We start from the raw sequence: 54961 nt of genomic DNA, 5'->3' as shown, positions 1-54961 counted from the left end.
GCGATCTGCCGGATCAGCCGGGCCCGGCCTGTGGTGGTCTGTCGGTCCAGATCGACCTCTCCCCAAAGCGACAGGAACTGACGGGTCGCTTCCTCATCCATGCCGTCAAGGGACAGCCGACGGATGGTCTCCAACTCGGTCTCGGCGGTGGGGTCGGGGGCCGCGGCAAACAGCACCGGCTCGATCAGGGTCAGGCTGCGGACGGCCTCGGGGGCGGCAACGGCGATGCGCAGCGCGATGGTCGCGCCGATGCTGTGGCCGATCAGGTCCAGTGGCCGCGTGATCAGCGGCGCAATCTGGCGGGTGGCATGGGTGTGAAAATCAGGCTCGCCCGGCCAGTCCGGGCTTTGCCCGTGGCCCGGCAGGTCGGGCGCGGTGATCTGCACCAGATCGGCAAGACCTGCCGCGATGGGACCCCAGTAGCTGGCATTACCCATCATGCAATGCAGCGCCAGCGCCGGGCGCTCGGTTTGGCCCGGCCAGTTTCGAATATGCATGGGCGTCACAGGCTCGACAGGTGGCGGTCGAGGAAGTCCAGCCGGTCCTGACCCCAGAACCGCTCGCCGCTGTCGCGGACGATATAGAAGGGCGCGCCAAAGACTCCGGCCTCGACCGCTTCCTCCAGATTGCGCTCATAGGCCTGCGCGCCGACGAACAGCCCGCTATCGGCCAGACCGGGATCGAAGCCCGCTGCTGTCAATTTCGCGCGGATCACCTCGTCATCGGCGATGTTCAGTTCCTCGGCCCAGACGGCGCGGACAAAGCTGCGCACCAGCGCGGGCAGATCGCCACCACCGGCCTTTTGCGCGGCGATGATCGCATAGGATGACGGGGCAGGGTTCACCGGCCAGAAGGCGGGCTTCAGGTTCAGCGGCATGTCCAGATATTCGGACCAGCGGCGCAGTTCCTGCCCCCGGTATTCCATGCGCGACGCGTGGCGATTGGCCGGGCGGATGCCGCCGGTGCGGTCGAAAAGCTGCAGCAGGTCAAGCGGCTTGTAGGTGATCTGGGCACCATGCCGGGCGGCGATGTCTTCGAGCCGGCTGCCCGCAAGATAGGTCCACGGGCTTTGTGTCCCAAAGTAATAGTCGATATGCGCCATAAGCGGCCCTCCGGGGTTTGCGGGCAAGCTAACGCGGTGATAAGCGGGGCGCAATCTTACGAATCCAGCACCAATACGCCATATTCAGAATGACGGAGCAAGCCATGCCGGCCATGACCGAACCCAAGCTGATTGCGGGCAACGCGAACCGGCCTTTGGCCAATGCGATTGCCCGCCGCATGTCGATGCATCGCGGCATGAATGTCGCCCCGATCGAAGCCCGTGTCGAGCGCTTCAACGATCAGGAAATCTTCGTCGAGGTCTATGAGAACGTCCGCGGCGAGGACATGTTCATCATCCAGTCGACCTCGAACCCGGCGAACGACAACCTGATGGAACTGCTGATCATGACGGACGCGCTGAAGCGGTCGTCGGCACAGCGCATCACCGCCGTGATCCCCTATTTCGGCTATGCCCGTCAGGACCGTCGCTCGAAGGCGCGGACCCCGATCAGCGCCAAGCTGGTTGCGAACCTGCTGACCGAGGCCGGTGTCGACCGCGTCCTGACGCTGGACCTGCATGCGGCCCAGATCCAGGGCTTCTTCGATATCCCGGTGGACAACCTTTACGCGGCTCCGGTCTTTGCACTGGATATCCTGCACCACTTCAAGAACCGCCTGTCGGACGTCATGGTGATTTCGCCCGACGTCGGCGGCGTGGCCCGCGCCCGCGATCTGGCGCAGCGCATCGGCGCACCGCTGGCGATCGTGGACAAACGCCGCGAGAAACCCGGCGAGATCGCCGAGATGACCGTGATCGGTGACGTGACCGGCAAAACCTGCATCATCGTCGACGACATCTGCGACACCGCCGGCACGCTGTGCAAGGCCGCTCAGGTCCTGACCGAGCATGGTGCGACCGAAGTCCATGCCTATATCACCCATGGCGTCCTGTCCGGCCCGGCGGTCGAGCGCGTGCAGAACTCGGTCATGAAATCGCTGGTCATCACCGATTCCATCGAACCGACCGACCATGTCAAAAGCGCCAGCAACATCCGCATCGTCCCGACCGCGCCGATGTTTGCCCAAGCCATCCTGAACATCTGGAACGGCACCTCGGTCAGCTCGCTGTTCGAGGTCGATACGCTGGGCCCGATCTATGAGGGGCTTTACACCAACGTGTAATCCCAAGGCATGCGGCGTGGCCCATCCACGCCGTGCGGAACCCCGGATGCTGCCGCGTCCGGGGTTCTTTTCATTTACAGAAAGCGCGGGAACTCGATCTTGGGGCAGCGATCCTCGATCACCGTCAGCCCCTGACGCCGTGCCCATTCCGTGGATTGAGGATGGCGGATGCCAAGCTGCATCCAGATGGTGCGCAGCCGCGGCAGATAGGCGATCGCGTCATTGACGATTCGCGGAACCGCCTCGGCCCGGCGAAAGATATCGACCATGTCGACCGGGATATCGGTCGGGATGGCCGAAAGGTCGGGATAGACCTGCTCGTCAAGGATGTGGTTGCCCGCATGGCCCGGATTGACCGGAATGACCCGAATACCCTGAGACTTCAGGAAGCGCGCCACGCCCCAGGCCGGGCGGTGTTCATTCGGCGACAGGCCGACCATGGCGATGCAGCGGGTCTCGCGGGCGATTCGTGCAATATCGACGTCCATCGGCGAACTACCGACGTCGCGGAGTATGGCGAATTCCATGTGATCCTCCCCCAGATCTCAACCTAAAGTCGCACATAAAAAGCGCCCGGTCCAGAGTTGGCCGGGCGCAAGTCGCGGAACGAGGGACAGTGATCTGACATGAGCGTTCCGTGCTCATGTCATGAAATAAATGACAACTGTGGCCTGAAAGTTCCACTCCTCTCGCGGAAAAGTGAGAATCTAAGGATGAAGCCGTGCCCAGACCGCTTTGGCCTGCATCAGGATGTCCTGCGGGTCGGCCAGCAGGCGTTCGCGGGCGGCTTCCGAGCGCAGCAGATAGGTGCGCTGGCCGATCACCGCGAAATAGCGGGGGTTTCCCGGTTCCGAGCGGCCTTCGGACAGGGCCACGACGCAAAGCCCGCCCAGACCCGGCGCAAAGGCCTTGGGGTTCGCCTCGAACCGCTCGCGATTGCCCTCCGAGACGAAATGCCACGCCTGACCGCGCCACATGGTCACGATGTCGGGCCGGCCGGGCAGGGCCGCGCCCTCTTGCCGGTAGCCGACCGGATCGATTCCGTTCAACGCCCAATCCTGCGCCGACGCGAGTTGCGGCCCGGCGGCAAACGACAGGAGAAGGGCGGCATAACGAAGCATGGCGGCTGCTGGTTGTGGAAAGGCTGGTTTACCCTGCATTTGGCAAATCGGCCCGTGATTCTCAACCACTGCCCCAGCAGCCTATCCGCGATGTGAAGGCTGCGCTCAGTTCCGTGAGGCTGCGTAAAGCGCCACCGCCGCCGCATTCGACACGTTGAGCGAACCGAAATCCGCGGCAAAGGGAATGCGGACGATCTTGTCGCAGGTCTCACGGGTGCGTTCGCGCAGGCCCGGGCCCTCGGCCCCGAAGACAAGGCAGATCGCCCGGCCCGGCAGGGCCTCCAGTGCCTCGGGCAGGGTTTCCTCGCCGGTGCCATCAAGGGCAATGATCGTGTAGCCCATCTCTTTCAGCTCGATCAGCGCATCGGCCAGATTGCCCACGCGCAGATAGGGCTGGCGTTCCAGCGCACCCGAAGCGGTCTTGGCCAAGGCACCGGTCTCCGGGGCGCTGTGGCGCGACGGTGCGATGACCGCACGTGCGCCAAAGACCTCGGCCGAGCGCAGGATCGCGCCGACATTATGCGGGTCGGTGACGCGGTCCAGCGCGACCAGCAGCGGCTTGCCCGGCCCCGACAGTGCCAGATCGGCCAGTTTGCCCCATGTCAGCGCCTTGACCTCAAGCGCCGCGCCCTGATGGACGCTTTCGGGGGGCAGGGGCACGACGCGGTCGAAGGTGCGCGCGTCGGTGATTTCAGGCTCGATACCGTCGGGAATATCGCCCAGCCGGTCCAGCGCGTTCTGGGTGACGACCAGCCGCAGCTTTTGCCGTTCGGGGTTGGCCAGCGCGTCGCGCACCGCATGCAGGCCGAACAGCCACACGGTCTCGGCCGCAGCGGCGCGGCGTGCGCGCTCTTTATCGATGACCCAGGTGGGCTTCTTGGTTTTCTGCGGTTTCTCGGCCATGGCGTTTCCTCGATTTCGGTTCTGGTTGCGCAGAAAACACGGAAAAATGCAACCTTTCGCAGGGTCGCAGCAACTTCCTGTGGATGACGCGTTTTTTTGCGCTTCTGCGCTTGACGCCCCCGCTCGCTATGGGTAATCACCGCCCCACGCCGAAAGTGATCGGCGGGCGACGTGCTGCAAGGTGCGGCAGCGGACTGTAACTCCGCCGGGGAGACCCATGCCTGGTTCGATTCCAGGGTCGCCCACCACTTTCCCTTATTTTCGAATAAAGTCAAAGTGGTGGCGCTCTGCCCGAGGGCCGGAGCAATCCAGAAATCGAAGCTTGAGCACACTGCTGAATGGCGCATGTCATTGTTTTTCCCTGACTGGGAAAACGCAAGAATATCGAAATCGGCGCAGATGATGCGCCGTGCAGGCCTTGCCAATGCGGCCTGAGGGGACGGGCTAATAGCGACCCGTTCTTCCTGACAAAACGGAAACACCGCCCCGAGGGTGGGGCGGTGTCCCTGTTTCCCGTAATCGCGCGACCGGTTTAGCCGAATCCCGCAAAGGGACATCGGTCGCGCGGCTGCAGGATCACTCGGCGGCGAACTGGTTCATGGTGTTCGCATGGCCACCGGCCTTCAGCGCGCGCTCGCCGCCGACCATTTCCTTGAAGGTGTCGCCCAGATCGGAGCCCACCTCGTGCTGGTGCTTGACCGCCGAGACGCCGCGACGAATTTCCTCGCGCTGGACGGTTTTGACATAGGCCAGCATCTTCTGGTCGCCGAAGTAGCCGCGCGACAGTTCGTCCACCGATTTCGCGGTCAGGTGGAAGGTCGGCAGCGTGATCAGGTTGTGGAACACGCCAGCGCGGGCCGAGATATCGGTCTGGAAGCGCTGCAGACGGGCATCCGCCTCAAGGCCCAGTTCGGTCGCGTCGAAATCAGCCTTCATCAGCTCATTGCCATCCGGATAGTCAGCGGCGCTGATCTTGCCCTCGGCCAGCCATTGTTCGCGGACCTGTTTGCGCAGGTTCAGCGTCCAGTTGAAGCTGGGCGAGTTGTTATAGGTCAGCTTGGCATTCGGGACAGCCTTGCGGATCTCGTTCACCATGCCGGCGATCTCATCGACATTCGGGGTGTCGGTTTCGATCCACAGCATGTCCGCGCCGCCCTGGGTCAGGTTGACGATGCAATCCTCGATGACGCGGGCGCGGCCGGTGCCTTCCTTGAACGGGAACAACCCATTGGCCATGCGCGCGGGCTTCACGAACTGGCCGTTCTGGAAGATCGCAAGCTCACCTTCCTGCATCGGGTTCGCGTCGGTGATCGCCTCGGTCTTGAGCCATTTGATATATTCGGCGGCCAGATCGCCGGGGCGTTGGCTGACCGGAACCTTCTGGGTCAGGCCTGCGCCAAGGCTGTCGGTGCGGGCGACGATGACGCCCTCGTCCACGCCCATTTCCTCAAGCGCCAGACGGCAGGCGCGCAGCTTCTCGATGAAGTCTTCGCGCGGCACGGTGACCTTGCCGTCCTGATGGCCGCATTGCTTGGCGTCCGAGACCTGGTTTTCGATCTGCAGCGCGCAGGCACCGGCCTTGATCAGTTCCTTGGCCAGCAGGTAGGTGGCGTGTTCGTTGCCAAAGCCTGCGTCGATATCAGCGATGATCGGAACCACATGGGTCTCGAAGCTGTCGATGGCCTCGATCGCCTTCTTCTCGGCCAGCGCATCACCGGATTTGCGGGCGTCCTTCAGTGCCTTGAACAGGTCGTTGATCGCCACCTCATCGGCCTGACGCAGCGAGACGTAGATTTCGTTGATCAGGTCGGCAACGGCAGTCTTTTCATGCATCGACTGGTCGGGCAGGTGGCCGAAGCGGTTGCGCAGACCGGCGACCATCCAGCCGGACAGATAGACATAGGTGCCGCGCGCGGTGCCGCGCATGCGTTTCACCGCCTTGATCATCTGCTGGGCGTGGAAGCCCGACCAGCAGCCCAGCGATTGCGTGAACTTGCTGCTGTCGGCGTCATAGGCCGCCATGTCGGCGCGCATCACCTTGGCCATGTCGCGGGCGATGTCCAGATGGGTGTCATAGCTGTTCTGCATCCGCAGCTGGACGATATCGTCGACCGTGACGCCACCGGGGGTCTGGCCCGAGGGGTAACGCGCGGCAACTTCGGCGCGCAGTTCGGCATAGGTCTTGCGATTGGACATGAATTTCCTCCTCAGGAATTTTGGATAGGGGGCGGGCCGTGGCCCGCCGAAAAGGGTGCGCTCAGTCGAGGGCGTTCAGCACGTCATAGGCGGACGTGGTGATGAAATCGGGCAGGGTGGGCGCGGTCGCGGCCTCCAGCACGATCCGCGCCGCCGAGGGGTAGCGCCCGCGATGGAAGCGGTCCGGCCCAAGCCGTTCGAGGATCGAGACGATTTCGGCCTGGACCAACTCGCCCAGCCAGTCGGCGGTCAGGCGTCGCTCATCCCCGAATTCGGTCGCGACCAGCGCGCCGTGGCGGATCCATTGCCACAGCTGGGCACGGCTGATCTCGGCGGTGGCGGCGTCCTCCATCATGTTGTGGATCGGAACCGCGCCGCGGCCCTGCAGCCATTGCGCCAGATATTCGATGGCGACCGAGACATTCAGGCGGACGCCGGTTTCGGTGATCTTGCCCTGATGCGGCTTGAGCAGCATCGCGGGTTCGATCCGCCATTCCTGACGCGGACGTCTGATCTGGTTCGGGCCGGGCATGGCGTCGTCAAAGATCGCCTGCGCAACGGGGACCAGATCGGGATGGGCGACCCAGCAGCCATCGAAGCCCATGCCGACTTCCCGGCGCTTGTCGGCGCGGACCTTGTCGAAGGCGGCCTCATTGGCCTCGGGGTCGTTCTTGACTGGGATCGCGGCCGACATGCCGCCCATCGCATGGATGCCGCGACGGTGGCAGACCTTGACGACGCGCGCCGCATAGGTGGCCAGGAAGGCTTCGTCCATGACAAGGCTGGAGCGGTCGGGCAGGACATAGGCGGCATGATTGCGCAGATTCTTGATGTAGCTGAAGATGTAATCCCAGCGCCCGCAGTTCAGCCCGGCGATATGGTCGCGCAGTTCCCAGACGATCTCGTCCATTTCGAAGGCGGCAGGCAGGGTCTCGATCAGGACGGTGGCCTTGATCGTGCCTTGCGCAATGCCCATGCGTTCCTGGGCAAAGACGAAGACCTCGTTCCAGAACTTGGCCTCGCCGTGGCTTTCGAGCTTCGGCAGGTAATAGAATGGTCCGCGTCCGGTCGCAGCCAGCGCGCGGCCGCAATGGAACAGCGACAGGGCAAAGTCGAACAGCGCCGCGGAAACCGGCTGGCCGCCCATCAGGACATTGGCCTCGGATAGATGCAGGCCGCGGGGGCGGATGATCAGCAGGGCCGGGTTCGGCCCGACGCGGTAGGCTTTGCCCGTCGTCTCATCGGTGAAATCCAGCGTCCCGTCGCGATAGTCGATCAGGTTCGCAAGACCCGAGATGATGTTCTTGAAGCTGGGTGAGGTCGCGTCCTCGAAATCCGCCATATAAACCCGCGCGCCCGAGTTCAGCGCATTGATCATCATCTTGCGGTCGACGGGGCCTGTGATCTCGACCCGGCGATCCTCAAGGGCGGCGGGGACGGGGGCGGCCTGCCAGATGCCCTGACGGATCTCGCGGGTATGGGGCAGGTAATCGGGCAGCTCACCCCGGTCCAGCCGTTCCTGACGGCGGGCGCGGGCGACCATCAGCGCGTGCAGGCGCAGTCCGAAACGGGCCTGCAGCTCGGCCACGAAGGTCATCGCATCGGGGGTCAGCACATGTTCCGAGCCTGCAACGGCGCGCAGGACAACGGGGGGCAGCGGGGGTGCGTTGCGATCGAGCGGCATTTTCGGCTCCTGTTGATTGGCCTATGAATGTCACGTTAGTAATGTCAGAAATGTAATGCACTATTTGATTGGGGATCGCGGGTCCTTATCGGGTATGGTGGTAGGGTTTGTCACAGGCTTTGCGGCCGCTTTGTAAGGTTTGTCACATGACAAAACGCAACGAGAAACTGATCATCGGCCAGCGGTTGCGGATGCTGCGGCAATCGCTGGGGCTGACGCAGGCGCAGATGGCGACCGAGCTGGGGGTTTCCGCCAGCTACATCACCCTGATGGAGGCCGATCAGCGCCCCGCCTCGGCGCGCTTTCTGATGAAGCTGGCGCAGGTCTATGACCTGAACATCTCGGAACTGGCGCCCGCGACCGATGCACAATTGGCGGCGGATTTCTCGACCGCACTGAAGGACCCGGTTCTGGGGGTCGCGAACCTGCCGCGGGCGGAGCTTGAGGCGGTGCTGCAGGCCTCGCCCCGGATCGCGGCGGCCTTTGTGCGGCTGCATGACAGCCACCGTGAAGCGATCCTGCGCCCGATGGCCGATGACAACCCGATGACCGACCGCGACAAGGTCGAGGCGTTTGCCGAATCCTCGCGTCCCGTCGATGTGGTGCGGAACTGGTTCTATGCGCAAAAGAACTATGTCGATCCGGTCGACCGCGCCGCCGAAGCCTTGGCCGAGGAACTGGCGCTGCATCGCAATGAGCCGCATCTGGCACTGACCAACCGGCTGGCCGGACATGGCATCCATGTCCGCATCCTGCCCTCTCATGTCATGGGCGATCAGCTGCGGCGCTTCGATTTCCACCGCGGCGAGCTGATGATTTCCGAGTTGCTGGGCCAGTCCAGCCGCCGCTTCCAGATCGGTGTGCTGCTGGCGCGGCTGGAACAGGAGGAGTTGATCGCCGGGCTGGTGGCGCAAGCCGGGCTGTCCGATGCGGCTGCGGTGTCGCTGTTGCGGGTCAGTCTGGCGAATTACTTCTCGGCGGCGTTGATGATGCCTTACGGGCGTTTCCTCGCCGCCTGTGAATCGGCGCGCTACGATGTCGAATTGCTGAGCCACCGTTTCGGCTCCAGCTTCGAGCAGGCGGCGCATCGCATGACCACGTTGCAGCGCCCCGATGCACGTGGGATTCCGTTCTTCTTTGTGCGGGTCGATCAGGCGGGGAACATCTCGAAGCGGTTCAGTGCCGGGCGGTTCCCGTTCTCGCGCTTTGGCGGGACCTGTCCGCTATGGAACATCCATTCCGCCTTCGAGACGCCCGAGCGCGTCCAGACGCAGGTGATCCGCATGCCCGAGGGGGCCAGCTACTTTTCCATCGCGCGCACAGTGACGCGGGCGGGCGGGATGCATGGCGCGCCAGCGCAAAGGCTGGCGATCGGACTGGGCTGCGACGTGTCCTATGCGCCAAGGCTGGTCTATGCCGACGGGATCGACCTTGAACGGACGCGGCCGGTCGATATCGGGCTGAACTGCTATCTGTGCGAGCGGCCCGACTGCTCGGCCCGTGCCCATGCCCCGATCAACCGCCGCATGAAGGTCAATGAGCGCGAGCGTAGTCTGGCGATCTTCAGCTTCGAGGAAGAGGCCGGTTAGGCCGGGCTGTTCCCGGTCAGCTCGTCAATGACCTGCATCCACAGGCTGGCGGGCTGGGCGCCGCTGACCACATGGGTATCGGCCACGACAAAGGTCGGGACCGAGTTGATGCCGCGCTGGCGGGCGTGGATCTCACGCGAGGCGACCTCATCGCGGTCCTCGGTGGTGGCGAGCAGGCGGCGGACCATCTGTCCATCCATGCCCGCGCCCTCGGCGATGGCGACCAGCACGTCGGGATTCGAGATGTTCTTGCCCTCGCGCCAATGCGCGCGCATCAGGCCCGACATGACCGGGGTCTGCGCAGCCTCAAGGCCCGCCCAGTAAAGCAGGCGATGGGCGTTCAGCGTGTTCGGCACGCGCTCGATCAGCGAGGGGTTGATCCACAGCCCCAGCCGTTCGGACGCCTCCATCACCGGTTTCATCGCGGCGATGATGCCCTTTTCGTCGCCGAACTTCATCTTCATGTAGGCGACGTAATCCATCCCGGCCTGAGGCATCTGCGGGTCCAGCCGGAAGGGCTGCCAAGTGATGGCAAAGGGATGCTCGGGGCGGCTTTCCAGCGCCCGGTCCAGCTCGGCCTTGCCGATCAGGCACCAGGGACAGACGGGATCGGCAAAGATGTCGAGGCGAACCTGTTGGGTCATGTTCTGTCCTTGCGATGGAAAGGCTGTGGCAGGGCGAATGCGCCTATTCGCGCTTTTACCGGGGCGGCGCAAGTCCTTCGGTCTTGAGCAGGGGTAGGCCGGTGCGGTCCTGCCAGCGGGCCGCCAGATCGTCCGGCACTGCATCGGTCGCGACGGCTTGGCGCAGTGCGGGCCAGGGCTTCCAGTCCTGCGCCATCAGCTGATCCAGCTCCTGATGCCCCATGGCAAGAACCGTCGTGCCATGACGCGATGCCAGCAGCGGCCATTGCGCAGGTGTCATGGTAGGGCTGGGAACCAGTGCCGCTGCCCCCTGTGCCCATGTCGCGAAAAGCGTGGTCAGCAGGTCCATGCCGGTCCCGCCCGTGATCAGCATCCGGTCCTGCGCAGTCAGGTCGAAGGGGTTGCCGGTCGGGCTGGTGCCGGGATCGCAGTCGTCAAGCGGTTGACCTTGGGCGAGTTCACGCAGGTCAAGCCGTGGCCGGGTTGGGTCTGCGGTTTCCCCGGACAATAGCAGGGTTGCCGTGGGATGGTGGGTTGCCTTGGACGGATCGGTCACGGGCAGCAGTCCAGCTGCAGTGGCGGCAAGAAAGGCGATGGCGTGTTCGGGGCGGTCGCAAGCGGCAAAGACCAGAACGTCGCCCGGCGCAAGGCCGGATGCCCGCATCGCCCCGGCCATAGACAGGATCGTGTGATGCAACCGGGCATAGGACCAGCGGTCAGCACGGCTGAGACCGATCACCGACATGGCCAGACGGTCCGGCGTGACCAGTCCGGTCCGAATAAGCTGTAGTGCCGGTTGCGTCATCCTGTCCCCTTATGTCTGCGGCGTCGGGATAGGGGCAAGCGGCGCGCAAAGAAAGGGGGGCTTTGCGCCCCCGTCGCTGACGCGACTCCCCCGCAGGATATTTTTGCAAGAAAGATGCTAGGCAGAACGCAAAACGGCCCGCCAAGGCGGGCCGTTCGAAAATTCGGCGTGCGATCAGAGCAGCTTCAGATCCGAGGCCGAGCTGCGACCGTCACGACCCGATTGCAGTTCGTAGGCGATCTTCTGGTTGTCGTTCAGGCCGGTCAAACCAGCGCGCTCAACTGCCGAGATATGGACGAAAACGTCCTTGCCGCCATCATCGGGTGCGATGAAGCCATAGCCTTTCGTGGCGTTAAACCATTTTACGGTGCCGGTAGCCATAATACCGTCTCTCCTTCGAAAACTACCCGGTGCGAGATTGCCCCGGGCCGTGCAGCCCTTTCTCGTATATTCCGGCTGCCCGTAGAGGGAGGCGGTAGAAAGTCGTGCTCACGCGTCCGAGAGGATGAATGATTCGCTAAAAAAGGCAAGCGGTAATGCGCCGAGCGTCATGAAGACGCTCGACGTTTTCGGCAATATGTCGCTGATATTGCGGCAGCCTCAGCGCATGTCAGGCGGCGTTGCCTCGGAGCAAAGCATCTGAACCGCTTCGTCCAGTTTCAAGCTTTCGCTGCCCTGTTTGTCAAGGCGTCTGACAGAAACGCTGCGTTCCTCGACCTCTTTCATGCCGATCGCCATGATGGCCGGCACTTTGCCAACGGAATGCTCGCGGACCTTGTAGTTGATCTTTTCGTTGCGGGTATCTGCCTCGGCACGGATGCCGGCGGCGCGCAGCGTCTTGACCACTTCATGGACGTAATCATCCGCGCCCGAAACGATCGAGGCGACGACGACCTGACGCGGCGCCAGCCACAGCGGCATCTTGCCCGCGTAGTTTTCGATCAGGATGCCGATGAAACGCTCAAAGCTGCCCAGCACGGCGCGGTGCAGCATGACCGGCATGTGCTTGTGGCCGTCCTCGGCGACGAATTCCGCACCCAGACGGTCGGGCAGGTTGAAGTCGCATTGGAACGTGCCGCATTGCCATTCGCGGCCAATCGCGTCGGTCAGCTTGAAGTCCAGTTTCGGGCCATAGAAGGCACCGTCGCCGGGATTGACCTCATAGGGCAGGCCCAGATGCTCGATGGCACCGGCAAGCGCTGCCTCGGCCTTGTCCCAGATCTCATCCGAGCCCACGCGGACATCCGGGCGGGTCGACAGCTTGATGTCGAACTTCTCGAAGCCGAGGTCCTTATAGACCGAGGACAGCAGGCTGATGAAGCCCGCGCATTCCGCCTCGATCTGGTTTTCGGTGCAGAAGATATGCGCGTCGTCCTGCACGAAGCCGCGCACGCGCATCAGCCCGTGCATCGAGCCCGAGGATTCGTAGCGGTGGCACGAGCCGAACTCGGCCAGACGCAGCGGCAGGTCGCGATAGGATTTCAGGCCTTGGTTATAGACCTGAACGTGGCAGGGGCAGTTCATCGGTTTCAGCGCATTGATGCGTTTTTCCTTGGCGCCTTCCTCGTCCACCTCAACGATGAACATGTTCTCGCGGTAGGCTTCCCAATGGCCCGACTTCTCCCACAGGATGCGGTCGACGACCTGGGGCGTCTTGATTTCCTTGTAATCCGCGCGGATCAGGCGGCGGCGCATATAGGCTTCAAGCTCGCGATAGATGGTCCAGCCATTCGGGTGCCAGAAGACCATGCCCGGCGCTTCTTCCTGGAAGTGGAACAGTTCCATTTCCTTACCAAGCTTGCGGTGGTCGCGTTTCGCGGCCTCCTCCAGCATGGTCATATGCGCTTTCAGGTCGTCGCGATTGCGGAAGGCCACGCCATAAATGCGCTGTAGCATCGGGCGCGAGGCATCGCCCAGCCAATAGGCCCCAGCGACATGGGTCAGCTTGAAGGCATCGGCCGGGACCTGCCCGGTATTTTGCAGATGCGGGCCGCGGCAAAGGTCCTGCCAGTCGCCATGCCAATACATGCGCAGATCCTCGCCCTCGGGGATGCGGGCGATCAGCTCGACCTTGAAGGGCTCGTTACGCTCTTCGTAATAGGCGATGGCGCGGGCGCGGTCCCAGACCTCGGTGCGGACCGGGTCGCGGGCGGCGATGATCTGCTTCATCTTGGCTTCGATCTGGCCAAGGTCCTCGGGGGTGAAGGCTTCGGCGCGGTCGAAATCATAGAACCAGCCCTGATCGCGGACCGGGCCGATGGTGACTTTCACGTCGGGCCACAGCTCTTGCACGGCGCGGGCCATGATATGGGCGAGGTCGTGGCGGATGAGTTCCAGCGCAGGCTCGCTGTCCTTCATCGTGTTGATAGCGATCTTGCCGGATTGATGGATCGGCCATTGCAGGTCGATATACGCGCCATCAAGGCTGGCGGAAATCGCGTTCTTGGCAAGGCTGGGGGCGATGGAGGCTGCGACCTCGGCGGCGGAGATGCCGGCGGGATAGTCGCGCGAATTGCCATCGGGGAAAGTAAGCGAGATCTGGGACATGCAGTCCTCCTCGTCGGTTTGGCGCCCACGGAACGCCCGGTTGCGGGTTATGTCCGGCGGATTTGGACGGATTGAGACGGCTTGTCAATGCGGTTAGGCAAGGGTGTGATGCCGCGCCTTGTGCCCGTCGGCCAAAACACAGGAACGAATTCAATGACCGAGTTTCTTGAAACGCCGCAGGGTCGGCGCATCGCCTATAACCGCATTGCCGGGCAGGGGCCGGGCGTGGTCTTTCTGGGCGGCTTTCGGTCGGACATGCAGGGCACCAAGGCGGTCTGGCTGGAGGAATGGGCGCAGGCGCGGGGCCGTGCCTTTCTGCGCTTCGATTATTCGGGCCATGGGGAATCGGACGGGCGTTTCGAGGACGGCTGCATCGGCGACTGGCTGGAGGATGCCGTCGCCGCGATCTCGGCGCTGACGACGGGGCCGCAGGTGCTGGTGGGGTCGTCCATGGGAGGCTGGATCAGCCTGCTGGTCGCCCGCGCCATGCCGGAACGGCTGGCCGGTTTGGTGACGATTGCCGCTGCGCCGGATTTCACCGAACAGGGCTTCTGGGCCGCCTTCGGTCCGGCCGAGCGCGAGATGCTGCTGCGCGACGGGCAAGTCGCCATTCCCAGCGAATATGGCGCGCCCTATGTCATCACCCGTCGCTTGATCGAGGGTGGGCGCAACCATCTGGTCATGTCCGCGCCGCTGGACCTGCCGTTTCCGGTGCGCTTCCTGCAAGGGACAGCGGATGAGGACGTGCCGGTCCATTGGGCGACCAGCCTGCTGGACCATGCCACGGGGCCGGATATGCGGCTGGCGCTGGTCAAGGGCGCGGATCACCGCTTTTCGACCCCCGATTGTCTTGAACTGATCGGGGCTTCGGTCGCGGAAGTGCTGGAACGGGGCTGATCGCGGCTCAGATTGCGAGCTTGCCGTCCTCATCATTGGCGACGGTGCGGCCGCAATCCTCGGGCTTGTTGATGCGGCGTTTTTTCGCCGGGCCGCTGGTGCTGGCCTGTTCGTCGATGAAGTCCAGCACCAAAGGTCGGATGTTCAGCCGCCAGCTTTTCCCGGCAAAGATGCCGTAATGCCCGGCGCCGGGTTCCAGATGTTGCTGCTTGCGCCCCTCGGGCACGCCGCTGCACAGGTCAAGCGCGGCGACGCATTGGCCGGGGGCCGAGATGTCATCATTCGCGCCCTCTACCGTCATGATGGCGACATCGTGGATTTTCGACAGGTCGACCCGGCGGCCATGCACCTTGAACTGGTTCTGCGCGATCTCGCGTTCCTTGAAGATGCGCTGGACGGTCGACAGGTAAAATTCGGCGGTCATGTCCATGACCGCAAGATATTCGTCGTAGAACGTGTTGTGCTTGTCGCCTTCCGAGCCAAGGCCGCGGGCCTCGGCGAAGATCTTGTTGATGAAGGCGCGGGCATGGGTGTCGGCGTTCATCGCGATGAAGGACGAAAGCTGCGCAAGACCGGGATAGACCATGCGCCCGGCACCGCGATACTTGAAGCCGACCTGCTGGATCAGCAGGAAATCCAGCTCTCCCATGGTCATGCGGTTGCCGAAATCGGTGACTTCGGTCGCGGCGGCGTCGGGATCGATCGGGCCGCCGATCAGGATCAGCGAACGGGGCTGGGCCGCCGGTTCATGCTCGGCCAGTATCGCGGTCGCGGCCAAAGCCAGCGGCGCGGGCTGGCAGACGGCGATCACGTTGGTATCGGGGCCCAGATGGCGGATGAAATCGACGAGGTATTGGGTGTAATCTTCGATGTCGAACTTACCGGCGCTGACCGGGATATCGCGGGCATTGTGCCAGTCGGTGACATAGACATCGCAATCCGACAGCAGCGAGGTGACGGTGGTGCGCAGAAGCGTCGCGTAATGGCCCGACATGGGTGCGACCAGCAGCACCTTGCGCGGCATCGGTTCGCGACGGGCAACGCGGAAGCGGACAAGATCGCCGAAGGGGCGGGTCAGCTCCGGCTCGACATAGACGATGTGATCCTGCCCATCCTCAGAGACGATCGGCGGGATTTCCCAATCGGGCTTGATCACCATGCGCGAGAAGCTGCGCTCGGTCACGCGCCCCCAGGCGGACATCAGCTTGAACATCGGATGCGGGATCATCGCGAAGGCGGGATAGGATCCCAGCGCCCGCGCCGTCGCCCCCAGCCATTCGTTGGTGTTCCGGTACGTTTCCATCACGTCGTAGGAAATGATGCCCTTGGCACCCTTGTAAGTCGCCATCTTGCCTACTCATGATGTTCAGGCCTGCCGGAGAGGAGTCGGCTTTACCTGCGTTTCGGGACAGGCATAATGATTTGACGATGACGGAGGATTGTCAATTATGGCCGCAGAGGACGATAAGCCCAAGGGTGTGACGGGCAAGGGGAATGCGGCGAAATCGGGCAATCGTCCAAAGGCCGGTAAAGCGGCCCCGACGACCACCGAATCGCCCGCCGTGGAAAAAGCTGCGGCCACGAAGCCTGCGGAAAAGCCCGTGCGGAAGCGTGTCGCGAAGCCCAAAATCGAGACGGCATCGGTCGATCAGATGCTGACCCCTGCCAAGCCCGTATTGGCCAAGCCCGCCAGCGTTTCGGCCAGCAAGAAGCCGGGGGCCCGCAATGGTCTGGGCCGCACGCATACGACCGCCCGCGTCGATACCCGGACCTCGCTGCACCGCAAGCCCAGAAAGAAGCCAGCCCCGGTCGTAGAGCCGGTCGAGCCGGTCGAGCCTGCCGAGATCATGGCCCCTGTCGCGCCGCCCTCGCGCCCGCCAGCCACTGTGCAGGGCGACGCACCGCATAGCCACACCACCGCCGAATTCATGGAGGCGGCCTTTGGCGAACATAGCCGTCTGCCCGAACAACTGGTCCAGAACATCGAGAGGATCGAATCGCTGACCCAGCGGCTGCTGGGCGCGCTCGCCTTGCGTCGGCCCAAGAATCCCGGCGTCGAGGGGCCGGGGGCCGACCTGTTCACCACCGCCGCCGCCGCCTGGGTCAAGCTGGTGGCCGAGCAGCCCGAACGGGTGATGGAACAGCAAGTCAGCTATTGGGGTGAAACCCTGCGCCATTTCGCCGAGGCACAGGCTGCGTTGGCGCGGGGCACCTTCCGCGCCCCGCCCGATGAGGGGCCCAAGGATCGCCGCTTTGCCAACCCGCTTTGGGAAAGCCACCCGTTCTTCAACTTCGTCAAGCGCCAGTATCAGATCAATGCCGAGGCGATGCAGAAGGCGGCCTCGGATCTGGATGTCTCGGAAATGTCCGATCGGCGTCGGATCGAATGGTTTACCCGCCAGATGATCGACATGATGGCGCCGACGAATTTTCTGGCCACCAATCCCGACGCGCTGGAAAAGGCGTTGGCGACCGAAGGCGAAAGTCTGGTCAAGGGGCTGGAGAATCTGGTCCGCGATGTCGAACAGCATGGCGGCGAATTCATCGTCTCGCTGGCCGATCGCGATGCTTTTCGGGTCGGCGAGGATATCGGCACCACGCTGGGCACCGTGGTCGCCCGCACCAAACTTTATGAGCTGATCCAGTACAAGCCAACGACGGAAACGGTGCATGCGATTCCGCTGGTGATCTTTCCGCCATGGATCAACAAATTCTACATCCTCGACCTGAAGGCGCAGAACAGCCTGATCAAATGGATCGTCGATCAGGGCTACACGCTGTTCGTCGTTTCGTGGAAGAACCCCGGACCGGGCTACGGCGATATCGGGATGGACGATTACGTCTCGGCCTATCTGGACGTGTTTGATCGGGTACTGGACCTGACCGATCAGCCCAAGCTGAACGTGGTCGGCTATTGCATCGCGGGCACGACACTGGCGATGACACTGGCGCTGCTGAAACAGCGCGGCGACGACCGGGTCAATTCGGCGACGTTCTTTACCACGCTGACCGATTTCTCGGATCAGGGCGAGTTCACCGCCTTCCTGCAAGAGGACTTCGTGTCCGGTATCGAGTCCGAGGCCGGGCGCAGCGGTGTGCTGGCCTCGCAACTGATGGCGCGGACTTTCAGTTTCCTGCGCGCCAATGATCTGGTCTGGGCGCCGGCAATCCGCAGCTACATGCTGGGCGAACGTCCTCCGGCCTTTGACCTGTTGTTCTGGAACGGCGACGGCACCAACCTGCCGGGCCGGATGGCGGTCGAGTATCTGCGCGGGTTGTGCCAGCGCAACGCCTTTGTCGGTGAGGGGTTCGAACTGTTCGGCCAGTCGTTGAGCGTGCGCGATGTGACCGTGCCGCTGTGCGCCATTGCTTGCGAAAGCGACCATATCGCGCCCGCACGGGACAGTTGGCGCGGCGTGGCGATGATGGGTTCGGCGGACAAGACCTTCATCCTGTCCGAATCGGGCCATATTGCCGGGATCATCAACCCGCCGGGCAAAAAGAAATACGGCCATTACGTTTCGGCTCAGGGCTTCCAGAACGGGTTCGACGCCTGGCGCGAGGGAGGTGAGTTTCGCGAGGGCAGCTGGTGGCCGGAATGGGACAAATGGCTGGCGCCGCAATCGGGCGAACAGGTTGCTGCCCGCGATCCGGGCGAGGGGCTGGGACCAGCTCCGGGGACCTATGTCCATGAGCGGTCCTGAAAAGAAATGCTGCATCGCAGCGAAATCTGTTGAAATGCTGCAGTGCAGCATCTATATTTGAAGCTGTAGAGGTTAACCGGCGCTCCAGCACTCTGCGCCTATCCAGGAGACGGACTATGGCCAAGGCCCCAGACTTCACGAAGACCTTTCAGGAAATGATCGCGAAATTCCCGGTGGACACCTCGTCCTTCCAGGACGCGTTCAAATCGCAGACCGCGCTGGGCGAGAAAATGGCCAAGGTTGCCCTGGCCGCTGCCGAGCGTTCGACCGAGATCACCTCGCAATGGGCCAAGGACACCATCGCCCGCATGGGTGAGCTGGCCAGCTCGAAGGACGAACCGGCGGAATACGCGAAGGCCGTCAGCGACTTCGCGACCGCCGCCGCCGAAATGGCAGCCGAGCACATGGCCGCCTTTGCCGAAGTGGCCAAGAAGGTCCAGATGGACACCGTCGACCTGATGCTGACCGCTGGCAAGGATCTGGCCTCTGACGCCCAGAAGGCCGCTGAGACCGCCACGCGCGAAACTCAGGCTGCTGTCAAGAAAGCCGCCGCGGCTGCTGCTTCGGCCGCCAAGGTCTGAGGGACGGAACATCGTAGGGAAGGGGGGCAGGCGACTGCTCCCCTTTTTTCATGTCCGGGTCATGATGCGGTCGCGGCGATTTTCTTTGCAATTCCGCAACCGTTTTTTCATCATGCTGCAAATGCATAGCCGGAGGAGACATGGCCGAGGTTGACAACACGTCGCCACTTTTGATCAAGCGCTACGCGAGCCGCCGTCTCTATAACACCGAGACCAGCGATTACGTCACGCTTGAGGATGTCGCGATTTTGATCCGCAAAGGGCGGCAGGTCCAGATCGTGGACCTGAAATCCGGCGACGACCTGACGCGCCAGTATCTTCTGCAGATCATCGCCGAGCATGAAAGCCGCGGCGAGAACGTCCTGCCGATCGAGGTGCTGACCGATCTGGTGCGCAGCTACACCACGCAGGCTCAGTCCGTCGTGCCGCAATTCCTTGCCGCCAGCTTCGAGATCCTGCGCGAGGGGCAGTCCAAGCTGATGGAGAACATGGCGACGTTCCCGAACCCGATGTCCACGATGCCGGGCTTTGAGGCGCTGCAGCGTCAGCAGCAGATGTTCCTGCGCGCCATGACCGCTGGCTGGGCCGGCAGCAGTGGCCCCGAGCCGGAAGGCGACGCCGAGATCGGCAAGCCCCCTTCCGGTGGCAAGTCTGCGGCTTCGGCTGACATGGATGAAATCCGTCGTCAACTTGCCGAGCTACAGAAGCGAATTTCCAAGCTGTGACCGCTTGCACAGGCCCGTCGATCACGCTAGACGGGCCTCCACGGACAGTTGGCCGAGTGGTCGAAGGCGCACGCCTGGAAAGTGTGTAGGCGGGGAACCGTCTCGAGGGTTCGAATCCCTCACTGTCCGCCACAATCTCCTGATTAATCAATAAATATCAGATAGATAGAAGCGCAGTGGAGTTGCCTCAGATTACACATGAGGTTACACACACGTGCAACTCCTTTTCCAAACCGGGTCTCTCTGTGCCATGTGTCGGCACATCCAGCTCAATGGAAATATTTGGTAGTACCGCCGCCGAATTCCCGAAGATTGCCAGGACCTTCATCGTGATCCGGTGTCTCGGAAGAGGCAGACCCAACTCTTCTCTCTGAAGACCATCGACCAGACGGAAGCCAGCAAGAGGGCCAACAGCCACACACTGAGGCTCGACGCCACTTGGAAAGCCTACAGGTAGGGCATGATCTGATCCCCGGAAACTGGACCGTTTGAATCTGGAGTTTTCCGCTAGGCTTCCTTGGCTGGGAGACTGAGGAGGATCAGAAAACAGTCCGGGGGACTGTTTTCCCGACGAAGCGGAATTGGCATGAAGGCGACAAGTTTTCGGACGCACAGAAGGCGTTCATTCTGAAACAGGGCGAGGAGGGAACACCGGCCGCTGAGATCTTCCGTAAGGCCGGGATCAGCCAAGCCACCTGCTTCGCTTGGAAGAAGAAGTATGCAGGGCTTCTGCCCGATGAGATGCGGCGACTGAAGCAACTCGAGGACGAGAACACACGGTTGAAGAAGGTCGTGGCCGACCTCACGCTCGACCGCGAGATGCTTCAGGGATGCCATTCGGCGCAAGCTCGTTCGCCGGTTGGCTTGAACCAATGGTGCCCACCGGCTCACCCTGGTCGCATGCGCGAACTGGTTCGCGGGATATGCAACGATTGGGCGGTATCGATCCGGACGGCTTGTGGGGTCATCGGGTTCGAGCGGTTTTCGTTTCACTACAAGTCCCGCCGCACCGATCAGGCCGCCGTGGCGAAGCGGATCGGTGAGATCTGTGAATATGAGCCGTCGAGGCGCCATCGGTCCGAGCCCGACGGCGATTGGTGTCCGGTATGGCTACCGGCGCGTCCACGTTTTGTTGGATCGTGAAGGCTGGGGCATCAACATCAAGAAAGTCTATCGTATTTACAGAGAGTTGGGGATGCAGCTCAGAAACAAAACGCCGAAGCGGCGGGTCAAGGCAAAGCTGCGCGACGATCGCACCGAGGCCGTCGGCCCCAATGACGTTTGGGCGATGGAATGAGGCGGATCAGAAAACAGTCCGGGGACTGTTTTCCCGCCAAATGGGCACGACCAGTTGGCGACAGGCAAGAAGCTCCGCGTCCTTACCGTCGTCGACACCTTCTCGCGGCTCACGTACCGGTGCTGGACGTGCGTCTCAGCTACCGCGGCGAGGATGTGGTCACCACCCTTGACCACGTATGTCGGAAGATTGGCTATCCGAAGACGATCCGCGTCGATCAAGGCACCGAGTTCGTATCGCGTGATATGGACCTCTGGGCCTACCAACGCGGCGTCATTCTGGACTTCTCGCGCCCAGGAAAGCCGACCGACAACGCCTTCATTTTACGTCGGGATAACAGTCCCCCGGACTGTTTTTTGATCCCTCCTCACCTTCAATGGCCCGTTCCGAACCGAATGCCTGAACCAGCACTGGTTCATGACCCTTGCAGACGCGGCGGAAAAGCTGGAGGCTTGGCGTAGATGCCATAACGAAGAACGGCCACACGGCGCGATCGGCAACAAGGTCCCGATCATGCTGACGAAACCAGGGGGCGCAACCCGCCCGTCACCCTGAGCGAGGTCGGAAAACTCTGCCTTCGGGCGGGCCAAGGTCGGCGATCAGAGCAGGAGAGCAGGCTCTCCCTGGCCTCTTTGGGCCACCTTTCGAGTTCCGTCTTTCCCGGTCCGATCATGGCTATCACTGCGGCCTTGACCACTGGGCGGGGCGCCCCCTCAACCTGATTTAGATCTCCTTCCGGCAATCCGGTGTTGGTGATGTGGTGGAGAATGGTCAGTTGTGATGCCTTGATGTCCAACTCAACGACAGAAAGGCCATCTATCAGGATCTGCTTGCGTTGCTCTGGCTTGACGCTTTGGAAATCCCCATTAAGCCGACCTCCCTTATTGAAGTTACAGGATTTGGTATCTGCTAGGTTGAAGACCCTGCGAACCTCTGGGAACGGAATGCCGCTGAAGGTGTGGCGCGCATAGATGGCGTAGATCCGCTTCATCTCAGCAGCGAGTGCATTTACCTTGCCGAACTTGGGCAGAGGAAGCGGCTTCAGCTTCGCTCGGCCCGATCTGGATGGGCAAGGCATAACCGCAATCGTCGCCCAGCTAGTCGAGGTAGGGTTTGTTGCGATCTATTTCGGCTGGACGGTGAACCGGCCGACTTCTGAGCAGGAGTCAGATATCAGGTCCGGATCGTGTTTCGCTTAATATTTTCAGGATTGTACGAGCTGGTGGCCGATGAGGTCCGGCTGGGCAGTTCAGCAGGAGGACCGTGATCGGCGTGTGGGCGTTAGCTAGGCTGTCGCAAGATGCTTGGGACGCGCCGCACGCTGAGGCATGCTGATCCTTCCAGGCAGAGCTCAAGTGATCAGAAGCGCCTGATCATGATTCCCGATCATGCAACAGGTGTACAGGGCGGCATATATCGAATGGTCATTCCGCTGGTTGCAGCAGCCCTGAGCCTGTCTGCTTTATAGATCTCAGGCCAATGGCAAGAAAGCCGCCCTTTCGGGCGGCTTTCCGATCTTTCTGTCCCTCGGCTGCGGATCAGCAGCTGTAATACATCGCGTATTCGATCGGGTGGGGGGTGTGCTCGTAGGCGTAGACCTCTTCCCACTTCAGCTTGATGTAGCCTTCCAGCTGATCGCGGGTGAACACGTCGCCGGCGAGCAGGAAGTCCATGTCCTTCTCCAGCTCTTCCAGCGCCTCGCGGAGCGAACCGCAGACGGTCGGGATCTCGGCCAGTTCTTCCGGCGGCAGATCGTAGAGGTCCTTGTCCGAAGCCGGACCCGGATCGATCTTGTTCTTGATGCCGTCGATACCTGCCATCAGCAAGCCGGCAAAGGCCAGATAGGGGTTGGCCGACGGATCGGGGAAACGGGCTTCGACGCGCTTGGCTTTCGGCGATTCCGTCCACGGAATCCGCACTGCGCCCGAGCGGTTGCGGGCCGAATAGGCCAGCAGAACCGGTGCCTCAAAGCCCGGGATCAGGCGTTTGTAGCTGTTGGTGCCCGGGTTGGTCAGGGCGTTCAGCGCCTTGGCGTGCTTGATGATGCCGCCGATGAACCAGAGCGCTTCTTGGCTCAGGTCGGCATATTTGTCGCCGGCGAAGAGCGGCTTGCCGTCTTTCCAGATCGACATGTTCACGTGCATGCCCGAGCCGTTGTCGCCTTTCATCGGCTTCGGCATGAAGGTCGCCGATTTGCCGTAGGCGGCGGCCACGTTGTGGATGACGTATTTGTATTTCTGGATGTTGTCGGCCTGCTGAACCAGCCCGCCGAAGATCATGCCCAGCTCGTGCTGCGCGGTCGCAACCTCGTGGTGGTGCTTGTCGACCTTGATGCCCATGCGCTTCATGGTCGAGAGCATCTCGCCGCGAATGTCCTGAGCCGCGTCGATCGGGTTCACCGGGAAGTAGCCGCCCTTATGGGCTGCGCGGTGGCCGAGGTTGCCGTCCTCATAGGAGGAATCGGTGTTCCAGGCGGCGTCGACGGCGTCGATCTCGAACGAGACTTTCTGCGGCGTGATCTGGTACTTCACGTCGTCGAACAGGAAGAACTCAGCTTCCGGGCCGAAATAGGCTACGTCGCCGATGCCCGAGGCCTTCAGATAGGCTTCGGCCTTGACGGCGGTGCCGCGCGGGTCGCGCGAATAGGCTTCGCCAGTGTCCGGCTCGACCACGTTGCAATGCACGCAGAGAGTTTTTTCAGCGTAGAACGGGTCGATGTAAGCCGAGGCCGGGTCCAGGATCAGCTTCATGTCGGACTGGTCGATGGACTTCCAGCCAGCGATCGACGAACCGTCGAACATGAAGCCTTCCTCGAAGAAGTCTTCGTCGACGAGGTCGGCGACCAGCGTCACGTGCTGCAGCTTGCCCTTGGGATCGGTGAAGCGAACGTCGACATATTCGACATCCTCCGCCTTCATCAGATCCAGTACGTCCTTGACTTGCATTGGATTCCTTCCTCCATTCAGTCGGCCCGACCGCCGCGGCCGGACAGGGTAAAATGTGCGGGCCGGCCTTGGCCGACCCCGTCATGCCATCGCGAGAAGATCAGACCGCGTCGTCGCCGGTTTCACCGGTACGGATGCGGATCGCCTGTTCAACCGGAAGGATGAAGATCTTGCCGTCGCCGATCTTTTCGGTGCGCGCGGCGGAAATGATGGCGTCGACAGCGACCTCCACCAGATCGTCGGGCAGGACCATCTCGATCTTCACCTTGGGCAGGAAGTCGACGACATATTCGGCACCACGGTACAGCTCGGTGTGACCTTTCTGGCGGCCGAAACCTTTGACTTCGGTAACCGAGAGGCCTTGGACGCCCACTTCCTGAAGCGCTTCTTTCACATCATCCAGCTTGAAGGGCTTGATGATGGCTTCGACTTTCTTCATCGCCTGTTCCTTCCTCGCGACTTGCCTGCGATCTGATTGGCGGGTTTGATGGGGATCGTCCATGCGGCTTGATGGGGAAAGCAGCATGGAAACTCTGAAACAGGTCTGGTTGCAATAAATTTGTGCAAAAGGCCCAATGGATGTGCAGTGGATATGGGCAGCTCTTCGCCGATCCTGACGACTCGACAGATGCGCGCGGTCGAAGAGGCCGCGACCTCGAGTGGGGTCGAGACCGGCAGCAGCCTGATGGAGCAGGCTGGCCGGGCCGCGGCGCTGGCAATTGCCGCGCATTGGCCCGATTTCGTGGCAGCAGGACGCGAGGCGCTGATTCTGTGTGGTCCGGGCAATAATGGCGGTGACGGTTATGTCATTGCACGCCATCTTGCCGGGCTTGGCTGGCCGGTGCGCGTGGCGGCGCTTGCCGCGCCCTCGACCATCGAGGCCGAGGGCGCGGCCGCCCTCTGGCGGGGCGAGACCTGCGGCATAGGCGGGATTTCGATGGCACCGGGGCGAAGCATCGGGCTGTGCATCGACGCGCTGTTCGGGACCGGGATCACGCGCCCGCTGGGTCCGGAAATTGCCGGGCTGCTGCGGGGCATCGCGGCGTCGGGCTGCCCCATCGCCGCAGTCGATATACTCAGCGGGATATGCGCGACCAGCGGCCGGGTTCTGGGCGATCTGCGTCTGCCCGAGGCCGAACTGACCGTCACCTTTCACCGACCCAAGCTGGGCCATGTCCTGTCCGATGGTGGGGCGCTGAGCGGGGTGGTTCAGGTCTGCGACATCGGGCTTGAACCGTGGAGCGAAGCCGCAGGAGACAGTGTCGTGCTGGCCGGTCCCTCCGCGCAGCTTCTCAAGCGCGGCGGGCATAAATATGGATATGGCCATGCGATGGTGCTGGCCGGAGGCGCGGGCAAAGGCGGCGCGGCGCGGCTTGCGGCGCGTGCCGCGCTGCGCGTGGGGGCTGGACTGGTGACGCTGGCGCCGCCACCCGAGGCCTTGCCCGAGAATGCGGCAAGGCTGGATGCGATCATGCTGGACGCGCTGCCCGATGCCGAGGCGCTGCTGCAGCGCCTGCGCGATCCGCGGATCAATGCGCTTTGTCTGGGGCCGGGGCTGGGGCTTGCACGGGCGCGGGCGCTGGTCGTCGCGGCGCTGGAATCGGGTCGGGCAATGGTGCTTGATGCCGATGCCCTGACCGCCTTTGCCGACGGGCCGGACGGGTTGTTTTCCCAGTTGCATGAAGGCGTTGTGTTGACGCCGCATGATGAAGAATTCGCGCGGTTGTTTCCCGATCTGGCCCGCAAGTTGCGCGACGAGGCGACACGAGGCCCGGCATTCTCTCGTCTGGATGCGGTGCGGCTGGCGGCGGCACGGTCCGGCGCGACCGTACTACTGAAGGGGCCGGATACGGTGATCTCCTCGCCCGAGGGGCAGGGCGTCGTGGCTGCGGCGACGGGCGCGAATGCCGCGCCGTGGTTGGCGACGGCGGGGTCGGGGGACGTGCTGGCCGGGCTGATCACCGGCCTTCTGGCGCGTGGCTTCGCGCCACTGGATGCGGCGTCGCAGGCGGCGTGGCTGCATGCCGAATCCGCGCGCTGCTTCGGTCCGGGTCTGATCGCCGAGGACCTGCCCGAGACCCTGCCGCAGGTGCTGCGCGCCATTGCGGGGCAGGGCGCGCATTTTCCCCCTCGCATCCCCCCAGAGCCTTTGCTATGAGCGCGATGTGAGATGCGGGTGTGGCGAAATTGGCAGACGCACCAGATTTAGGTTCTGGCGCCGCAAGGCGTGGGGGTTCAAGTCCCTCCACCCGCACCACGAAAACCCATGAGCGACGCCACCTGACAACCCGCGCCCCGCGCGGGTTTTGTGCGTTTTGTCCATTCGTTTTGGCAGTTGTCCGATAAGCTGATTTCCGCCGGTCCGGACTTATCCCATCACAATATTTTGCCTTTTGTCTCAATACGATGACTGTTAGGTCAGCCGCTCTTATCGAGTGGAGAATAAACAATGAAATTGGCATCTTTCGCGATCATCGCAGGTCTGGCCGCTACTGCTGCACACGCTGGTGGCTATGCAGCCCCGGTCGTCGAGGCTCCCGTGACCCCGATCGTCGAAGCGCCGGTTGAAGCCTCGGCTGACTGGACTGGCTTCTACGCTGGTCTGCAGTACGGCAAAGGCAATGCCGAACTGAGCTACGCCGGTGAGTCGGCCGACAGCGACATGGACGGCTACGGCGTGCACGCCGGCTACATGCGCGACTTCGGTCAGTTTGTCCTGGGTGGCGAGCTTGACTACAACCGCATCAGCCTGGACGAATCCGACGAGGACGGCGACCTGTACCGTCTGCGCGGCCGCGCTGGCTACGACCTGGGCAAGTTCCTGCCCTACGCCACCCTGGGTGTTGCCCAGCTGGAGCTTGGCGATCTGTCGGAAACCGGCATGACCTACGGCATCGGCGCCGACTACATGATCAACGACAAGTTCACCGTTGGCGCGGAATACACCCGCAACGACTTCAAAGACGTTGACGGCGTTGACAACGCGGATCTGGACACCGACCTGTTCCAAGTGCGCGCGTCGTACCGCTTCTGATAGAACCTCAAGGTTCTGTCGAAAACGCCCCCCTCGTGGGGGCGTTTTTTTATGCCTGACGCAATTGCCGCGGGGCGCCGAGCAACGAAAAAGGCCGCCCCCGAAGGGACGGCCTGAATTTCCGGCTGATCGCTGGGATCAGAGCGTGTCCAGAGCCTCGATGGCTTTTTCCAGCTCTTCCTTGGTGACCGATTTGTCGGCAACCTTGGCGCCTTCGACGATGTGGTCAACGACCTTGTCTTCGAAGATCGGGGCGCGCAGCTGTTGCTGGGCTTGCGGGTTCTGCTGGATGAACTCGAAGAACGCACGCTCTTGGCCCGGATATTGACGAGCCTGACGCAGGACGGCCTGGGTCATTTCCTGATCCGAGACGGTGATCTCGGCTTTCTGGCCGATTTCAGCCAGCAGCAGGCCCAGACGGACGCGGCGCTCGGCAAGCGACTTGTGCTCTTCGGTCGGCTCGATCTCGCCATGGTTATGGCCGTGATCTTCCGGGTTTTCCTCGTGCCACAGCTGGTGGGCGATCTGGGCAGCCTCGGCTTCGACCAGCGATTCCGGCAGGTCGAACTTGACCAGGCCGTCCAGCTTGTCCAGCAGGGCGCGCTTCAGGATCTGGCGCGAGGCACCTTTGAATTCGGCCTCCAGACGCTCACGGATCTGGGTCTTCAGGGCTTCCAAATCGTCGGCGCCGAATTTCTTGGCCAGCTCGTCGTCCAGCTCGGCCGGTTTCGGAGCCTTCACCGCCTTGACGGTGGTTTCAAAGATCGCGTCTTTGCCCTTCAGGGTCGGGTGGCCGTAATCCTCGGGGAATTTCACCTCGACCTTGACTTCTTCACCGGCTTTGGCGCCGACCAGTTGGTCTTCGAAGCCGGGGATGAAGCTGCCCGAGCCCAGGACCAGCGGGTAGTCCTCGGCGGTGCCGCCTTCGAAGGCTTCGCCATCGACCATGCCTTTGAAGTCGATCACGAGCTGATCGCCTTCTTTGGCTTTGGTGCCTTTCTTGCGGTCCTCGAAGGACTGCGCGTTCTTGGCGAGGTTTTCCAGCGCCTCGGTCACTTGCTCGTCGCTGGCCGCAACGACCAGGCGCTCAAGCTCGACGCCCGAGAGGTCGGCTTCCGGGATGGCGGGCAGGGCTTCGTACGAGACGGTGACGACGACATCGTCGCCTTCTTTCCAGGTCTCGCCGTTGACCATTTCGACCTTCGGCTGCAGGGCCGGACGGTCGCCCGAGGTTTCCAGATGGCCGCGCAGCGCCGCGTCGATGGCTTCCTGCATGGCGTCGCCCAGGATGCGTTGGCCGAATTGCTTCTTCAGCATCGCCATCGGGACTTTGCCTTTGCGGAAGCCCTTGATCTCGACTTCGGGCTGGGCCTCTTTCAGCTTCGCTTCAACCTGCGCAGCCAGATCGGCCGCCGGCAGGGTGAATTCGTAGCCGCGCTTCAGCCCTTCGTTCTGGGTTTCCTTGACCTGCATTTGCGTTCCTTCATCCAACCTGAATGCGGGAAGGGATATGCCCCTTGCGGCACGCAGGCCCATGCCTCGCGCCCCCCGCCGTGTTTCAGCGCGCTAGGTATGGGATTTTGCCGCCCATAGCAAGAAGCAAGGCGGTCGCAGACCCCTTCGCACCCCGATTTGACCGGTCGATTTCAGCGTTCTGCGCGTGTTGGCAAAGGGCAGGGCGCGTGCCCAAAGCAGGGGCGGGATTTGGCGCGTCAAAAAATCGGGGACGGCGCGTTTTTTCCGCTTGCGCCCATTTCGTGCCCCCCCTATACGACGCCCCACGGAACGGCGGCGACGCCTTCCAGACCTCACGGTGGGGCCATAGCTCAGTTGGTAGAGCGCTTGAATGGCATTCAAGAGGTCAGGGGTTCGACTCCCCTTGGCTCCACCAAAAAATCCTTCAGCTAATATAGACAGATACGCGTATCAGCGCGCATTTGGCATGTCCGCGTTCCGGTTGCGTCAGGGGCTGCGGGCTGTCTTGGCATGTCCGGAAAAGAAATATGACGGGACGACAAGAATGCGGATTTTTCCGCTTGCGCCCGTCGGTCCCTCCCCATATAGACGCCCCACGGAACGGCGGCGACGCCTTCCAGACCTCCGGTGGGGCCATAGCTCAGTTGGTAGAGCGCTTGAATGGCATTCAAGAGGTCAGGGGTTCGACTCCCCTTGGCTCCACCAAATTCATCTCGACATTGATATGAACCGACCCTGACGGGTCCCGCATCTACAGCCTGTGCATGCGTGGATCGTGATCGGCGGGTCCGGCATATTCGTCATCCTGCGGGTCCTCGCCCGTAGCCGGATCGCGAGGGGCGGCGTGGAAGGGCCGTTTGGCGGCCTGCGGATCAGCGGGCGCGCGTCGATCGATGATGTCGCGCACCAGATCCGCCGCTTCGCCGAATTCCTTCACAATGGCACTGGTCTGCGCCGCGACCCCGCGAAAGCCGGTGACGGCCGAAGTGACCGTGCGCATCACGTTGTCGACGCTGTTGGTCAGCGTGGCGGTGTTCGATTCGATCTCTTCCATCAGGCTGCGGCGCTGGGGGCGCGGGCCAAGCGGCTCGGGCTCACGCGGGCTTTCCGGTGGGGTGGACAGATGCATGCGCGGCTGCGGAGCGTCTTCGGGGCGGTAGGGTTCGCGGCGCGGGTGGTTGCGACCGGATGTGCCCAGAAGATGCCGCGCGGCGATCACGGTTCCAGCAGTCAATGCGGCAGCGGCAAGGCCGGTCCCGCCCCAGACAATCCATTTCGCCAGCGGCGAAGGACGAGGGTAGGCCCGCCGTCCATCGGGCGACACATCCCCATGCGGCGGGATCGGGCGATAATCGGCGCGGTCCTCATGCGGGCGGTGGCCTTCGGGCACGGGGCGCGGCCCGAAACGGGTCTGACTGGTCACGTCGGCCTCAGTTTGGGGCCGGTCCAGGTCGTCGCGGTGCTCGTCGAAGGGCGGCTGATGGCTCATCGGTCTGATCCTCTGCGAAGCTCGCTTTCGGGATCTCAACCCCCAAGCAGGGGGAATGTTCCGCCGTGCCTGCGGCGGGGGCAAGCATGAAAAAACGCGCCGGGTTGCGGCGCGTTCTTCGTTTTTCATCGGAAAAGCTGCGATTAGTTCGCGGCTTCGTCGTCGTCGCGACCGGCCGAGCCGATCTCGTCGAACAGTTCCGCGATCTCGAAATCGGCGGCGGCGTCTTCTTCCGCGGCCAGTTCCTGGATCGATTTGCCCGAGGCTTGCAGCTGCGCTTCTTCGGTCGAGCGGGCGACGTTCAGAACGATCGTCGCATCGACTTCCGGGTGCAGGTGGACGCGAACGTCGTGCAGGCCCAGATCCTTGATCGGCGCGGTCAGGACAACCTGACGACGGTCGACCGCGAACCCTTCGGAAGCAGCGGCTTCAGCGGCGTCACGCGGGGTGACCGAACCGTAAAGCGCACCGGCGTCCGAGGCCGAGCGGATGATGATGAAGGTCTGGCCGTCGAGTTTCTCGGCGACTTTCTGGGCTTCCGCACGGGTCTCGTCGTTGCGGACGGCCAGGTCGGCCTTCTGAGCTTCGAACGCCTTGACGTTGGCGTCCGAGGCGCGCAGCGCCTTGCCTTGCGGCAGCAGGAAGTTGCGTGCAAAGCCGTCTTTGACTTTGACGACTTCGCCCATCTGGCCCAGTTTGGCCACACGTTCCAGCAGGATGACTTGCATGTTCGTCTCTCCTTACTTCACGGCGTAGGGCAGCAGGGCGAGGAAGCGGGCGCGCTTGATGGCACGGGCCAGCTCACGCTGCTTCTTGGCCGAGACGGCGGTGATGCGCGACGGAACGATCTTACCACGCTCCGAAACGTAACGCTGCAGCAGGCGCGTGTCTTTGTAGTCGATCGCAGGAGCGTTGTCGCCCGAGAACGGGCAAACCTTGCGGCGGCGGAAGAAGGGTTTGTTAGCCATTGTTCTGGTTCCTGTCCCTTAGTTCCGGTCGTCGCGGTCGCGACGCTCGCGGCGTTCGCCACGATCACCACGGTCGCCGCCACGATCACCACGATCACCGCGGTCGCCACGATCACCGCGCTCGCGCTCGTCGCGCTTCTGCATTTGGACCGAGGGGCCTTCCTTGTGCTCGTCCACGCGGACGGTCAGCACGCGCATGACGTCGTCATGCAGGCGGGCAAGGCGCTCCATTTCCTGCACGGCGGCCGAGGGCGCGTCCGAACGCAGGAAGGCGTAGTGGCCTTTGCGGTTCTTGTTGATCTTGTAGGCGAGAGTGCGGACACCCCAGTATTCGTTTTCAACGACCTTACCACCGTTATCGGCGAGAACGGTCGAGAAGTGTTCGATCAGCCCTTCGGCCTGCGTATTCGACAGGTCTTGGCGGGCGATCAGCACATGCTCGTAAAGCGGCATGACTGCAACCTTTATGTCAGGCGCACTTCAACGGCGGGTAACACCTTCTACGCCCGCCACGAGAGGCTGCGCCGGTTTCGCATTTGCAGAAGGATGGGGCCTTATATCGGTGAAACCGCCAGATGCAAGCGCAAACCGTGTAAATCCCGGCAAAATCGCCATAGCGGCGACACAGTTTCAACGCGGTGGGGAAACACTTTTTTGTCAGAAAATGTCATGGAAACCTTTGTTGTTATTGTCGCATTTCCTGATCACAACAGCAATCACGACCATTTCCATCAGGAGACCCGCATGAAATCCCTTTTCGCCCCGATCGCAGTTCTTGGCCTTCTTGGTGCAACCGCAGCCTATGCCGAGCCGGTCGCCTATGATTTCGACCCCTCGCACAGCCAGGTCGTGTTCGAATACGGCCATATGGGCTTTTCGAACAGCACCGGCATCATCAACGGCGTGACCGGCAAGCTGATGCTGGACGCTGAAAACCCGGCCAATTCCTCGGTCGAGGCCACGATCCCGCTGGCGGGTCTCAAGACCGTTTCGCCCGAACTGGACAAGCACCTGTTTGGCGCCGATTTCTTCAACGCCGATCAGGGCGCGGCTGTCGCCACCTTCAAATCGACCAAGGTCGAACTGGATGGCGAAAAAGAGGCGAAAGTCACCGGGGATTTCACCCTGAACGGCGTGACCAAGCCCGTCACCCTTGAAGTCGAGCTGAACCAGGTCGCCGCGCACCCGATGTCGGGCAAGGAAGTCGCGGGCTTTGACGGTGAAACCACCATCAAGCGTTCGGAATTCAACCTGGGCAAATTCGCCCCGGCGGTCGAGGACGAGGTCGAGATCTCGATCACCATCGAAGCCGTCAAGGCCGAGTAAGCCTTGCGGATAGCGATGTAAAAAGGGCCCGATCGGGCCCTTTTTCTTTGCGCGAACATCGCGGTGTCGCCGGGTTCGATCAGTCCAGCTTGCCGTTTTTGTCCAGATCCGATGCCGCGAAATCGGCCTTGGACGCGGCTGCGAATTCGGACTTGCTGAGGCTGCCATTCTTGTTGGCATCGACCGCCTGGAATTGCTCGGCCGAGATGGTGCTGCCAACCTCGGCCTGCGACAGGGCGCCATTCTTGTCGACGTCCAGCGTCGTGTAGACCTTGTCCGCGAAGGCGGCGAACTCGGTCGCGTCCACGGCCTTGTCCCCGTTGGTGTCCATGGCGGCAAGATGCTCGGCCGTGGCCTGGGCGAAGGCCGGGGCACCGGCTAGCAGGAAGATCGCGACGGCAGAAAATGTTCTGTTCATGGTTTTCCTCCTTAGCCGCAAGAATAGCGCTGGCCGGCATAGCCACCCGCTACCGAACCTGCCGCAATGGCAATGTCCCGCCCGGTCCCGCCGCCGATCAGGCTGCCTGCCGCGCCGCCAAGTAGCGCGCCGGTAAAGCTGCCGGTGATACAGGCGACCTCGTGCTGCTGTGCTGGCGTCTGGTTGGCGCAGGCACTCGCAGCAAGTACCAATGCGCCAAGAATAAGGGGTGTCTTCACGATCATGCTCCTGTGCTGTTCCAATCGGGTAGGTTCTGCAGTCAGTTGCTTGTGGGTGTGATGGGACGATCCGTGCTGCGATCTTGGCAAGCAGGCGTCGGCCCGTAACCCTCTGTTGTCGTAAGGTCAGGTGTAGTCCGGCGCCGCGCTTCTGCCAATCACCGATTTTCGGGGCAGGAGGTGCCCCTGGGCAAGCGTCCTTCGACCCGATCGGCCTTGCGGCAGCGCTGCGCAGGGGCTAATCCCTGCGGCATGCTGCCCCAGGACAGACTTTCCCAGATCGTTCAGCGTTTCGAGTTTCTCGAGGCGCTGCTGAATGCCGGACCCGCTGCCGAGGATATCGCGCGGATCAGCCGCGAATATGCGGATCTGAAGCCGGTGGTCACCCAGATTGCCGAGTGGCGCGCCGCCGATGACGGCATCCGCGAGGCGCAGGCCATGCTGGCCGATCCCGAGATGCGCGAACTGGCCGAGGACGAATTGTCCCGCCTGCGTGCCGCGATGCCCGAACTGGAGCATCAGTTGCGCATCGCGCTGCTGCCCAAGGATGCGGCCGATGCCCGTCCGGCCATCCTTGAGATCCGCCCCGGCACCGGCGGCGACGAGGCCGCGCTGTTCGCGGGCGACCTGCTCAACATGTATCGCCGTTTCGCGGAATCGCGGGGCTGGAACTTCCAGCTTCTGGAACTGTCGGAATCCGAACTGGGCGGCGTGCGCGAGGCCATGGCCCGGATCGAGGGCGAGGGCGTTTTTGCCCGGCTGAAATACGAATCCGGCGTCCACCGCGTCCAGCGCGTGCCCGAAACCGAATCCGGCGGGCGCATCCATACCAGCGCCGCCACCGTCGCCGTGCTGCCCGAGGCTGAAGATGTCGATATCGACATCCCCGCCAGCGACATCCGCATCGATACGATGCGCGCCAGCGGGGCAGGCGGCCAGCACGTGAACACCACTGACTCGGCGGTTCGGATCACCCACCTGCCGACCGGGATCATCGTCACTAGCTCGGAAAAATCCCAGCACCAGAACCGCGCCAATGCGATGGCGGTGCTGCGGGCGCGGCTTTACGACATGGAACGCATGCGTGCCGATGCCGAACGCGCCGCCGACCGTAAGTCTCAGGTCGGCTCGGGCGATCGCTCCGAACGCATCCGCACCTATAACTTCCCGCAGGGCCGGATGACCGACCACCGCATCGGGCTGACGCTTTATGCGCTGGACCGGATCATGGGCGGCGACCTGACCGAGATCACCGATGCCCTGATCGCCCACGATCAGGCGGCCCGGTTGGCCGCCGAAGTCGCATGACCCAAACCGGACGCGAGATCGTAACCGCAGCCGAGATCCGGTTGCGCGACGCCGGTATCGACAATGCGGCCGGCGATGCGCAGATCCTGTTTCTGTATGCCTTGGGCCGCGTGCTGGACCGCACGATTCCCCGCCACGCGCTGCGCGATCATCTGACCGCTTTGGTGCCCGAAGGCCTGCCTGCGACCTATGAGGCCATGATCGCTGCCCGCGCTGCGCGCCAGCCGGTCAGCCAGATCATGGGACGGCGGGCTTTCTGGAAACACGACTTCCGGGTGACCTCCGACACGCTGGACCCGCGCCCCGAAACCGAGCTGCTGGTCGAACTGGCCCTGTCGCAACCCTTCGACTCGGTGCTGGACCTTGGCACGGGGACGGGGGCGATCCTGATCTCGCTGCTGGCGGACCGTCCGCAGGCGCGTGGCATGGGCGTCGATCTGTCGCCCGCTGCCCTTGATGTGGCACGGGGCAATGCCCAGATGATCGGTGTACAGGCAGAATTCGCCGTCTCGAACTGGTTTGACGCCGTGACCGGGACGTTCGATCTGATCGTCTCGAACCCGCCTTATATCGCACTGGATGAAATGCCCGGTCTGTCCCCCGAGGTTCGCGATTGGGAACCCCGGATGGCCCTGACCGATGAGGGCGACGGGCTGGCCGCCTATCGCGCGCTTTGTGCAGGGGCACCCGGCCATCTGGCTCCGATGGGGCGTCTGATGGTCGAAATCGGACCAAGCCAGGGACAGGCCGTATCGGCGCTGATGCGCGATGCCGGTCTGGCCGGTGTGACGGTTCGGCAGGACCTGGATGGCCGCGATCGCGTCGTCTTTGGTCATAAAGCCGGGCAGCACGGCATCTAAATGCCGAAAAGCCGCGGAACGGCGAAATTTATGCTTGTCAGCAACGTTGCGGGATGTTTAGTGGCAGATGTGACGGGGGCGTAGCGCCCACGCACGGGTCAGTAACTCAGCCTCAAACTGGTAACGCAGGAACAGGGCCTCGGGCCGCACCTGAACTGGCACCCGCTGCAAGAGTTGACCCCAATCTGACCCCAACCTGAGCCGGCCCTTGCCGGACCATGAATTGACAACAAGCTGATGAGATCATCCAAATCCCGTTCGCGTAACAAGTCGAACCGCCAGCGCACGACGCTGGGGAATATCGTCAACCGCGTTTTCGATTCCTCGGGTCCCGAGGGCAAAGTGCGTGGTACGCCGCAACAAATCATCGAGAAATATCTGACGCTTGCCCGCGATGCCCAGCTGTCGAACGACCGCGTGGCCGAGCAGAGCTTCCTTCAGCATGCCGAACATTACACCCGCATGCTGGGTGAGGCGCAGCGCGAGCAGGCCGAACGCCAGCAGCATCAGAACGGCGCGTCGCGCGACGACGACCGCGATGAGGCCGTGCAGGGCGACAACGGCAACGCGAATAACGGCAATGGCCACCAGAACGGCCAGAACCAGCGCGCCGAGCGTAATGACGAGCGTCGCGAAGACCGCCGCGACAACCGCAATGACGACCGCCGCGACGAATCCCGCAACGAAAATCGTTCTGAAAATCGTTCTGAAAATCGCCGCGACAACCGCCGCGATGATCGCCGGGACGAGCGTCGCGAAGATCGTCGTGATGATCGCCGCGAGGAACGCACCACCTCTGAGCGTCCGCAGCCGCCTGCTGAGGAAGCCGGTCTTCCGCCGGTGATTTCGGCCGAGGAGCAGGGCGGTCCGGTCGAGACGCCGGAAACCGCACAGACCCAGCCCGCGGCAGTTGCTCCGGTCGAACCTGCTGCTTCGGTTGCAGCCGCGCCCGCCGCTACTGAGGCTGCTGCCGAGCCTGTCGTCGCCGAGGAAGCGCCCGCCGCACCGCGTCGTCGTACCCGTAGCACGCTCGGAACGACAACCAGCGCGACGGCTGGCACGACGACTGCTGCTGCACCGCGCACGCGCCGTAAACCCGCCGCTGCGGCTAATGCAGATGCGGCCGAGGCTCCGGCAACTCCGGCCACCGAAAAGGCTTCGGGCGAATAAGCCCGAAGCGAAAGCTTAGCGTGGCGCGGCGGCCAGACCCCGCGCCAGCGCGCAGAATTGCTCCAGACCGATTTCCTCGGCCCGCGATGTCGGCGCAATCCCCGCCTCAAGCAGCAGATCCTCCATCGCCGGATGCAGTCCCTTCAGGGACGCACGCAGCATCTTGCGGCGTTGGTTGAAGCCTGCCGCAACGACCCGGCTGAGCACCGCCGGATCGGCGGGATAGCGGGGTTCGGGCAGAGCGGTCAAATGGACCACAGCCGAGTGAATCTTGGGCGCGGGAACAAAGGCTTCCGGAGGCAGCGTCATCACGATCTTGGCGTCCGAGCGCCATTGCGCCAGCACCGCCAAGCGCCCATAGGCCTTTCCGCCGGGCTTCGCCACGATGCGTTCCGCAACTTCTTTCTGGAACATCAGCGTCAGCGATTGCCAGAAGGGCGGCCATTGGGCAGGCGTCAGCCAGCGGATCAGCAGTTCCGTGCCCACATTATAAGGTAAGTTCGCGACAATGCGGATCGGCGGCGTCAGATGCGCCAGCGGGTCGATCTCCAGCGCGTCGCCGTTGATCACGTGCAGACGGCCCGGATAGGCCTCGGAAATCTCGGCCAAAGCGGGCAGGGCGCGGGCGTCCTTTTCGATGGCCAGCACATGGCGCGCACCTTCGGCCAGCAGACCGCGGGTCAGCCCGCCGGGGCCGGGGCCGACCTCGATCACGTCGCAGCCGGTCAGATCGCCCGCCGCCCGCGCGATCTTGGCGGTCAGGTTCAGGTCCAGCAGGAAGTTCTGGCCAAGCTGCTTCTTGGCCTGCAGGTCGTGCCGCGCGATCACTTCGCGCAGCGGGGGCAATCCGTCGATCGCGCTCATCTTTTCTCCGCCATGTCATGGGCCATGCGCAAGGCGGCAATCACGCTGGCCGCATCGGCCAACCCCTTGCCGGCAATGTCAAAAGCCGTTCCGTGATCGGGAGAGGTGCGCACAAAGGGCAAGCCCAGAGTGACATTCACCCCGCCCGAAAAATCCAAAGTCTTGATCGGGATCAACGCCTGATCGTGATAGGCGCAGATCGCCGCATCGTAGCGCGCACGCGCTGGCGCGTGGAACATCGTGTCGGCGGGCAGTGGCCCGGCCAGATCGAAACCCTCGGCCCGCAGCCGCGCGAGCAAGGGCGCGATCCAATCGGTCTCCTCATGCCCCATCACGCCATTTTCGCCCGCATGCGGGTTCAGCCCGGCTATTGCCAGCCGAGGCGCGGCAATCCCGAAGTCGCGACGCATCGCGGCATCGGTAATGCGGATCGCTTGCGTCAGCACCTCGGGCGTCAGTGCACGCGGCACTTCGTTCAACGCGATATGGATGGTGGCGGGCACCACCCGGCAGGGCGGCGAAACCGTGGTCGAAGCCAGCATCATCACGACCGGGACATCGCCCGCCAGATGCGCCAGATATTCGGTATGGCCCGGAAAGGCGAAGCCCGCGCCGGTCTTCAGGGCTTCCTTGTTGATCGGCAGGGTGCAGATGCCGCCCGCCTGACCTGACATGGCCAATCCGACGGCGCGGGCGATGACCTCGATCACGCCTGCCGCATTGGCCGGATCGGGGCGACCCGGAACGGCGGGTGCGGGAAAATCATGCCGCAACACCGGCAAGACACCGGGCGGGACCGTTTCATCGGGGGATCGGACCTCGATCCATTCCGTGCCTGCAGGCAGATGGCGCGGATCGCCCATGAAGACAAAAGGCACGCCCGCAGCCAGCGCCTTGGGCGCAAGCTCGGGACCGACGCCTGCAGGTTCGCCACAGGTCAGGATGATGGGGCGATGCACGCTCATGTTCTTTCTTGTCCAAATAACTCCGGCTTATGCCGGAGTCTGCGCAGGTCTTAAGGCCGGCGGATGATCGCGTTGGCGCGAAGCTCGGCCAGGTAGTTATCCGCCGCGGCCGCGATCTTGCGGTTGAAGATCTGGTCGCGGATATCGTCACGCACCGGCAGCGCATTGGCGGGGCGGGCCGGATCGTCGGGGCCGGTCGCGACCGGGGCCTCGGGCGCATTCGCCAGCAGCGCCGGGCTGCGTTTGCACAGCATCAGCAGATCGACGGTGCCGCCATAATTGACCACTGCGGTTTCATTGTCGTCCAGCGTCGCCAGACGAATCGCCTCGCCCTGCGGGATCTGGCCCTGCGACAGGGTCTGGCGTGTCACCTGCTCGGCGGGAACCTGTCCGGTCGCGGCTTCAAGCTCGTCGCAGGTCCGGGCGCGGGCGGCGAAGTTTGCGGCCTCCTGCGCCGTGGCAAGACGCACCCGGATGTAATCCAGCACCTGTTCGGTCGCACCGGGACGCTGCGTGCCGCGCGTCTCGCGCAGGAAGAACAGGACAACCGCACCTTCGACCTGCAGCGGTTGGCTGATCGTGCCCGCCTGCATCTGCAGCAGGATCGGCCGCAGCGAGGGCGGCAGGTTCGCCAAGGGCGTCATCGGCAGCCGTCCGCCCTGCTGGGCCGAGGGCGTCGCCGAATATTGTCGCGCGAAAGCGGCGAAATCGGCCTCGGAACCGGTCTGGCTGACGATACGCTCGGCCAGTGCCATCGCTTTGCCTTCCTCGCCCGGAGGCGCGGGAATGATCAGCTCGGACAAGGAAACATGCGTGATCTCGGGCGTTTCGATGATGTTTTTCATCGCCTGCTCGACCTCGGCATCGCTGACGGTCACCTGACCGACCATGCGTGCGCGGACGAATTCGCGCCACAAAAGGCCCGAGACGACGAAATCCTCGAAGGTCTGGCGATCAACGCCGCTCTGGCCCAGCAGCTGGACGAACTGGTCCACGCCCATGCCGCCCCGGCTGGCGAATTCCTCAAGGCCAGCTGTGATCTGTTCGTCCGTTGCGGCGATACCGGCCTGCTTGGCGGCAAAGCTGCGCAGCCGGTCGTCGATCAGCGCCTTTTCCACCGAGGCGCGGTCGTTGTTCGGCGCGCGCAGAATCTGCATGAAGCGGGCGCGTTGTTCGATCTCGTAGCCGGTGACCGCCGAGTCGTTCACATAGACGACGGGTTGGAACAGGCCGGACTGGGCTTGTGCCTGATGCGTGAAGGGTCCGGGCACGGTTCCCGTTCCCGCCAGAATTGCGGCCAGTGCCGCCCCCAGAAGAATTCGACGCATCAGTTCCCTCGTCGCATGGTTTTGCCGGACCTTATCGCAGGCAGGCGCGGCGCGCCACCGTTCCCGGACCAGACGACTGCTTGCCGAAGCCGCCCAGACGGATGCCAAGATCAAAACTGGTATCCTCGTTCAGCGTGTCCGAGTCGCTGAAGCGTCGTTCGACCGACATTTCGACGGTGACGCATTCGTTGCGATATTCCAGCCCCAACTGGGTCTTTTGCGCGCGGTCGGCGCTGAAATCATAGCGGGTCTCGGCACTGGCCCACCAGCCGTCGCGGACCTGCCATCCGGCGATCGCGGTCAGTTCCGAGACATCCTCAAAACGATCCTCGCTGGGGTCGGCGTCCATCCACAGATACCCGGCCGAGATCTGCAGCCCCGGTCTGAGCCAACCCAGACGGGTTTCGTTCCGGCTTAGCGAAAAACTGTCGTCAAACAGCGCCCGGTTCACCAATGCCAGCCCGTTCGTCCCCGAATAGTTCGCCGAAAGCAGCCAGTCCGAGGCCTTGCCGCCCAAGGGGCCGCTGTCGTTGAAGGCCGGGTCGGGATGGCTGCGCAGCACGCGGCCCGCGGTCAGGCCGATCTGCCATCCCTCGGGGTCGATCCGTGTCCAGCTGACGCCCAAGTTGGCCCGCAACCCGGATTCGGTCGCGTCCCAGCCGGGGAAGCGGTCCAGCGAATAAAGGTTGCCCTCGTCGAATTCGATCAGGGTGCTGTCCTCGTTCGGGACCTTGTCTTCTTCTTCGCGGTCGGGGGACCAGATCAGCTGCGCCACAGGCTCGATGATCTGGGTCACGCCATCGGCATGGCGGGCAAAGGGCCAGCGCAATTCGGCGGCCAGCGTCGGATCGGCGCGGACGACCCAATCGTCGTAATTGCTGTCCTGCTTGATATGATAGAGATCGGCGTTCAGCTGGCCCTGAACCTCGCCGACCATGCCGTAGGGCAGGATCTCGGTGCGCAGCCAGCCCATGCCGACCGATCCGCGCGCCATGTCGCGGCCGATGACATCCTCGTTCGAGGAGCGGCGATGGGCATGGGTCGACCATTCCAGATTGGCGATGCCGCCGATGTAATTCGGCTGCCAGCGCCGCTGCCACAGTGCATCCGCGACCAGTGAGGGCGTGGTGTCGTCGGGTTCGTCGTCGCGCAGGGATTCGTAGTTGCCGATCCGCGCCGTCATCATCCGGTCGCGCCTGACCCGGTCCAGCGTCACGCCGCTCCACAGCCGGTCGGCATCGGTGATGTCGTAATCCAGAAGATAGGCGCGGTCCTTGGCCATCTGGACCTGCAGCCCCAGCATGTAGCCGCGCGGCAGTTCAAAGCGCGCCGCGCCGAACAGGTAGCCACGCGTCTCGCCCGGCTCGATATCGTCGCGGCTGATCGCGCCGTTCCACTCCATCTCGCCATTCGAGAAGGCCTGACGGTAGCGCAGCTCCAGCGTCGAGGTGCGGCTGGCGGCCAGGTAGGGCGTCAGCGTCACGTCGGCATGATCGCCCAGCGTGATGAAATAAGGCAGCTTGAAGCCGACCCCCAAAGCCGAGGTGGTACGGAATTGCGGGCGCAGGAAGCCGGTCATCCGCTCGACCGTGGGGTCCGGTGCGGTCAGCGACGGGAAACTGGCGACGGGAACGCCAAAGGCGCGGAATTGCGGCTGGTCGAAATGCAGCTGCCGGGTCTGGGCGTCATGGGTGATGCGCCGCGCGCGGACCTCCCATAGCGGAATCGGGTCCTCGGCGCAGATCTGGCAGCTTGAGGCCACCACATTGTCGAGGACGGTGATGCGGCCGTTCTGCTCGCGGCGCATCTCGCGCGCGGCCATCTGCATTTCCCGCGCCAGCACCAGCCGCGCGCCGCGCAGGATGCCATCCTGAAGGTTGGCATCAAGCTGGGCTGATTGCGCGATGACGATGGTCTCGTCCTGGGTGCCGCGCAGGCCGGGCTTGGTCACGTGGATCGGCCCTTCGATCACCGCGCCGCCGGTCTTGCCGTCATAGATCACGCGTGAGGCGATCAGTCTTGTGCCCTGATGCCAGACCACCACCCCGCCCGAGGCGGTCAGCCGGTCCTGCGCATCCAGCGTCACGGAATCAGCAAGAACGGTGGCCGGGCTGTTATCGGCAGCCGCCCCCGGCGCATTGGAAATATGGACCGAGGCCGGGCGCGAGGCAGATGTCGGCCGGTGCGGCGCCTCGGTCCCGTCGGCAAGGCGCTGGTTGTCGTCGGGCGTTTCGGTCGGGGCCAGCGCAGGCCCCACATTCCGATTGGACAGGAAACCATCGTCCTGTTCATAGATCGGCAGGGTCTGGCCGTCGGTCATCAGGGTCTGCGCGCCCGCAGCGGCGGGAACCAGCCCAGCACAGGCGGCCAGCAACCATGCGGGGGCGGTTTTGCGCCCTGTTTTTCTGGCGTTCTTGGCGCGCCATTTCCTATGCATCAACCATCCTCCAGCCGCAAAAGCGCCCCAAGGGCGAAAAGCAGCGCAACGATCGGCGGCGTCCATCCGGCCAATACCGGGGGAATGTCACCGTTTTCACCCAAAACTTGCGCCAAATTGCGCAAGAAGAACAGTCCGATGCCGCAGCCAAAGGCTCCCAGCACCAACATTCCCATCTTGCGCCCGCGCATGTGGCGCATGGTGAAGGCGGCGGCAATCGCGACCATGGCGGCCATCAGCAGCGGGCGCGCCAGCTCCATCTGGAACCAGACCTTGTGCCGTTGGGCCGAAAAGCCGGCACGCTCAAGCCCACGGATGAATTGCGGCAGTTTCCAGACCGGGATCGCCTCGGGACGGCCGAAACTGTCGCGGATGCGGGCGGCGGTCAGGTCGGTCGGCAGTTCCATGCGCGGATAGGTCCGGGCGGTGGCCTCGGGGTTCGGGTCGGTCAGAGGCCATTCCTTGACCTCGGAAAGCTGCCACGCGCCTTGGGTCAGACGGGCCTCGGCGGCGTCGATACGGCGGGTCGGGCCGGCATCCGGCGCAAAGACCATGAAGGTCGCGTCGTAAAGCGTGGTCGCGTCGGGGCTGGCGCGGGTGGCGCGGATGACGACCTGACCCATGGTCTCGGTCCCGTCGGCGTCGCGGCTGCGCAGTGCCTGACGCAGCCAGACGCCGCTTTCGCCAAGGCTGACGGTCTGGCCACCATCGCTGCGCAGCCGCGTCACTGCGTCATCGTAATGCTTGGTGGTGGCCGCGACCATCGGGTTCAGAATGGCGACGCACAGGATGCCCGCCAGCGCCGCCGCGACGGCAGGCGCGGCAAGGATACGCAGCCCTGATCGTCCCGAGGCGCGGATCGCCACCAGCTCCGAGCTGCGCGACATGTTCAGGAACATCGCGATCCCGGCCAGCACCGTCACCAGCGGCAGGATCGAATAGAAACTGGCGGTGATGTTCAGCGCCGAAAGCCTCGCCGCGCCTGCCAGCCCGATATTCTCGCCCGAGAAGCGGCGGATCTGCTCGACGATGTCGATCAGAAACAGGATGGCGGCAAAGATCGCGGCGATCATCAGCAGGGTGCGCAGAAAGCGCCGCGCGACATAGGCGGACAGGATCATGCCGCGTCCTCCGTGGGGGCGGATCGCCGTTTCGGCCCGCGTGGACGTGCGGCCAGCCACAGCACGCCGATGCAGATCAGCCCGCCCACCAGCGGCGGAACATACATCAGCGGCCAGCGCGAGGCATTCTGCGCAACCTGATTTTCGGCGGCCGTGCCCAGAAACTGCACGACGATCAGCGCGACCACCGCCCAGATCACCTGCCGCCAGACGCCAAAGCGGCTGAAGCCGCCCAGAAGCAGCATGGCAAAGCCCAGCATGGCTGCAACCGGGGCCTGAAAGGGCTTGGCCAGCCGCTCATGCGCCTCGGCCAGCGCCTGATCCCGGCTGTTTCCGGTCGCCGACAGCAGCGCCGCATCGGGATTAAGCAGCCGGGCCGTGGAATAGGCGCGCAGGTCGCGGTTGCGCTGACCTTCCGACCCCGCCAGCGAGCCGATGTCATAAGCCAGCTCATCGAAGCGGGTGACGGACAATTGCTGGCGGCCATTTGTCAGGCGCAGGTTCTGGGCCATGCCACGCATCAGAACCAGCCTTGGCCCGTTCGCGGTCTTGACCACCAGCGCCTCGGTCGCGGTGTAGGTCGCCTTATTGGTCGGATCGCGCGCATCCTCAAGGAAGAAGTCCTCAAGCCGCCCGTCAGGGGCAATGTCGCGAATATACAGGGTGACGCCCTTGACCGGATACTGGAACGATCCGGCGCGCAGGAATTCGGCGGTGACGTTCTGGGCGATCTCGGCCTGCCGGTCGGCCATCCGCCCGCGCGCCAACGGCACGATCGAATGGACCAGCAGCGCCACCATCAGCGCCACCAGCACGCCAAAGACCAGCACCGGTCGCGCCAATCGCCAGGGCGACATGCCCGCCGCCTGCATCGCCACCAGCTCGGATTCCGAGGCCAGCCGATTCGTGCCATAGGCCGAGGCAGCAAAGGCCGCGATCGGCAGCACCACCGAAATTACCAGGGGCAGGGTCAGCGCGGTGAACTCCAGCACCACCAGCGCTGTCTGCCCGTCCGAGATCAGCTGCTCGAACAGGGAAACGGCCCGGTTGATCCAGTAGACGGATACCAGAACCAGCGCGAAAAACCCAAACAGGGTCAGAAGCTGCGACAGGATGTAGCGGTCGATCCGGGGCATGGGGTCTTTCGCGGAGGGGGCATTGCAGTTTGCTTAGCCTCTGAGCAGGATTTGCGAAAGACCCGGCTCTGGTCAACTGCCTGTCGGGTGACTAGTTTCCGCTCACACGCATCAATTCAAGGAGCTGATTGATGGCAACCCCGGTCGAAATTTCCTTCACCGCAACCGACGGCGCCGGACTTGCCGCGCGCAAGGGACGGATCGCGATCCTCGTGTCGTCGGCCGGGCGGGTCCCCGCGGGTCTGCCGCGCGCGGCGCGCGAGGCGGTGAACCGGGCGCTGGCCTCGGACGCATGGAAAGCGGTGAAGCCGGGCAAGGCGCTGGATCTGGCCTTTCCTGCCGGGCTTCAGGCCGATGCGCTGCAACTGGTGTCGCTGCCGCGTCCGACCGATGTGACCACCGCCCGCAAGGCCGGGGCGTCGATTGGTGCCGGTCTGGGCAAGTCCGAGGCGCTGGTGCTGGCGGGCGACCACCCGATGGCCGCCGAGGTCGCGCTGGGGCTGGCGCTGCGGGCCTATGACTTCTCGGCCTACAAAACCAAGAAATCCGATGGCGATGAGGCCGAAGCCGATGTCGACGCCCCGCGTGGCCGCGTCACCTTCATGCACAGGGACCCCGAGGCGCTGGCCCGCAAGGCCGCCGATGGCGCCGCGCTGGCCGAGGGCGTGTTCTTTACCCGCGATCTGGTCAACGAACCCGCCAACGTCCTGACCACCAGCGATTTCGCCGACCGCCTGCTGGCCATGCAGGAGCTGGGCCTTGAGGTCGAGGTGCTGGACGAGGACGAACTGGCCAAGCTGGGCATGCGTGCGCTGCTGGGTGTGGGGCAGGGCTCGGAAAGCCCGTCCAAGGTCGTCGTCATGCGCTGGAACGGTGGTGGGGACGAAGCTCCGCTGGCACTGGTCGGCAAGGGCGTGGTCTTTGACACCGGCGGCATCTCGATCAAGCCCGCAGCGGGCATGGAAGAAATGACCATGGACATGGGCGGCGCGGGCGTCGTCGCGGGCGTCATGCGCACCTTGGCGCTGCGCCGGGCCAAGGCCAATGTCGTGGGTCTGGTCGGGTTGGTCGAGAACATGCCCGACGGCAAGGCTCAGCGACCGGGCGATATCGTGAAGTCGATGAAGGGCGACACGATCGAGGTCATCAACACCGACGCCGAAGGTCGCCTCGTGCTGGCCGACGTGCTGTGGTACACGCAGCAGCGCTTCAACCCCAGCGCCATCGTCGATCTGGCGACCCTGACCGGGGCGGTCATCATCGCGCTGGGCCATGAAAACGCCGGCGTCTTTGCCAATGACGACAAGTTCGCCGATCAGCTTCTTGCCGCTGCCAAGGCCGAGGGCGAGGGGGCGTGGCGTCTGCCGATCTCGCCCGCTTATGACGAGCTGATCAACTCGCGTCTGGCCGACATCAAGAACACCGGCGGCCGGCCTGCGGGTTCGATCACCGCGGCGCAGTTCCTGCATCGCTTCATCGGCAAGGACGTGCCGTGGATCCATCTGGACATCGCGGGCGTGGCTCTGCCGCCGGGTGCGACGGCGCTCGCACCGAAAGGTGCAACCGGCTGGGGCGTGATGACGCTGAACCGGCTGGTCCGCGACCGTTTCGAGACCAAAGCCTGATGGGCTCGGCCCTGTTCTATCACCTGACCCGCTCGGCCCCCGGTCAGCTTTTGCCCATGCTTCTGGGCAAAAGCCTGCAGGCGGGCTGGCGGGTCGAGCTGCGGGGCAGGGACCGTGCGCGGCAGGTCGCGCTTGACGAAAACCTCTGGTTGGCCGAGGGCTTCCTGCCCCATGGGCTGGCCGGAGGCCCGCACGACGACCGCCAGCCGGTGCTGCTGACGGTCGAAGGGCAGGCGGCACCCAATGCCGCCCGCTGCGTGATCGCGCTGGATGGGGCCGAGGTTCCCGCCGCCGAATGCGCCGGGCTGGACCGCGTCTGCATCATTTTTGACGGCAACGATCCCGAGGCGCTGGACCGCGCCCGCGCGCAATGGCGCGACCTGAAGGCGGGCGGGGTCGAGGCCGAATACTGGTCCGAGGCGGATGGCCGCTGGGAACGCAAGCAATAGGCGCTAGCGTTCAAGGATCAGCAGGTTCCCCTCGATGCTGACGCGGGCGAAGCGCGACAGGTAGGACATGCCCATCAGCGACATGTCCAGATCGGATTTCAGCACCAGCGCGGGCACCTTGCTGTCGTGGATGTCACCGACGCTGACGCTGTCGAGCATCACCGTCGCTGTCTGGACATTGCCATTGGCGGTTCGCGCGGCACCGATATAGGCCAGCGCGTCGGGATCGATCCCGGCCTTGCGCGCATCGGTCTGTCCCAGCGCGATGGTGGTCGCGCCGGTGTCGATGACAAAGCGGATCGGCGCGCCATTGACATCGACCGTCAGATGAAAATGCCCGTCATCGCCCAGAGGAACCTCGATCCGGTCGCCGTCAAGGATGCGCGCTTGGGGCGAGACGGTCTGGCGGATCTCTCCCCACAGACCGGCAATGGCGATCACGCCCAGAAAGATCATCCCCCATGCGGCGGCAAGGCGCAGGGTGCGGCCGGGCTGGGCACGCAATTCGACCAGCAAAAAGCCTCCGATCGCGACCAGCAGCAGAACCAGATAGGTCAGGCGGCCCAGATCTTCTGCCATGCTACACGAGTCCCGATCCTTTCAGCCCATCGATCACAAATTGGATCGAGAGCGCGGCAAGAAGCATCCCGAACAGCCGCGTGACCACCATGGTTCCGGTCCTGCCCAGTAAATGGGCAATCGGACCGGCCAGAGCGAACATCACCGCGACCAGTGCAAGGACAACCAGCATGACGAGGTGGATCATCAATGTATGCGCGGGGTTTGGGTCCTGATTGACCAGCAGAATCATCGTCGCCAAAGCGCCGGGCCCGGCCAGCAGCGGCATGGCCAGCGGAAAGACCGACGGATCGTCATGATCGTCGCGCTCGGGCTCGTCCTTGGTCTGGCCTTCGCGTCGCTGGGTCCGGCGTTCGAACAGCATGTCGAGCGCGGTCAGGAAAAGCAGCATGCCGCCAGCGATGCGGAAGGCCGGAAGCGAGATGCCGATGCCGTTCAGGATAGCCTCTCCGGCCAGGCCGAACAACGTCATCAGGGCGCCCGCGATGATCACGGCGCGCCAACCGATCCGACGGCGCCGCTGCGTGCTCATGCCATTGGTCAAGACGATGAACAGCGGCGCCAGACCGACAGGGTCGATGACGACGAACAGGGTAACGAAAGCGCTGATGATCTGGGTGCTATCCATGTCTTGCCTCAGTATGTCGCGGATCGTGGCGACTGGGAAGGCAGTCGCGAATGGCGGCCGGGATCACGCGTTTGGGGGTTTCCCGATGGCCACGCGCACCCTATATCGAATGCAGTCTATGCTATGCACGGCCTGATGGGTCGTGCCACGGAGGTAAACACATGCACGCACCTTCCCCCATGGCGCTTTTGCTGATCGCGATCGTCGTTCTGGTCCTTTTCGGACGCGGCAAGGTCTCGTCCCTGATGGGCGAGGTCGGCAAGGGAATCACCGCCTTCAAGAAGGGCGTCAAAGACGGCGCAGAAGAAGACAAGGCCGAAGCGAAAGAGCTTGAGCTGAACTCGACCGACGACATCGTCAAGGCCCGCGCCGAGCTGGCCGCCGAACGCGCCAAGCTGGACGCCGAGCGCGCCCGCATGACCGCTGATGCGGGTCTGCGCGACGTGACGCCCGCCGATCAGAACAAACTCTGACCGGCTGAACTGAACCGCCATGCTGGATATCGGCTGGAGCGAGCTTCTGCTGATCGGCGTTGTTGCGCTGATCGTCATTGGCCCCGAGGATCTTCCCAAGCTGTTCCATACGCTGGGGCGGCTGACGGCGCGCGCGCGCGGCATGGCGCGCGAATTCACCAGCGCCATGGAGGATGCGGCGAAATCCTCGGGTCTGGATGAGGCCGGCAAGGCGCTGAGGGATGTGAACTCGCTGACCTCCAAGAAATCGCTGGGGCTGGACGCGCTTGAGCGCGCCACCGAGCGTTTCGAGAAATGGGACCCGCTGAACCCCCGCGACGAAGCCGCCAAGACCGGGCCGGTGCCCGATCCTGCGGCCCCGGCCGCGCCTCAGGCCTTCCCCGAAGGCTCGCGTTTTGCCGCGCCTGCTCCTGCGCCCACACCTGCTGCTGATGCGCCGCTGCCGCCCGCGCCGGGCGTCGAGGCCCCGCATCCCGTCGCGGATGATGCGGGAAGCGACACGGCAGGGGGCAAGCGGCGGCTGCACGCGGTGCGACGCTCGGACCAATAGACAGACAGGAAAGGCTGCCGCGTGGCGACTAAATCTGCCAAGTCGGAAGATATCGACGATTCCTCCGCTCCCTTGATCGAGCATCTGGCCGAGCTGCGCACCCGGCTGATCTGGTCGGTTCTGGCCTTCGTCGTGGCCATGGTCCTGTGCTATTTCGTCTGGAACCCGATCTTCGATTTCCTGACCCAGCCGATCTGCCATGCGCTGGAAAAGCGCGGCCAGACCTGCGGCCTGATCCTGTTGAAGCTGCAGGAAGGCTTCTTTGTCGCCATGCGCATCGCGTTTTTCGGCGGCTTTGTTCTGGCCTTCCCGGTGGTCGGCTATCAGCTTTGGCGCTTTGTCGCGCCGGGGCTTTACCGCAGCGAAAAGAACGCGCTACTGCCGTTTCTTCTGGCGTCGCCCATCATGTTCCTGATCGGCGCGGCCTTCGCCTATTACGTCATCCTGCCTTGGGCCTTCGACTTCTTCCTGGGCTTCCAGCAGGGACCGCTGGCGTTGCCTGATGATCCAACGGGGACGGCGGCAACGGCAACGACGGCGGCGCAACCTTGGGCCGGGGTCGTCTTCCAGGGCTCGGTCGAGGAATATCTGCGCCTGACCACGAAGTTCATTCTGGCCTTCGGTCTGTCCTTCCAGCTGCCGGTCGCGCTGACCCTGATGGGCAAGGCCGGGCTGGTGTCCTCCGAGGGGCTGGCCAGCGTGCGCCGCTATGCCGTCATCGTCATTCTGGTGCTGGCCGCGATGATCACACCGCCCGATGTCATCAGTCAGGTGGTGCTGTTCAGCGTGATCTATGGCCTTTACGAGATCTCGATCTATCTCGTGCGCCGCATCGAGAAGAAGCGCGATCTGGACGAGCAGGAAGCCGATGTCGAGTAATCTTCTGGTCCGCATCGCCGAGGCGCTGGAGCGCATGGCCCCCCCGCCTGCACCCGAGCCCAGCTTTTCCGAGGCCAGCGCCTATGTCTGGCATCCCGATCCCGACCGGCTTGAGCCGGTGGCCGAGGTCAGCCGCGTCGATCTGGTCCAGCTGATCGGCATCGACCGTTCCCGCGATACGCTGCTGGCCAATACCATGCAGTTTGCGCAGGGGCATGCGGCGAATAACGCGCTGCTCTGGGGTTCGCGCGGGATGGGGAAATCCTCGCTGGTCAAGGCCGTCCATGCCGAGGTCCGGCGTCAGGGCCTGCCGCTGGTGCTGGTCGAGATCGCGCGTGAGGATCTGGGCTCGGTCGGGCGGCTTCTGGCCATTCTGGGCAAGGCCGCGGACCAGCGCTTCGTGCTGTTCTCGGACGACCTGTCCTTCAGCCATGATGACACGCAGTACAAGTCGCTAAAGGCTGTTCTGGATGGCGGCATTGCGGGTCGGCCCGCGAACGTGATCCTTTACGCCACCTCGAATCGTCGTCACCTGATGCCGCGTGACATGATCGACAACGAACGCTCGACCGCGATCCATCCCGGCGAGGCGGTCGAGGAGAAGGTCTCGCTCTCGGATCGTTTCGGGCTGTGGCTGGGCTTCCACCCATGCTCGCAGGACGAGTATTTGGCGATGGTCCGTGGCTATTGCGATGCTTACGGCGTCACCATCAGCCATGAAGACCTGCGAACCGAGGCAATCGAGTGGCAGGCGACGCGTGGTTCGCGCTCGGGGCGAGTGGCCTGGCAGTTTTTCACCGACTTGGCTGGTCGCCAAGGGATTGCGGTTTGAATTAGGCCGCAATTTCAGGTTGTTAGTTAATTCATGGCAAAAAAACAGGCAAACTCCGCTAAATCTTTAATCTAACATAGCTAAAAGTCGTGCCTTGTCATCGAGAGGCTTTCGCAAAACGCGTTCTGAGGCTATGGTGTCAGAAGACGGACCCGATCAGGGTCGTCTGGAAATCTCGACCGGGTGAGAGTACTGCCAATCTCACCCGGTCTAGCCATACAAATAAAACAACAACATCGTTACGCGGCTGACTATGAGATTGCCCGTAATGCCGCTATCCCGATAGCTGGCTTTTTGGTGAGGTTTTCGTGTAATTTTCACATGGAAACCGGTATCTTCCGCTCATCCGGGGCGTGTATATTTCCCCAAGTCAGCCAACCATCCCATCCGAGGTGCCGAACGTGGCCGGACCACGCAAGGAAGAAAATGTGTCGGGGGCGGATGCCCCTGCGAAGGACAAAATGGACAAGGCTGCCGAACGTCTTGCAAGGCGAGAGGCGAACCAAGCCGAGCGCGAGGCGCGACGTGCGGCGAATCAGGCCGAACGCGCCGAGCGCAAATCCGGGCGTGGAGTGGAGGCAGATGGGGCGACAGCACCGGTCGTGGCAAAGCCCGCGCGCGCCTTCAACATCCTGATCATTGCGCAGGCCGGTCGGCTGGAACGCGAGGCAGTGCTGTTCGCGGCCAGCCTGCGGCGGAACGCGCCTGACTGGCAGGGGCGGCTCATCGTGGCCGAACCGCTAGAGGCCGAGGCGTGGGAAGGGGTCGAGACGCAGATCTCGGATGCTGCCCGAACCTTGCTTGGCGCATACGGGGCCGAGATCCGGCCCTTCACCGCCCGCCATTTCGGCAAGGACTACCCCTACGGCAACAAGATCGAGGCGCTGGCAGTCCTGCCGGAATCCGAGCCGTTCATCTTTTTCGACAGCGATACGCTGGTGACTGGTCCGCTGGATCGGTTGCCCATCGACTTTGCCCGCCCCTCGGCGTCGATGCGGCGGACCGGGACATGGCCCGCGCCGCCGCTTTACGGTCCGGGATACGGCGATATCTGGCGGTCGCTTTATGACCGCTTTGGGCTGGACTTCGCCAGCTCGCTTGACCGTTCGCAGCCGGTCGAGCATTGGGAGCGCTACCTCTATTTCAACGCGGGTTGGTTCTTTGGTGCCGATCCCAAGGAATTCGGTCGGCGCTTCCTGACATACGCGTTGGAGGTGAATGCCGATCCGGGGGACGAGTTGGCGTGCCAAAGCCTTGATCCTTGGCTGGATCAGGTCGTCCTGCCACTGGTGGTCCACGGGCTTGGCGGTGGACGGCCCACTGCCGATCTGTCCGGACTCGATGGCGATGTGACCTGCCATTACCGCAACCTTTCGCTGCTTTACGCGCGCGAATCCGATGCCGCGATGTCGCTGGCCGAGGAATTGATCCAAAGCCCGAGGCTGGCAGACCTGTTTGCCGAGGATGAGGAGGTCAGCCGTCTTGTCGCAAGGAACGAAGGGCGGCAGGTGATCCGCCCGATGTTCGCGGGCGAATGGAAGATCTCGGAACAGGCGATCCGTCATCGGCTGAAACGAGAGGGGTTGTGGTTCCGCTGACCCCGGAAAAATGAAAAGCCCCGGCGCAGCACGCCGGGGCTTTCTTGTTCATGAAAACGCTGGATCAGCTCAGGGCCGAGTCGCAGCGCTCGCAGGTGCCGGCATGATCATGTGTGCCGACATCGGGCAGGATCTTCCAGCAGCGCTCGCATTTTTCGCCTTCAGCAGCCTCGAAGACCACGCCGACGCCCGCGACATCGGGCAGGCGGAAGGCCTCGTTCGGGGCCGGGTCGGCGGTCAGGCTCAGGTCCGAGGTGATGCAGATATCAACGAAATCTACCGATTTCAGTGCCTTCAGCACTTCGGCATCCTCGATATGGACGACCGGAGCAGCCTCGAGGCTGGCGCCGATCACCTTGTCGGTGCGCTTGATTTCCAGCGCGGCGGTCACCGCGCGACGGGTGCGGCGGATCGCCTCCCATTTGCGGGCCAGCGGTTCGTTCAGCCAGTCGGCGGGCGTCACCGGGAAGTCGTGCAGATGGACCGAGTCGTCATCCGAGGGATTACGGCTCAGCCAGACATCTTCCATGGTGAAGGGCAGGATCGGGGCAAGCCAGGTCACCAGACGCTGGAACAGGATATCCAGCACCGTGCGGGCCGAGCGGCGGCGCAGGCTGTCCGTCGCGTCGCAGTAAAGCGCGTCCTTGCGGATGTCGAAATAGAAGCTCGACAGGTCCACGGTCGCGAACTGGAACACGGTCTGGAAGACGCCTTGGAAGTCATAGGCGTCGTAACCCTTGCGCAGCTGGTGGTCGATCTGCGCCAGACGGTGCAGCACCCACTGTTCCAGTTCGGGCATGTCCTTGACCTCGACACGCTCGGCGGCGTCGAAGCCGTCAAGGTTGCCAAGGACGAAGCGCAGCGTATTGCGCAGGCGGCGATAGCTGTCGGCGGTGCCCTTCAGGATTTCCTTACCGATGCGCAGGTCGGTGGTGTAGTCGGACTGCGCCACCCAAAGACGCAGGATATCCGCACCATATTCCTTGATGATATCGGCAGGTGCGACGGTATTCCCCAGCGACTTGGACATTTTCATGCCCTTTTCGTCCAGCGTGAAGCCGTGGGTCAGCACGCCCTTGTAAGGCGCGCGGCCCTTGGTCGCGCAGGCTTGCAGCAGCGAGGAATGGAACCAGCCGCGATGCTGGTCGGTGCCTTCCAGATACAGATCGGCGATGCCGTCGGGCGAGCCATCGGCGCGGTCACGGATCACGAAAGCATGGGTCGAGCCGGAATCAAACCAGACATCCAGCACATCCATGACTTGATCATAGGCCTCGGGATCGGCCACGCCGTCCAGCATCTTCGCCTTGAAATCGTCGTGATACCAAACGTCTGCGCCGTCTTTCTCGAAGGCTTCGATGATGCGGTCATTGACGCGCTGATCGCGAAGCAGGAAGTCCGCATCGTCCGGGCGCGCGCCTTTCTTGACGAAGCAGGTCAGCGGCACGCCCCAAGCGCGTTGACGCGACAGCACCCAGTCGGGGCGGTTCTCGATCATCGAGAACAGGCGGTTGCGCCCGGTTTGCGGCGTCCATTTCACCAGCCGGTCGATCGAGGCCAGCGCGCGGGCGCGGATCGTGTCGCCATATTCGCCCATGCCATCGGTCAGCGCCTTGTCGATCGAGGCGAACCATTGCGGGGTGTTGCGATAGATCAGCGGCGCTTTCGAGCGCCAGCTATGCGGGTAGCTGTGCTTGACCTTGCCCTTGGCCAGCAGCGCGCCGGAATAGGCGAGTTGCTTGATGACGCTGACATTGGCCGGGCCTTCCGCGCCTTCCGGCGTCAGGATGGCCTGACCGCCAAACAGCGGCAGATCGGCGCGGTAGCTGCCATCCGGCTCGACATTATAGGTCATCGGCAGGCCGAATTTCAGGCCAAGCTGATAGTCGTCATCGCCGTGGCTGGGCGCGGTATGGACAAAGCCCGTGCCCGCATCCTCGGTGACATGGTCGCCCGGCAGCAGGGGTACGTCGTAATCCCATTCAGCCGCGCCGTTCTCGACGCCGCGGAAGGGGTGCGCCAGCAGCACGCCTTCCATCTCGGCGGCGGTGACGTCGCGCAGACGGGTGAAGCCCTCGACCTTGGCGGATTTCATCACGCCCTCGGTCAGCGCGTCGGCCAGCACCAGCTTCTCGCCGGTCTTGGCGGTGGCGTTCTCGGGCACAGCGCCGACCTCGTACAGACCATAGGCGATGGTCGGGTTATAGGCCACGGCGCGGTTTTGCGGGATGGTCCAAGGGGTCGTGGTCCAGATCACCACCGAGGCCCCGTCCAGCGCGCCTTGCGCCGCAAACCGCACCCAGATCGTGTGGCTGGTATGGTCGTGATATTCGACCTCGGCTTCGGCCAAGGCGGTTTTCTCGACCGGCGACCACATCACGGGCTTGGAGCCCTGATACAGCGCGCCGTTCATCAGAAGCTTCATGAACTCGGCCGCGATCACGGCTTCGGCGTGGTAGTTCATCGTCAGGTAGGGGTCTTCCCACTTGCCGATGATGCCAAGGCGCTTGAATTCCTCGCGCTGGGTTTCCACCCAGCCTTCGGCGAATTTGCGGCATTCCTGACGGAACTCGACGACATCGACGTCGTCCTTGTTCTTTTGCTGCAGGCGGTACTGTTCCTCGATCTTCCATTCGATCGGCAGGCCGTGGCAGTCCCAGCCCGGCACATAGCGGGCGTCGCGGCCCATCATCTGCTGGCTGCGGGTGATGAAGTCTTTCAGCACTTTGTTCAGCGCGTGGCCGATATGCAGATGGCCGTTCGCATAAGGAGGGCCGTCATGCAGGATGAAGGGCGCGCGACCCTTCTTGGTGCGCAGGCGGTCATAGATGCCCATGCGCTCCCAGCGGTCCAGCCATTCCGGCTCGCGCTGGGGCAGGCCCGCACGCATGGGGAAGTCGGTCTGGGGCAGGAAGACGGTGTCGCGATAGTCGGGCGCGGTCGAGGTCGTTTCGCTCATCTGGCGGGGATCCTTCGGGTGGAGGGCAGGCGTAGATAACCCGACGGCGAGGAACCCCTACGCCGCCGGGCGGATAATTCGAAAGATCCGGCCCATGCTGAACATGCGCCGGGTTATAGGAAACGGGTGCGGCCCCTGCAAGCGCGACGAACCGGCCACTTGCACCCCGCGCGCGCCCGGCCCATATCCCGGCAATGATCCCAGCGCGCTTTCCCATCTCTGCCGAAGATATCGACCGCGTCGTCGCGGTGTTCTACGCAGCCATCCGCCGGCACGAGGTGCTTGGCCCGGTCTTTGCCGCCCATGTCGTCGACTGGCCCACGCATGAGGCCAAGATTGCCGCCTTCTGGCGCAATGCCATCCTGTATGAGCGCAGCTATGACGGC

51 protein-coding genes, 5 tRNA genes and 2 pseudogenes (2 of these 58 only partly in view) are annotated in these 54961 nt (G+C 63.4%); 27 read left to right on the top strand and 31 right to left on the bottom strand.

Annotated features, from left to right (window positions below; genetic code table 11):
• Together IB235_RS08035 and IB235_RS08030 are read right to left on the bottom strand one after the other, a co-directional pair.
• On the bottom strand, positions 1 to 497 hold the 5' portion of the coding sequence (locus tag IB235_RS08035) for an alpha/beta fold hydrolase (RefSeq protein WP_225612110.1). Its footprint begins 262 nt before the window's first position; 497 of the gene's 759 nt are visible here — the first part of the coding sequence; the start codon lies at positions 495 to 497; the stop codon falls past the left edge of the window.
• A gap of 5 nt (positions 498 to 502) precedes the next feature.
• Positions 503 to 1102: a 2-hydroxychromene-2-carboxylate isomerase gene (locus tag IB235_RS08030; protein WP_192336320.1), complete on the bottom strand. Its 600-nt coding sequence runs from the start codon at positions 1100 to 1102 to the stop codon at positions 503 to 505.
• Positions 1103 to 1206: 104 nt separating this feature from the next.
• Here IB235_RS08030 and IB235_RS08025 point away from each other — a divergent pair, with 104 nt between their 5' ends.
• On the top strand, positions 1207 to 2226 hold the full coding sequence (locus tag IB235_RS08025) for a ribose-phosphate pyrophosphokinase (protein WP_155039595.1): 1020 nt from the start codon (positions 1207 to 1209) through the stop codon (positions 2224 to 2226).
• A 74-nt stretch (positions 2227 to 2300) separates the two neighbouring features.
• Here the strand turns inward: IB235_RS08025 and IB235_RS08020 are convergent, their stop codons facing one another.
• The 3 genes from IB235_RS08020 to rlmB form a co-directional block, all read right to left on the bottom strand.
• On the bottom strand, positions 2301 to 2753 hold the full coding sequence (locus tag IB235_RS08020) for a CoA-binding protein (protein WP_155039594.1): 453 nt from the start codon (positions 2751 to 2753) through the stop codon (positions 2301 to 2303).
• A gap of 180 nt (positions 2754 to 2933) precedes the next feature.
• Positions 2934 to 3347, bottom strand: coding sequence for a YHS domain-containing (seleno)protein (locus IB235_RS08015; protein ID WP_155039593.1), 414 nt, complete (start codon positions 3345 to 3347; stop codon positions 2934 to 2936).
• Between the two features lie 105 nt (positions 3348 to 3452).
• Positions 3453 to 4250: a 23S rRNA (guanosine(2251)-2'-O)-methyltransferase RlmB gene (gene rlmB / locus IB235_RS08010; RefSeq protein WP_192336319.1), complete on the bottom strand. Its 798-nt coding sequence runs from the start codon at positions 4248 to 4250 to the stop codon at positions 3453 to 3455.
• A 164-nt stretch (positions 4251 to 4414) separates the two neighbouring features.
• On the opposite strand from rlmB, the gene IB235_RS08005 reads away from it, so the two are divergent.
• A tRNA-Tyr gene (locus tag IB235_RS08005) sits at positions 4415 to 4498 on the top strand.
• Positions 4499 to 4826: 328 nt separating this feature from the next.
• Here the strand turns inward: IB235_RS08005 and IB235_RS08000 are convergent.
• Both IB235_RS08000 and aceB read right to left on the bottom strand, forming a co-directional pair.
• Positions 4827 to 6446: an isocitrate lyase gene (locus tag IB235_RS08000; RefSeq protein ID WP_192336318.1), complete on the bottom strand. Its 1620-nt coding sequence runs from the start codon at positions 6444 to 6446 to the stop codon at positions 4827 to 4829.
• A 61-nt stretch (positions 6447 to 6507) separates the two neighbouring features.
• Positions 6508 to 8130 (bottom strand): malate synthase A, encoded by a 1623-nt coding sequence (gene aceB / locus IB235_RS07995; RefSeq protein ID WP_192336317.1) that lies wholly within the window; start codon positions 8128 to 8130, stop codon positions 6508 to 6510.
• A gap of 146 nt (positions 8131 to 8276) precedes the next feature.
• On the opposite strand from aceB, the gene IB235_RS07990 reads away from it, so the two are divergent.
• Positions 8277 to 9719, top strand: a complete 1443-nt coding sequence (locus IB235_RS07990; protein ID WP_192336316.1) for a short-chain fatty acyl-CoA regulator family protein — start codon at positions 8277 to 8279, stop codon at positions 9717 to 9719.
• Here the strand turns inward: IB235_RS07990 and IB235_RS07985 are convergent.
• The 4 genes from IB235_RS07985 to thrS form a co-directional block, all read right to left on the bottom strand.
• Positions 9716 to 10363, bottom strand: coding sequence for a DsbA family oxidoreductase (locus IB235_RS07985; protein ID WP_192336315.1), 648 nt, complete (start codon positions 10361 to 10363; stop codon positions 9716 to 9718). The genes IB235_RS07990 and IB235_RS07985 overlap by 4 nt on opposite strands.
• A gap of 55 nt (positions 10364 to 10418) precedes the next feature.
• Positions 10419 to 11168, bottom strand: a complete 750-nt coding sequence (locus IB235_RS07980; protein ID WP_192336314.1) for an AMP-binding protein — start codon at positions 11166 to 11168, stop codon at positions 10419 to 10421.
• Positions 11169 to 11342: 174 nt separating this feature from the next.
• Entirely contained in the window at positions 11343 to 11549 is a 207-nt protein-coding gene (locus IB235_RS07975; RefSeq protein WP_011747293.1) for a cold-shock protein, read from the bottom strand.
• A 219-nt stretch (positions 11550 to 11768) separates the two neighbouring features.
• Positions 11769 to 13715 carry a threonine--tRNA ligase gene (gene thrS / locus IB235_RS07970; RefSeq protein ID WP_192336313.1) on the bottom strand — a complete coding sequence of 649 codons (1947 nt, stop codon included), beginning with the start codon at positions 13713 to 13715 and terminating at the stop codon, positions 11769 to 11771.
• 153 nt (positions 13716 to 13868) lie between these two features.
• Between thrS and IB235_RS07965 the strand changes: the two genes are divergently transcribed.
• Positions 13869 to 14612, top strand: a complete 744-nt coding sequence (locus tag IB235_RS07965; protein ID WP_192336312.1) for a carboxylesterase — start codon at positions 13869 to 13871, stop codon at positions 14610 to 14612.
• Between the two features lie 7 nt (positions 14613 to 14619).
• On the opposite strand, the gene phaZ is transcribed toward IB235_RS07965, so the two are convergent.
• Positions 14620 to 15960 carry a polyhydroxyalkanoate depolymerase gene (phaZ, locus tag IB235_RS07960; protein WP_192336311.1) on the bottom strand — a complete coding sequence of 447 codons (1341 nt, stop codon included), beginning with the start codon at positions 15958 to 15960 and terminating at the stop codon, positions 14620 to 14622.
• A gap of 580 nt (positions 15961 to 16540) precedes the next feature.
• Between phaZ and IB235_RS07955 the strand changes: the two genes are divergently transcribed.
• The 6 genes and pseudogenes from IB235_RS07955 to IB235_RS07935 all read left to right on the top strand — a co-directional run bounded on the left by IB235_RS07955 (position 16541) and on the right by IB235_RS07935 (position 21474).
• On the top strand, positions 16541 to 18316 hold the full coding sequence (locus IB235_RS07955) for an alpha/beta hydrolase (protein ID WP_225612126.1): 1776 nt from the start codon (positions 16541 to 16543) through the stop codon (positions 18314 to 18316).
• A gap of 116 nt (positions 18317 to 18432) precedes the next feature.
• A complete protein-coding gene (locus IB235_RS07950; RefSeq protein WP_155039582.1) occupies positions 18433 to 18897 on the top strand; it encodes a phasin family protein in 465 nt (154 codons plus the stop codon).
• A gap of 140 nt (positions 18898 to 19037) precedes the next feature.
• Complete coding sequence (gene phaR / locus IB235_RS07945; protein ID WP_192336309.1) at positions 19038 to 19622, top strand: polyhydroxyalkanoate synthesis repressor PhaR; 585 nt, start codon at positions 19038 to 19040, stop codon at positions 19620 to 19622.
• Positions 19623 to 19664: 42 nt separating this feature from the next.
• Positions 19665 to 19754, top strand: a tRNA-Ser gene (locus IB235_RS07940).
• Positions 19755 to 19923: 169 nt separating this feature from the next.
• On the top strand, positions 19924 to 20079 hold the full coding sequence (locus IB235_RS25815) for a hypothetical protein (protein WP_370576858.1): 156 nt from the start codon (positions 19924 to 19926) through the stop codon (positions 20077 to 20079).
• 167 nt (positions 20080 to 20246) lie between these two features.
• Positions 20247 to 21474 (top strand): annotated as a pseudogene (locus tag IB235_RS07935) (IS3 family transposase).
• On the opposite strand, the gene IB235_RS07930 reads toward IB235_RS07935, so the two are convergent.
• The 3 genes from IB235_RS07930 to IB235_RS07920 all read right to left on the bottom strand — a co-directional run bounded on the left by IB235_RS07930 (position 21431) and on the right by IB235_RS07920 (position 24303).
• Positions 21431 to 21910: a hypothetical protein gene (locus IB235_RS07930; protein ID WP_192336308.1), complete on the bottom strand. Its 480-nt coding sequence runs from the start codon at positions 21908 to 21910 to the stop codon at positions 21431 to 21433. The pseudogene IB235_RS07935 and the gene IB235_RS07930 sit on opposite strands and share 44 nt — an antisense overlap.
• Positions 21911 to 22457: 547 nt before the next feature.
• Positions 22458 to 23864 carry a type I glutamate--ammonia ligase gene (gene glnA / locus IB235_RS07925; RefSeq protein WP_155039579.1) on the bottom strand — a complete coding sequence of 469 codons (1407 nt, stop codon included), beginning with the start codon at positions 23862 to 23864 and terminating at the stop codon, positions 22458 to 22460.
• A 100-nt stretch (positions 23865 to 23964) separates the two neighbouring features.
• Positions 23965 to 24303: a P-II family nitrogen regulator gene (locus IB235_RS07920; protein ID WP_028717789.1), complete on the bottom strand. Its 339-nt coding sequence runs from the start codon at positions 24301 to 24303 to the stop codon at positions 23965 to 23967.
• Positions 24304 to 24456: 153 nt separating this feature from the next.
• Between IB235_RS07920 and IB235_RS07915 the strand changes: the two genes are divergently transcribed.
• The 3 genes from IB235_RS07915 (at position 24457) to IB235_RS07905 (ending at position 26898) form a co-directional block, all read left to right on the top strand.
• Positions 24457 to 26022, top strand: a complete 1566-nt coding sequence (locus tag IB235_RS07915) for an NAD(P)H-hydrate dehydratase (protein WP_192336307.1) — start codon at positions 24457 to 24459, stop codon at positions 26020 to 26022.
• A 14-nt stretch (positions 26023 to 26036) separates the two neighbouring features.
• A tRNA-Leu gene (locus IB235_RS07910) sits at positions 26037 to 26121 on the top strand.
• 192 nt (positions 26122 to 26313) lie between these two features.
• Positions 26314 to 26898 carry an outer membrane protein gene (locus IB235_RS07905; RefSeq protein WP_192336306.1) on the top strand — a complete coding sequence of 195 codons (585 nt, stop codon included), beginning with the start codon at positions 26314 to 26316 and terminating at the stop codon, positions 26896 to 26898.
• A 138-nt stretch (positions 26899 to 27036) separates the two neighbouring features.
• Here the strand turns inward: IB235_RS07905 and tig are convergent, their stop codons facing one another.
• A complete protein-coding gene (gene tig, locus IB235_RS07900; RefSeq protein ID WP_192336305.1) occupies positions 27037 to 28371 on the bottom strand; it encodes a trigger factor in 1335 nt (444 codons plus the stop codon).
• 342 nt (positions 28372 to 28713) lie between these two features.
• Here tig and IB235_RS07895 point away from each other — a divergent pair.
• Positions 28714 to 28789: transfer RNA gene (locus IB235_RS07895), tRNA-Ala, on the top strand.
• A gap of 214 nt (positions 28790 to 29003) precedes the next feature.
• Positions 29004 to 29079, top strand: a tRNA-Ala gene (locus IB235_RS07890).
• Between the two features lie 46 nt (positions 29080 to 29125).
• On the opposite strand, the gene IB235_RS07885 is transcribed toward IB235_RS07890, so the two are convergent.
• From IB235_RS07885 to rpsF, 4 genes are all read right to left on the bottom strand, one after another.
• A complete protein-coding gene (locus IB235_RS07885; protein WP_192336304.1) occupies positions 29126 to 29863 on the bottom strand; it encodes a hypothetical protein in 738 nt (245 codons plus the stop codon).
• Positions 29864 to 30006: 143 nt separating this feature from the next.
• A complete protein-coding gene (rplI, locus tag IB235_RS07880; protein WP_192336303.1) occupies positions 30007 to 30591 on the bottom strand; it encodes a 50S ribosomal protein L9 in 585 nt (194 codons plus the stop codon).
• A gap of 12 nt (positions 30592 to 30603) precedes the next feature.
• Complete coding sequence (gene rpsR, locus IB235_RS07875; protein ID WP_022704737.1) at positions 30604 to 30831, bottom strand: 30S ribosomal protein S18; 228 nt, start codon at positions 30829 to 30831, stop codon at positions 30604 to 30606.
• Positions 30832 to 30849: 18 nt separating this feature from the next.
• Positions 30850 to 31284, bottom strand: a complete 435-nt coding sequence (gene rpsF, locus IB235_RS07870) for a 30S ribosomal protein S6 (RefSeq protein WP_155039573.1) — start codon at positions 31282 to 31284, stop codon at positions 30850 to 30852.
• Positions 31285 to 31575: 291 nt separating this feature from the next.
• Between rpsF and IB235_RS07865 the strand changes: the two genes are divergently transcribed.
• Positions 31576 to 32157 carry a YceI family protein gene (locus IB235_RS07865; RefSeq protein WP_155039572.1) on the top strand — a complete coding sequence of 194 codons (582 nt, stop codon included), beginning with the start codon at positions 31576 to 31578 and terminating at the stop codon, positions 32155 to 32157.
• Between the two features lie 79 nt (positions 32158 to 32236).
• Here the strand turns inward: IB235_RS07865 and IB235_RS07860 are convergent, their stop codons facing one another.
• Positions 32237 to 32575 (bottom strand): hypothetical protein, encoded by a 339-nt coding sequence (locus IB235_RS07860; protein ID WP_192336302.1) that lies wholly within the window; start codon positions 32573 to 32575, stop codon positions 32237 to 32239.
• Between the two features lie 11 nt (positions 32576 to 32586).
• Positions 32587 to 32814: a glycine zipper 2TM domain-containing protein gene (locus IB235_RS25730; RefSeq protein ID WP_370576847.1), complete on the bottom strand. Its 228-nt coding sequence runs from the start codon at positions 32812 to 32814 to the stop codon at positions 32587 to 32589.
• Between the two features lie 252 nt (positions 32815 to 33066).
• Here IB235_RS25730 and prfA point away from each other — a divergent pair, with 252 nt between their 5' ends.
• The 3 genes from prfA (at position 33067) to IB235_RS07840 (ending at position 36152) form a co-directional block, all read left to right on the top strand.
• Positions 33067 to 34122, top strand: coding sequence for a peptide chain release factor 1 (gene prfA / locus IB235_RS07850; RefSeq protein ID WP_155039569.1), 1056 nt, complete (start codon positions 33067 to 33069; stop codon positions 34120 to 34122).
• On the top strand, positions 34119 to 34982 hold the full coding sequence (prmC, locus tag IB235_RS07845) for a peptide chain release factor N(5)-glutamine methyltransferase (RefSeq protein WP_192336301.1): 864 nt from the start codon (positions 34119 to 34121) through the stop codon (positions 34980 to 34982). Before prfA ends, prmC begins: the two co-directional genes overlap by 4 nt.
• A gap of 237 nt (positions 34983 to 35219) precedes the next feature.
• On the top strand, positions 35220 to 36152 hold the full coding sequence (locus IB235_RS07840) for a DUF4167 domain-containing protein (protein WP_192336300.1): 933 nt from the start codon (positions 35220 to 35222) through the stop codon (positions 36150 to 36152).
• Positions 36153 to 36167: 15 nt separating this feature from the next.
• Here the strand turns inward: IB235_RS07840 and rsmA are convergent, their stop codons facing one another.
• Genes rsmA through lptF form a run of 6 tightly spaced genes read right to left on the bottom strand, consistent with a single transcriptional unit; the run spans position 36168 to position 44003 of the window.
• Entirely contained in the window at positions 36168 to 37016 is an 849-nt protein-coding gene (gene rsmA / locus IB235_RS07835) for a 16S rRNA (adenine(1518)-N(6)/adenine(1519)-N(6))-dimethyltransferase RsmA (protein ID WP_192336299.1), read from the bottom strand.
• A complete protein-coding gene (gene pdxA, locus IB235_RS07830; RefSeq protein WP_192336298.1) occupies positions 37013 to 37981 on the bottom strand; it encodes a 4-hydroxythreonine-4-phosphate dehydrogenase PdxA in 969 nt (322 codons plus the stop codon). Before pdxA ends, rsmA begins: the two co-directional genes overlap by 4 nt.
• Before the next feature lie 50 nt (positions 37982 to 38031).
• On the bottom strand, positions 38032 to 39309 hold the full coding sequence (locus IB235_RS07825) for a peptidylprolyl isomerase (protein ID WP_192336297.1): 1278 nt from the start codon (positions 39307 to 39309) through the stop codon (positions 38032 to 38034).
• A 31-nt stretch (positions 39310 to 39340) separates the two neighbouring features.
• Positions 39341 to 41746 carry an LPS-assembly protein LptD gene (locus IB235_RS07820; protein ID WP_192336296.1) on the bottom strand — a complete coding sequence of 802 codons (2406 nt, stop codon included), beginning with the start codon at positions 41744 to 41746 and terminating at the stop codon, positions 39341 to 39343.
• A complete protein-coding gene (gene lptG / locus IB235_RS07815) occupies positions 41746 to 42867 on the bottom strand; it encodes an LPS export ABC transporter permease LptG (RefSeq protein ID WP_155039562.1) in 1122 nt (373 codons plus the stop codon). Before lptG ends, IB235_RS07820 begins: the two co-directional genes overlap by 1 nt.
• Positions 42864 to 44003, bottom strand: a complete 1140-nt coding sequence (lptF, locus tag IB235_RS07810) for an LPS export ABC transporter permease LptF (RefSeq protein WP_192336295.1) — start codon at positions 44001 to 44003, stop codon at positions 42864 to 42866. The genes lptG and lptF overlap by 4 nt, the downstream gene beginning before the upstream one ends.
• 131 nt (positions 44004 to 44134) lie before the next feature.
• On the opposite strand from lptF, the gene IB235_RS07805 reads away from it, so the two are divergent.
• Together IB235_RS07805 and IB235_RS07800 are read left to right on the top strand one after the other, a co-directional pair.
• Positions 44135 to 45628 carry a leucyl aminopeptidase gene (locus IB235_RS07805; protein WP_192336294.1) on the top strand — a complete coding sequence of 498 codons (1494 nt, stop codon included), beginning with the start codon at positions 44135 to 44137 and terminating at the stop codon, positions 45626 to 45628.
• Positions 45628 to 46077 (top strand): DNA polymerase III subunit chi, encoded by a 450-nt coding sequence (locus IB235_RS07800; protein WP_192336293.1) that lies wholly within the window; start codon positions 45628 to 45630, stop codon positions 46075 to 46077. The genes IB235_RS07805 and IB235_RS07800 overlap by 1 nt, the downstream gene beginning before the upstream one ends.
• A gap of 3 nt (positions 46078 to 46080) precedes the next feature.
• On the opposite strand, the gene IB235_RS07795 is transcribed toward IB235_RS07800, so the two are convergent.
• Positions 46081 to 46656, bottom strand: coding sequence for a TIGR02281 family clan AA aspartic protease (locus tag IB235_RS07795; protein ID WP_192336292.1), 576 nt, complete (start codon positions 46654 to 46656; stop codon positions 46081 to 46083).
• Position 46657: 1 nt separating this feature from the next.
• Positions 46658 to 47284 carry a MarC family protein gene (locus IB235_RS07790; protein WP_192336291.1) on the bottom strand — a complete coding sequence of 209 codons (627 nt, stop codon included), beginning with the start codon at positions 47282 to 47284 and terminating at the stop codon, positions 46658 to 46660.
• A 161-nt stretch (positions 47285 to 47445) separates the two neighbouring features.
• Here IB235_RS07790 and IB235_RS25810 point away from each other — a divergent pair.
• The 5 genes and pseudogenes from IB235_RS25810 to IB235_RS07765 form a co-directional block, all read left to right on the top strand.
• A pseudogene (locus tag IB235_RS25810) lies at positions 47446 to 47643 on the top strand (twin-arginine translocase TatA/TatE family subunit); the annotation flags it as partial.
• 133 nt (positions 47644 to 47776) lie between these two features.
• Positions 47777 to 48307: a Sec-independent protein translocase protein TatB gene (tatB, locus tag IB235_RS07780; protein WP_155039555.1), complete on the top strand. Its 531-nt coding sequence runs from the start codon at positions 47777 to 47779 to the stop codon at positions 48305 to 48307.
• Positions 48308 to 48328: 21 nt separating this feature from the next.
• A complete protein-coding gene (gene tatC / locus IB235_RS07775) occupies positions 48329 to 49186 on the top strand; it encodes a twin-arginine translocase subunit TatC (protein ID WP_192336290.1) in 858 nt (285 codons plus the stop codon).
• A complete protein-coding gene (locus tag IB235_RS07770) occupies positions 49176 to 50018 on the top strand; it encodes an ATP-binding protein (protein WP_192336289.1) in 843 nt (280 codons plus the stop codon). Before tatC ends, IB235_RS07770 begins: the two co-directional genes overlap by 11 nt.
• 461 nt (positions 50019 to 50479) lie before the next feature.
• Complete coding sequence (locus tag IB235_RS07765; RefSeq protein WP_192336288.1) at positions 50480 to 51616, top strand: hypothetical protein; 1137 nt, start codon at positions 50480 to 50482, stop codon at positions 51614 to 51616.
• A 64-nt stretch (positions 51617 to 51680) separates the two neighbouring features.
• Here the strand turns inward: IB235_RS07765 and ileS are convergent, their stop codons facing one another.
• Positions 51681 to 54575: an isoleucine--tRNA ligase gene (gene ileS / locus IB235_RS07760; protein WP_192336287.1), complete on the bottom strand. Its 2895-nt coding sequence runs from the start codon at positions 54573 to 54575 to the stop codon at positions 51681 to 51683.
• A gap of 194 nt (positions 54576 to 54769) precedes the next feature.
• On the opposite strand from ileS, the gene IB235_RS07755 reads away from it, so the two are divergent.
• Positions 54770 to 54961: the 5' end (the start) of a group III truncated hemoglobin gene (locus IB235_RS07755; protein WP_192336286.1), read on the top strand. The gene runs 213 nt beyond the window's last position; 192 of the gene's 405 nt are visible here — the first part of the coding sequence; its start codon is at positions 54770 to 54772; the stop codon falls past the right edge of the window.

Origin of the sequence: Paracoccus sp. PAR01 (assembly GCF_014851995.1) — a bacterium.
GTDB classification, from domain to species: Bacteria; Pseudomonadota; Alphaproteobacteria; order Rhodobacterales; family Rhodobacteraceae; genus Paracoccus; species Paracoccus litorisediminis.
The sequence above is the reverse complement of the archived record's forward strand: the minus strand, read 5'-3'. Positions and strand labels throughout refer to the sequence as shown.

Excerpts from the sequence above, each read along its gene's own strand:
- IB235_RS08030 (WP_192336320.1), bottom strand. The coding sequence starts at position 1,102 with ATGGCGCATATCGACTATTACTTTGGGACACAAAGCCCGTGGACCTAT.
- IB235_RS08025 (WP_155039595.1), top strand. The coding sequence starts at position 1,207 with ATGCCGGCCATGACCGAACCCAAGCTGATTGCGGGCAACGCGAACCGG.
- IB235_RS08020 (WP_155039594.1), bottom strand. The coding sequence starts at position 2,753 with ATGGAATTCGCCATACTCCGCGACGTCGGTAGTTCGCCGATGGACGTC.
- IB235_RS08015 (WP_155039593.1), bottom strand. The coding sequence starts at position 3,347 with ATGCTTCGTTATGCCGCCCTTCTCCTGTCGTTTGCCGCCGGGCCGCAA.
- rlmB (WP_192336319.1), bottom strand. The coding sequence starts at position 4,250 with ATGGCCGAGAAACCGCAGAAAACCAAGAAGCCCACCTGGGTCATCGAT.
- IB235_RS08000 (WP_192336318.1), bottom strand. The coding sequence starts at position 6,446 with ATGTCCAATCGCAAGACCTATGCCGAACTGCGCGCCGAAGTTGCCGCG.
- aceB (WP_192336317.1), bottom strand. The coding sequence starts at position 8,130 with ATGCCGCTCGATCGCAACGCACCCCCGCTGCCCCCCGTTGTCCTGCGC.
- IB235_RS07990 (WP_192336316.1), top strand. The coding sequence starts at position 8,277 with ATGACAAAACGCAACGAGAAACTGATCATCGGCCAGCGGTTGCGGATG.
- IB235_RS07985 (WP_192336315.1), bottom strand. The coding sequence starts at position 10,363 with ATGACCCAACAGGTTCGCCTCGACATCTTTGCCGATCCCGTCTGTCCC.
- IB235_RS07980 (WP_192336314.1), bottom strand. The coding sequence starts at position 11,168 with ATGACGCAACCGGCACTACAGCTTATTCGGACCGGACTGGTCACGCCG.
- IB235_RS07975 (WP_011747293.1), bottom strand. The coding sequence starts at position 11,549 with ATGGCTACCGGCACCGTAAAATGGTTTAACGCCACGAAAGGCTATGGC.
- thrS (WP_192336313.1), bottom strand. The coding sequence starts at position 13,715 with ATGTCCCAGATCTCGCTTACTTTCCCCGATGGCAATTCGCGCGACTAT.
- IB235_RS07965 (WP_192336312.1), top strand. The coding sequence starts at position 13,869 with ATGACCGAGTTTCTTGAAACGCCGCAGGGTCGGCGCATCGCCTATAAC.
- phaZ (WP_192336311.1), bottom strand. The coding sequence starts at position 15,960 with ATGGCGACTTACAAGGGTGCCAAGGGCATCATTTCCTACGACGTGATG.
- IB235_RS07955 (WP_225612126.1), top strand. The coding sequence starts at position 16,541 with ATGGAGGCGGCCTTTGGCGAACATAGCCGTCTGCCCGAACAACTGGTC.
- IB235_RS07950 (WP_155039582.1), top strand. The coding sequence starts at position 18,433 with ATGGCCAAGGCCCCAGACTTCACGAAGACCTTTCAGGAAATGATCGCG.
- phaR (WP_192336309.1), top strand. The coding sequence starts at position 19,038 with ATGGCCGAGGTTGACAACACGTCGCCACTTTTGATCAAGCGCTACGCG.
- IB235_RS07930 (WP_192336308.1), bottom strand. The coding sequence starts at position 21,910 with ATGAAGCGGATCTACGCCATCTATGCGCGCCACACCTTCAGCGGCATT.
- glnA (WP_155039579.1), bottom strand. The coding sequence starts at position 23,864 with ATGCAAGTCAAGGACGTACTGGATCTGATGAAGGCGGAGGATGTCGAA.
- IB235_RS07920 (WP_028717789.1), bottom strand. The coding sequence starts at position 24,303 with ATGAAGAAAGTCGAAGCCATCATCAAGCCCTTCAAGCTGGATGATGTG.
- IB235_RS07915 (WP_192336307.1), top strand. The coding sequence starts at position 24,457 with ATGGGCAGCTCTTCGCCGATCCTGACGACTCGACAGATGCGCGCGGTC.
- IB235_RS07905 (WP_192336306.1), top strand. The coding sequence starts at position 26,314 with ATGAAATTGGCATCTTTCGCGATCATCGCAGGTCTGGCCGCTACTGCT.
- tig (WP_192336305.1), bottom strand. The coding sequence starts at position 28,371 with ATGCAGGTCAAGGAAACCCAGAACGAAGGGCTGAAGCGCGGCTACGAA.
- IB235_RS07885 (WP_192336304.1), bottom strand. The coding sequence starts at position 29,863 with ATGAGCCATCAGCCGCCCTTCGACGAGCACCGCGACGACCTGGACCGG.
- rplI (WP_192336303.1), bottom strand. The coding sequence starts at position 30,591 with ATGCAAGTCATCCTGCTGGAACGTGTGGCCAAACTGGGCCAGATGGGC.
- rpsR (WP_022704737.1), bottom strand. The coding sequence starts at position 30,831 with ATGGCTAACAAACCCTTCTTCCGCCGCCGCAAGGTTTGCCCGTTCTCG.
- rpsF (WP_155039573.1), bottom strand. The coding sequence starts at position 31,284 with ATGCCGCTTTACGAGCATGTGCTGATCGCCCGCCAAGACCTGTCGAAT.
- IB235_RS07865 (WP_155039572.1), top strand. The coding sequence starts at position 31,576 with ATGAAATCCCTTTTCGCCCCGATCGCAGTTCTTGGCCTTCTTGGTGCA.
- IB235_RS07860 (WP_192336302.1), bottom strand. The coding sequence starts at position 32,575 with ATGAACAGAACATTTTCTGCCGTCGCGATCTTCCTGCTAGCCGGTGCC.
- prfA (WP_155039569.1), top strand. The coding sequence starts at position 33,067 with ATGCTGCCCCAGGACAGACTTTCCCAGATCGTTCAGCGTTTCGAGTTT.
- prmC (WP_192336301.1), top strand. The coding sequence starts at position 34,119 with ATGACCCAAACCGGACGCGAGATCGTAACCGCAGCCGAGATCCGGTTG.
- IB235_RS07840 (WP_192336300.1), top strand. The coding sequence starts at position 35,220 with ATGAGATCATCCAAATCCCGTTCGCGTAACAAGTCGAACCGCCAGCGC.
- rsmA (WP_192336299.1), bottom strand. The coding sequence starts at position 37,016 with ATGAGCGCGATCGACGGATTGCCCCCGCTGCGCGAAGTGATCGCGCGG.
- pdxA (WP_192336298.1), bottom strand. The coding sequence starts at position 37,981 with ATGAGCGTGCATCGCCCCATCATCCTGACCTGTGGCGAACCTGCAGGC.
- IB235_RS07825 (WP_192336297.1), bottom strand. The coding sequence starts at position 39,309 with ATGCGTCGAATTCTTCTGGGGGCGGCACTGGCCGCAATTCTGGCGGGA.
- IB235_RS07820 (WP_192336296.1), bottom strand. The coding sequence starts at position 41,746 with ATGCATAGGAAATGGCGCGCCAAGAACGCCAGAAAAACAGGGCGCAAA.
- lptG (WP_155039562.1), bottom strand. The coding sequence starts at position 42,867 with ATGATCCTGTCCGCCTATGTCGCGCGGCGCTTTCTGCGCACCCTGCTG.
- lptF (WP_192336295.1), bottom strand. The coding sequence starts at position 44,003 with ATGCCCCGGATCGACCGCTACATCCTGTCGCAGCTTCTGACCCTGTTT.
- IB235_RS07805 (WP_192336294.1), top strand. The coding sequence starts at position 44,135 with ATGGCAACCCCGGTCGAAATTTCCTTCACCGCAACCGACGGCGCCGGA.
- IB235_RS07800 (WP_192336293.1), top strand. The coding sequence starts at position 45,628 with ATGGGCTCGGCCCTGTTCTATCACCTGACCCGCTCGGCCCCCGGTCAG.
- IB235_RS07795 (WP_192336292.1), bottom strand. The coding sequence starts at position 46,656 with ATGGCAGAAGATCTGGGCCGCCTGACCTATCTGGTTCTGCTGCTGGTC.
- IB235_RS07790 (WP_192336291.1), bottom strand. The coding sequence starts at position 47,284 with ATGGATAGCACCCAGATCATCAGCGCTTTCGTTACCCTGTTCGTCGTC.
- tatB (WP_155039555.1), top strand. The coding sequence starts at position 47,777 with ATGCTGGATATCGGCTGGAGCGAGCTTCTGCTGATCGGCGTTGTTGCG.
- IB235_RS07770 (WP_192336289.1), top strand. The coding sequence starts at position 49,176 with ATGTCGAGTAATCTTCTGGTCCGCATCGCCGAGGCGCTGGAGCGCATG.
- IB235_RS07765 (WP_192336288.1), top strand. The coding sequence starts at position 50,480 with ATGGACAAGGCTGCCGAACGTCTTGCAAGGCGAGAGGCGAACCAAGCC.
- ileS (WP_192336287.1), bottom strand. The coding sequence starts at position 54,575 with ATGAGCGAAACGACCTCGACCGCGCCCGACTATCGCGACACCGTCTTC.